This is a genomic window from Pseudoalteromonas sp. BMB (assembly GCF_001709235.1).
Taxonomy (GTDB): Bacteria; Pseudomonadota; Gammaproteobacteria; order Enterobacterales; family Alteromonadaceae; genus Pseudoalteromonas; species Pseudoalteromonas maricaloris.
This window is the reverse complement of sequence record NZ_MBQA01000116.1, coordinates 1-57,058: the sequence shown is the minus strand read 5'-3', so window position 1 is coordinate 57,058 and position 57,058 is coordinate 1. Positions and strand designations below refer to the sequence as shown.

At 45.2% G+C, this 57,058-nt stretch carries 65 protein-coding genes (1 of these 65 cut by a window edge); 54 read left to right on the top strand and 11 right to left on the bottom strand.

Annotation, left to right across the window (positions count from 1 at the left end):
* The 6 genes from BB427_RS08605 to ettA all read right to left on the bottom strand — a co-directional run.
* On the bottom strand, positions 1 to 213 hold the 5' portion of the coding sequence (locus BB427_RS08605) for an FAD-dependent L-amino acid oxidase (RefSeq protein WP_069020311.1). The gene continues 1,755 nt to the left of window position 1, outside the view; the window shows 213 of its 1,968 coding nt (coding positions 1–213); it begins with the start codon at positions 211 to 213; the stop codon falls past the left edge of the window.
* A 363-nt stretch (positions 214 to 576) separates the two neighbouring features.
* A complete protein-coding gene (locus BB427_RS08600) occupies positions 577 to 1,746 on the bottom strand; it encodes a glutathionylspermidine synthase family protein (protein ID WP_069020310.1) in 1,170 nt (389 codons plus the stop codon).
* A 113-nt stretch (positions 1,747 to 1,859) separates the two neighbouring features.
* Positions 1,860 to 2,456, bottom strand: a complete 597-nt coding sequence (locus tag BB427_RS08595) for a DUF1190 domain-containing protein (protein WP_069020308.1) — start codon at positions 2,454 to 2,456, stop codon at positions 1,860 to 1,862.
* 9 nt (positions 2,457 to 2,465) lie between these two features.
* Complete coding sequence (locus BB427_RS08590) at positions 2,466 to 2,870, bottom strand: DUF350 domain-containing protein (RefSeq protein WP_069020306.1); 405 nt, start codon at positions 2,868 to 2,870, stop codon at positions 2,466 to 2,468.
* A 44-nt stretch (positions 2,871 to 2,914) separates the two neighbouring features.
* The gene (locus tag BB427_RS08585; protein ID WP_010378318.1) at positions 2,915 to 3,280 is read right to left on the bottom strand and encodes a PilZ domain-containing protein; all 366 of its coding nucleotides are present in this window, start codon (positions 3,278 to 3,280) and stop codon (positions 2,915 to 2,917) included.
* Positions 3,281 to 3,507: 227 nt separating this feature from the next.
* Positions 3,508 to 5,172, bottom strand: coding sequence for an energy-dependent translational throttle protein EttA (ettA, locus tag BB427_RS08580; protein WP_010604458.1), 1,665 nt, complete (start codon positions 5,170 to 5,172; stop codon positions 3,508 to 3,510).
* Between the two features lie 424 nt (positions 5,173 to 5,596).
* On the opposite strand from ettA, the gene BB427_RS08575 reads away from it, so the two are divergent.
* From BB427_RS08575 to BB427_RS08315, 54 genes are all read left to right on the top strand, one after another.
* Complete coding sequence (locus BB427_RS08575; RefSeq protein ID WP_010378322.1) at positions 5,597 to 5,875, top strand: helix-turn-helix domain-containing protein; 279 nt, start codon at positions 5,597 to 5,599, stop codon at positions 5,873 to 5,875.
* The gene (locus BB427_RS08570; RefSeq protein ID WP_010378324.1) at positions 5,850 to 6,212 is read left to right on the top strand and encodes a hypothetical protein; all 363 of its coding nucleotides are present in this window, start codon (positions 5,850 to 5,852) and stop codon (positions 6,210 to 6,212) included. Before BB427_RS08575 ends, BB427_RS08570 begins: the two co-directional genes overlap by 26 nt.
* A gap of 20 nt (positions 6,213 to 6,232) precedes the next feature.
* Positions 6,233 to 6,652 carry a glycoside hydrolase family protein gene (locus BB427_RS08565; RefSeq protein ID WP_017218911.1) on the top strand — a complete coding sequence of 140 codons (420 nt, stop codon included), beginning with the start codon at positions 6,233 to 6,235 and terminating at the stop codon, positions 6,650 to 6,652.
* The gene (locus BB427_RS08560; RefSeq protein WP_017218912.1) at positions 6,640 to 7,047 is read left to right on the top strand and encodes a 3TM-type holin; all 408 of its coding nucleotides are present in this window, start codon (positions 6,640 to 6,642) and stop codon (positions 7,045 to 7,047) included. The genes BB427_RS08565 and BB427_RS08560 overlap by 13 nt, the downstream gene beginning before the upstream one ends.
* Complete coding sequence (locus BB427_RS08555) at positions 7,044 to 7,292, top strand: hypothetical protein (protein ID WP_010378331.1); 249 nt, start codon at positions 7,044 to 7,046, stop codon at positions 7,290 to 7,292. The genes BB427_RS08560 and BB427_RS08555 overlap by 4 nt, the downstream gene beginning before the upstream one ends.
* Positions 7,293 to 7,352: 60 nt before the next feature.
* Positions 7,353 to 8,195, top strand: coding sequence for a baseplate assembly protein (locus BB427_RS08550; RefSeq protein WP_069020304.1), 843 nt, complete (start codon positions 7,353 to 7,355; stop codon positions 8,193 to 8,195).
* Between the two features lie 8 nt (positions 8,196 to 8,203).
* Positions 8,204 to 9,115, top strand: coding sequence for a phage tail protein I (locus tag BB427_RS08545; protein ID WP_069020302.1), 912 nt, complete (start codon positions 8,204 to 8,206; stop codon positions 9,113 to 9,115).
* Positions 9,116 to 9,516: 401 nt separating this feature from the next.
* Entirely contained in the window at positions 9,517 to 10,062 is a 546-nt protein-coding gene (locus tag BB427_RS08540) for a phage tail-collar fiber domain-containing protein (protein ID WP_019647288.1), read from the top strand.
* Positions 10,063 to 10,071: 9 nt separating this feature from the next.
* Positions 10,072 to 10,848, top strand: coding sequence for a phage tail protein (locus BB427_RS08535; protein WP_069020300.1), 777 nt, complete (start codon positions 10,072 to 10,074; stop codon positions 10,846 to 10,848).
* A 10-nt stretch (positions 10,849 to 10,858) separates the two neighbouring features.
* Complete coding sequence (locus BB427_RS08530) at positions 10,859 to 11,173, top strand: hypothetical protein (protein ID WP_069020297.1); 315 nt, start codon at positions 10,859 to 10,861, stop codon at positions 11,171 to 11,173.
* Positions 11,174 to 11,301: 128 nt separating this feature from the next.
* Positions 11,302 to 12,072 carry a hypothetical protein gene (locus tag BB427_RS08525; RefSeq protein WP_069020295.1) on the top strand — a complete coding sequence of 257 codons (771 nt, stop codon included), beginning with the start codon at positions 11,302 to 11,304 and terminating at the stop codon, positions 12,070 to 12,072.
* A gap of 11 nt (positions 12,073 to 12,083) precedes the next feature.
* On the top strand, positions 12,084 to 12,548 hold the full coding sequence (locus tag BB427_RS08520; protein ID WP_069020293.1) for a hypothetical protein: 465 nt from the start codon (positions 12,084 to 12,086) through the stop codon (positions 12,546 to 12,548).
* Positions 12,549 to 12,607: 59 nt separating this feature from the next.
* Complete coding sequence (locus BB427_RS08515) at positions 12,608 to 13,564, top strand: baseplate assembly protein (protein WP_069020291.1); 957 nt, start codon at positions 12,608 to 12,610, stop codon at positions 13,562 to 13,564.
* Positions 13,545 to 14,291: a phage tail protein I gene (locus BB427_RS08510; RefSeq protein WP_069020289.1), complete on the top strand. Its 747-nt coding sequence runs from the start codon at positions 13,545 to 13,547 to the stop codon at positions 14,289 to 14,291. The genes BB427_RS08515 and BB427_RS08510 overlap by 20 nt, the downstream gene beginning before the upstream one ends.
* Before the next feature lie 62 nt (positions 14,292 to 14,353).
* Positions 14,354 to 14,890, top strand: coding sequence for a phage tail-collar fiber domain-containing protein (locus BB427_RS08505; RefSeq protein WP_069020287.1), 537 nt, complete (start codon positions 14,354 to 14,356; stop codon positions 14,888 to 14,890).
* A 1-nt stretch (position 14,891) separates the two neighbouring features.
* Positions 14,892 to 15,653: a hypothetical protein gene (locus BB427_RS08500; RefSeq protein ID WP_069020285.1), complete on the top strand. Its 762-nt coding sequence runs from the start codon at positions 14,892 to 14,894 to the stop codon at positions 15,651 to 15,653.
* 2 nt (positions 15,654 to 15,655) lie between these two features.
* A complete protein-coding gene (locus BB427_RS08495; protein WP_069020283.1) occupies positions 15,656 to 16,024 on the top strand; it encodes a hypothetical protein in 369 nt (122 codons plus the stop codon).
* Positions 16,025 to 16,032: 8 nt separating this feature from the next.
* The gene (locus tag BB427_RS08490) at positions 16,033 to 16,875 is read left to right on the top strand and encodes a baseplate assembly protein (protein WP_069020281.1); all 843 of its coding nucleotides are present in this window, start codon (positions 16,033 to 16,035) and stop codon (positions 16,873 to 16,875) included.
* A gap of 1 nt (position 16,876) precedes the next feature.
* Positions 16,877 to 17,803 (top strand): phage tail protein, encoded by a 927-nt coding sequence (locus tag BB427_RS08485; RefSeq protein ID WP_069020279.1) that lies wholly within the window; start codon positions 16,877 to 16,879, stop codon positions 17,801 to 17,803.
* 26 nt (positions 17,804 to 17,829) lie between these two features.
* Complete coding sequence (locus tag BB427_RS08480) at positions 17,830 to 18,378, top strand: hypothetical protein (protein ID WP_069020277.1); 549 nt, start codon at positions 17,830 to 17,832, stop codon at positions 18,376 to 18,378.
* A gap of 3 nt (positions 18,379 to 18,381) precedes the next feature.
* Positions 18,382 to 21,432 (top strand): hypothetical protein, encoded by a 3,051-nt coding sequence (locus BB427_RS08475; RefSeq protein ID WP_069020275.1) that lies wholly within the window; start codon positions 18,382 to 18,384, stop codon positions 21,430 to 21,432.
* 10 nt (positions 21,433 to 21,442) lie between these two features.
* A complete protein-coding gene (locus BB427_RS08470) occupies positions 21,443 to 22,147 on the top strand; it encodes a DUF4376 domain-containing protein (RefSeq protein ID WP_254663608.1) in 705 nt (234 codons plus the stop codon).
* 61 nt (positions 22,148 to 22,208) lie between these two features.
* Positions 22,209 to 22,691, top strand: coding sequence for a hypothetical protein (locus BB427_RS08465; RefSeq protein WP_069020271.1), 483 nt, complete (start codon positions 22,209 to 22,211; stop codon positions 22,689 to 22,691).
* 10 nt (positions 22,692 to 22,701) lie between these two features.
* Positions 22,702 to 24,666, top strand: coding sequence for a DUF4815 domain-containing protein (locus BB427_RS08460; RefSeq protein ID WP_069020269.1), 1,965 nt, complete (start codon positions 22,702 to 22,704; stop codon positions 24,664 to 24,666).
* Positions 24,663 to 25,859 (top strand): hypothetical protein, encoded by a 1,197-nt coding sequence (locus tag BB427_RS08455; protein ID WP_069020267.1) that lies wholly within the window; start codon positions 24,663 to 24,665, stop codon positions 25,857 to 25,859. The genes BB427_RS08460 and BB427_RS08455 overlap by 4 nt, the downstream gene beginning before the upstream one ends.
* Positions 25,860 to 25,867: 8 nt before the next feature.
* The gene (locus BB427_RS08450; protein ID WP_069020265.1) at positions 25,868 to 26,089 is read left to right on the top strand and encodes a hypothetical protein; all 222 of its coding nucleotides are present in this window, start codon (positions 25,868 to 25,870) and stop codon (positions 26,087 to 26,089) included.
* 20 nt (positions 26,090 to 26,109) lie between these two features.
* Entirely contained in the window at positions 26,110 to 27,591 is a 1,482-nt protein-coding gene (locus BB427_RS08445; protein ID WP_069020263.1) for a hypothetical protein, read from the top strand.
* Positions 27,592 to 27,600: 9 nt separating this feature from the next.
* Positions 27,601 to 28,020, top strand: a complete 420-nt coding sequence (locus BB427_RS08440) for a hypothetical protein (protein ID WP_069020261.1) — start codon at positions 27,601 to 27,603, stop codon at positions 28,018 to 28,020.
* A gap of 164 nt (positions 28,021 to 28,184) precedes the next feature.
* A complete protein-coding gene (locus tag BB427_RS08435) occupies positions 28,185 to 29,090 on the top strand; it encodes a baseplate assembly protein (protein WP_069020259.1) in 906 nt (301 codons plus the stop codon).
* The gene (locus tag BB427_RS08430; RefSeq protein WP_069020257.1) at positions 29,087 to 29,767 is read left to right on the top strand and encodes a phage tail protein I; all 681 of its coding nucleotides are present in this window, start codon (positions 29,087 to 29,089) and stop codon (positions 29,765 to 29,767) included. The genes BB427_RS08435 and BB427_RS08430 overlap by 4 nt, the downstream gene beginning before the upstream one ends.
* Positions 29,718 to 30,263 carry a phage tail protein gene (locus BB427_RS08425; protein ID WP_083229855.1) on the top strand — a complete coding sequence of 182 codons (546 nt, stop codon included), beginning with the start codon at positions 29,718 to 29,720 and terminating at the stop codon, positions 30,261 to 30,263. Before BB427_RS08430 ends, BB427_RS08425 begins: the two co-directional genes overlap by 50 nt.
* Positions 30,263 to 30,928, top strand: a complete 666-nt coding sequence (locus BB427_RS08420; RefSeq protein WP_017218937.1) for a hypothetical protein — start codon at positions 30,263 to 30,265, stop codon at positions 30,926 to 30,928. Before BB427_RS08425 ends, BB427_RS08420 begins: the two co-directional genes overlap by 1 nt.
* Entirely contained in the window at positions 30,928 to 31,362 is a 435-nt protein-coding gene (locus BB427_RS08415; RefSeq protein ID WP_069020255.1) for a hypothetical protein, read from the top strand. Before BB427_RS08420 ends, BB427_RS08415 begins: the two co-directional genes overlap by 1 nt.
* Positions 31,359 to 32,255: a hypothetical protein gene (locus tag BB427_RS08410; RefSeq protein ID WP_069020254.1), complete on the top strand. Its 897-nt coding sequence runs from the start codon at positions 31,359 to 31,361 to the stop codon at positions 32,253 to 32,255. Before BB427_RS08415 ends, BB427_RS08410 begins: the two co-directional genes overlap by 4 nt.
* Positions 32,256 to 32,403: 148 nt before the next feature.
* Positions 32,404 to 33,312, top strand: coding sequence for a baseplate assembly protein (locus tag BB427_RS08405; protein ID WP_240703381.1), 909 nt, complete (start codon positions 32,404 to 32,406; stop codon positions 33,310 to 33,312).
* Positions 33,305 to 34,414, top strand: coding sequence for a phage tail protein I (locus BB427_RS08400; protein WP_069020253.1), 1,110 nt, complete (start codon positions 33,305 to 33,307; stop codon positions 34,412 to 34,414). The genes BB427_RS08405 and BB427_RS08400 overlap by 8 nt, the downstream gene beginning before the upstream one ends.
* The gene (locus tag BB427_RS08395) at positions 34,414 to 35,166 is read left to right on the top strand and encodes a phage tail-collar fiber domain-containing protein (RefSeq protein ID WP_069020251.1); all 753 of its coding nucleotides are present in this window, start codon (positions 34,414 to 34,416) and stop codon (positions 35,164 to 35,166) included. The genes BB427_RS08400 and BB427_RS08395 overlap by 1 nt, the downstream gene beginning before the upstream one ends.
* 9 nt (positions 35,167 to 35,175) lie before the next feature.
* A complete protein-coding gene (locus BB427_RS08390; RefSeq protein ID WP_069020249.1) occupies positions 35,176 to 35,853 on the top strand; it encodes a hypothetical protein in 678 nt (225 codons plus the stop codon).
* Positions 35,854 to 35,855: 2 nt separating this feature from the next.
* Positions 35,856 to 36,071, top strand: a complete 216-nt coding sequence (locus tag BB427_RS08385) for a tail fiber assembly protein (protein WP_069020247.1) — start codon at positions 35,856 to 35,858, stop codon at positions 36,069 to 36,071.
* Between the two features lie 78 nt (positions 36,072 to 36,149).
* The gene (locus BB427_RS08380) at positions 36,150 to 36,728 is read left to right on the top strand and encodes a hypothetical protein (RefSeq protein ID WP_069020244.1); all 579 of its coding nucleotides are present in this window, start codon (positions 36,150 to 36,152) and stop codon (positions 36,726 to 36,728) included.
* Complete coding sequence (locus BB427_RS08375) at positions 36,725 to 37,414, top strand: phage baseplate assembly protein V (RefSeq protein ID WP_069020243.1); 690 nt, start codon at positions 36,725 to 36,727, stop codon at positions 37,412 to 37,414. The genes BB427_RS08380 and BB427_RS08375 overlap by 4 nt, the downstream gene beginning before the upstream one ends.
* 1 nt (position 37,415) lies before the next feature.
* Positions 37,416 to 37,613, top strand: coding sequence for a hypothetical protein (locus tag BB427_RS08370; RefSeq protein WP_017218946.1), 198 nt, complete (start codon positions 37,416 to 37,418; stop codon positions 37,611 to 37,613).
* A 9-nt stretch (positions 37,614 to 37,622) separates the two neighbouring features.
* Positions 37,623 to 37,958, top strand: coding sequence for a GPW/gp25 family protein (locus BB427_RS08365; RefSeq protein ID WP_017218947.1), 336 nt, complete (start codon positions 37,623 to 37,625; stop codon positions 37,956 to 37,958).
* Between the two features lie 116 nt (positions 37,959 to 38,074).
* Complete coding sequence (locus tag BB427_RS08360) at positions 38,075 to 39,238, top strand: phage tail sheath subtilisin-like domain-containing protein (protein WP_045988655.1); 1,164 nt, start codon at positions 38,075 to 38,077, stop codon at positions 39,236 to 39,238.
* On the top strand, positions 39,238 to 39,747 hold the full coding sequence (locus BB427_RS08355; RefSeq protein WP_010378397.1) for a phage major tail tube protein: 510 nt from the start codon (positions 39,238 to 39,240) through the stop codon (positions 39,745 to 39,747). The genes BB427_RS08360 and BB427_RS08355 overlap by 1 nt, the downstream gene beginning before the upstream one ends.
* A gap of 3 nt (positions 39,748 to 39,750) precedes the next feature.
* A complete protein-coding gene (locus tag BB427_RS08350) occupies positions 39,751 to 40,008 on the top strand; it encodes a phage tail assembly protein (RefSeq protein WP_010378399.1) in 258 nt (85 codons plus the stop codon).
* A gap of 5 nt (positions 40,009 to 40,013) precedes the next feature.
* Positions 40,014 to 40,139 carry a hypothetical protein gene (locus BB427_RS24790; RefSeq protein WP_017218950.1) on the top strand — a complete coding sequence of 42 codons (126 nt, stop codon included), beginning with the start codon at positions 40,014 to 40,016 and terminating at the stop codon, positions 40,137 to 40,139.
* A gap of 124 nt (positions 40,140 to 40,263) precedes the next feature.
* A complete protein-coding gene (locus BB427_RS08345) occupies positions 40,264 to 43,413 on the top strand; it encodes a phage tail protein (RefSeq protein ID WP_069020241.1) in 3,150 nt (1,049 codons plus the stop codon).
* Between the two features lie 14 nt (positions 43,414 to 43,427).
* A complete protein-coding gene (locus BB427_RS08340; RefSeq protein ID WP_010378403.1) occupies positions 43,428 to 43,859 on the top strand; it encodes a phage tail protein in 432 nt (143 codons plus the stop codon).
* 25 nt (positions 43,860 to 43,884) lie between these two features.
* The gene (locus tag BB427_RS08335; protein ID WP_010378405.1) at positions 43,885 to 44,100 is read left to right on the top strand and encodes a tail protein X; all 216 of its coding nucleotides are present in this window, start codon (positions 43,885 to 43,887) and stop codon (positions 44,098 to 44,100) included.
* Position 44,101: 1 nt separating this feature from the next.
* Complete coding sequence (locus BB427_RS08330) at positions 44,102 to 45,112, top strand: phage late control D family protein (protein ID WP_069020239.1); 1,011 nt, start codon at positions 44,102 to 44,104, stop codon at positions 45,110 to 45,112.
* 289 nt (positions 45,113 to 45,401) lie between these two features.
* Positions 45,402 to 47,330: a LodA/GoxA family CTQ-dependent oxidase gene (locus BB427_RS08325; RefSeq protein ID WP_069020237.1), complete on the top strand. Its 1,929-nt coding sequence runs from the start codon at positions 45,402 to 45,404 to the stop codon at positions 47,328 to 47,330.
* Between the two features lie 11 nt (positions 47,331 to 47,341).
* Positions 47,342 to 48,421: an NAD(P)/FAD-dependent oxidoreductase gene (locus tag BB427_RS08320; RefSeq protein ID WP_069020235.1), complete on the top strand. Its 1,080-nt coding sequence runs from the start codon at positions 47,342 to 47,344 to the stop codon at positions 48,419 to 48,421.
* A 100-nt stretch (positions 48,422 to 48,521) separates the two neighbouring features.
* Positions 48,522 to 49,661, top strand: a complete 1,140-nt coding sequence (locus tag BB427_RS08315; RefSeq protein ID WP_069020233.1) for a PAS domain-containing protein — start codon at positions 48,522 to 48,524, stop codon at positions 49,659 to 49,661.
* Between the two features lie 27 nt (positions 49,662 to 49,688).
* Here BB427_RS08315 and BB427_RS08310 read toward each other — a convergent pair whose 3' ends face one another.
* The 5 genes from BB427_RS08310 to BB427_RS08290 all read right to left on the bottom strand — a co-directional run bounded on the left by BB427_RS08310 (position 49,689) and on the right by BB427_RS08290 (position 56,789).
* Positions 49,689 to 50,984 carry a sensor histidine kinase gene (locus tag BB427_RS08310; protein WP_254663607.1) on the bottom strand — a complete coding sequence of 432 codons (1,296 nt, stop codon included), beginning with the start codon at positions 50,982 to 50,984 and terminating at the stop codon, positions 49,689 to 49,691.
* Positions 50,985 to 50,992: 8 nt separating this feature from the next.
* Positions 50,993 to 52,363: a sigma-54-dependent transcriptional regulator gene (locus BB427_RS08305; protein WP_069020228.1), complete on the bottom strand. Its 1,371-nt coding sequence runs from the start codon at positions 52,361 to 52,363 to the stop codon at positions 50,993 to 50,995.
* Between the two features lie 68 nt (positions 52,364 to 52,431).
* Positions 52,432 to 54,819, bottom strand: coding sequence for an FtsX-like permease family protein (locus BB427_RS08300; RefSeq protein ID WP_069020226.1), 2,388 nt, complete (start codon positions 54,817 to 54,819; stop codon positions 52,432 to 52,434).
* The gene (locus BB427_RS08295) at positions 54,816 to 55,523 is read right to left on the bottom strand and encodes an ABC transporter ATP-binding protein (protein WP_069020224.1); all 708 of its coding nucleotides are present in this window, start codon (positions 55,521 to 55,523) and stop codon (positions 54,816 to 54,818) included. The genes BB427_RS08300 and BB427_RS08295 overlap by 4 nt, the downstream gene beginning before the upstream one ends.
* A gap of 18 nt (positions 55,524 to 55,541) precedes the next feature.
* Positions 55,542 to 56,789, bottom strand: coding sequence for an efflux RND transporter periplasmic adaptor subunit (locus tag BB427_RS08290; RefSeq protein ID WP_069020222.1), 1,248 nt, complete (start codon positions 56,787 to 56,789; stop codon positions 55,542 to 55,544).
* Between the last annotated feature and the right edge of the window lie 269 nt (positions 56,790 to 57,058).

The following is a 57,058-nucleotide window of genomic DNA, read 5'->3' as shown; positions in this document are numbered from 1 at the left end:
GGCACGGTTATCTCTGAAATGGATAAGATCTGAGTCTAATCTTCCACCTGTGCGGTTGCTGCGCTCAAAAATGGCGAAGTCATCAACGTCTGTTTCGCACTGTAATCGCCAAGCGCTATACAAACCAGACATACCAGCCCCTATCACTGCGACTTTCACCGCGTCTGGAATGGGTTTTTGACTAATATCTGTACCTATTTTGTAGTGAGTCATGTGAGTTCCTTAGCCGACTATGTCTCACACTTTGAGGCTGACTGCTTTTATACCAATTGGTATTACTTCCTAGCTCGCTAAGTGATCTATAACGTATCTATGCACTCCAACCTGTTGAGTGCACTTTCCAAAAATTTGTTGCAACAAGCCAAGTATTGCTTTCTCAACCTGATGCAAAACCCAGATACTACTTTAGTACACTAGTTAAGTTTGTGTTAATTTTTGCGGCAGGTTTTGCCAAGTGTTTGTCTAAAAAGTACGAATGGCATGAATTTAATAAGCTTTTATTCTTGGCTGAACACTAATTTGAGAGATGGAAGATATTTGTTCCATACCGACTAAGTTATTTAGTGTTCAATGAGTTTAGCCAACAATGATATGGGGTAAGAAACGGCTAAGATCTTGGGTGATCAGGCTTTTATCTTCACGAACACCAATTCCAACTGCTTTATCACCGACAATCCATGAGCCGATGAGTGTATTGAAGCCTGCAAATTTGGGTAAAGGTGAGTAAGCTTGATAAATATAACCTTCTTCGCCATATCCACCAGCAGACTGTGCAAGTAGTTGTTGATCTTTTCGGATCTCAATATTCGCGCCTTCGCGAGAAAATAACGGCTTCTTCACATAGCCGGACTCGCTGCTTGCAATTTTATGCTTGTCCTGTTCAAAGTATGCTGGTAACAGATTTGGGTGATTGGGAAAGGTTTGCCATAGCAAAGGTAAGATTGCTTTATTAGATAAAATCGCTTTCCAAGCAGGCTCTAGCCATTGCACTTTTGCTTCCGATAATTGTTCACTATATTCATCTTGAAACATAAATTCCCACGGGTATAGCTTAAACATCCATTGAATTTTTGAATCATCAAGGTCGACAAAGTGTTGGTTATCAAATCCGATATCTTCGATAAAAACTTGTTTCGTTTTGAGTCCAGCTTCCATCGCGCAGCTGCGCATATATTGAATGGTGCCCAAGTCCTCAATGCCTTCTTTGCAGCAAGAAAAGTGTAGGGGAGCACCACGGTGGAATTTATGCAGTTGATAAAAGCGCTCTATCAGCGCTTCTTGAAGGCCATTAAATTGATCCGCATTACGCGGTAACTTACCGGCTTTTACCTGTTCTTCAAGCCATAGCCACTGCCAGTAACCCGTTTCGAATAAGCTGGTGGGCGTGTCGTAATTGGCCTCCAGCAGCTTAGCTGGTGACTTACCATCGTAACTAAAATCAAAGCGACCATATAGTGCTTGGTCTCGACGACGCCATGAGCGAGTCACTAATTCCCATTGAGACTCAGGAATAGCAAACTGTTGCAGAAGTGACTCGTCATTACACACTAAATCGACAAGGTGTAAGAGCATTTGGTGGAGTTCATCACTTGGGTCTTCCAAGTCTTGCTCAATTTGTTTTAACGTAAATTGATAATATGCACTTTCGTCCCAATACTTTTCACCATACATAGTATGAAATTCAAAGCCGTGGGCTTTTGCTTGTTCACGCCAGTGTGGGCGTTCATCAATAGAAATTCTTAACATGAGTGTAAAATCGATCCGTCTAATACCAATTGCATAGATACTTGGTAAATTACAGAATATGTAATAAAAAGCCGAGTGAACCTCGGCTTACCTTTTATCAAGAGAAGGTTGGCTTAACTGCCCCAACTGCCACCACTACTACGAGAAGCTGTGCGACCAAATCCACCACGACTGCGTGATACTGAGCTGGCGCGCGGTTTGTAATTTATAGTTGAGCTTTTAACCGATGTTGTACCCGATGATTTTGCAGATGCGACAAACCCGTTTTGCGCATTTCGGTAGCTAAAAAAGTCATCACGAGAGCGATACAGTGGCTTTGCGCCCGAATAATAAATGCCGCTTAAGTAAGCCGCTTTCTTCTTTTTGCGCTTTTTCATCATGTCTAGGCCTTCGTCTACTGCTTCTGCAAGTGCAGCAACCATAAAGCCTGCCATAATTGGACGCCAGATCCCACCACTCGAATTTTCACAGCGATCAAAGCCAAAGTCGCTTTCGCACAACTGCTCAGAGGCATATTTGGGCGCTTCTTGGCGATGGCTATCGAGTGCTTGTTGGTATTGAAACTGGCATGCTTCTTCTTCAATACCGAATGATGTGCATTCATCAATGTCTTTAAAAAGTAACGCTGATTCGTCGCTATCACCACACGCAGTCAACCCTCCTGTGGCGCCCATTAATAAAGTCAATTTGATTGTTCTACTCCTTTTCATCTTGACTCCTTAATAGGTCATGCAAGCGGCATTCAAAATTCCGGTCGCAAGCGAGGCACCACCTAAAAACAAACCTGCACTGATGTGATTATTTTCGATTTTCTCAGATAGCTTTGGCATATACAGCCTTACCATGAAGAAGGTAGTTAACTGCATGACTCCCGCAATAACACCCCAAACGGCAAAATCAATAAGAGATACTGCATTGACTGCGGCACTGGCGATAGGCAAAACAAAACCAATTAAGGTACCGCTAAACGCAGTTGCAGCAGCAGGGTTGTTTTCTTTAACTAGTTTCCACTCACAATAAGGGGTAACTTTGGAGTAAATAAATAAAAAGACTAAGGTAAGTAAGTAGGCAAGACCGAAGTAGGTAATAAAAGGGACAAATCCTTGTAAAGAATCCAAAATCATAATTCTCTCTTTGTTATAGCATCGAATTTGAAATCCGATAGATATTAATCATCATCGTAGGTGAGCTGCTCCAGCTCGCGATGTAGTATATCATCATCTCCAAGGTTAAGTTCAATAAGGCGCTTTAAATGCGTCACACTATCGAGATCGATTTGGCGGCAATGTACACCTAGATGACCTTCTTCAACATGACGAACTTCTACCTCCATCGTAATTTGGATATCACTCCCTGGTAGGTAAAAGTTTAAACTTGCTGGGTCGTTTTTGAGTGGCACATAGCCATCGGGCAGGGTGAGTAACGCGCCATTGAGCGATAAATCCAAGATTTCGCAGCTAAAATCACCGCTTGAGGCCATAAACTGAGCCTCGTTTGAAAAAATAACTCTGGAAAAACGTCGACGTTCTTTCATTACTGATCCTAATAGTCCGTATAGGTAAAGAATAGCTTATATCATTGTGCTCGCTACTAAAAAATGACAATAAATTACGCTGGTTGGATAGGATTGCTGCTGCAGTTTGATTTGCTACGTACCTCCATAGTGCGGCATGAATAAAGAAAAGCAGGTATTAAAAATAATAAAGGCTCCTAACGAGGAGCCTCAGATTATCTATCGTCGATAGACTAATGTTTTAATTATTAGCCAATCTTCTTGTATTTGATACGTTTAGGCTCTGCGGCCTCAGCACCAAAGGTCTTCTTCAGCCACTCTTCGTATTCAGTGTAGTTGCCGTCAAAGAAATTGATTTGGCCTTCATCACGGTAATCTAGAATGTGGGTCGCGATGCGGTCTAGGAACCAACGGTCGTGCGAGATACACATAACGCAGCCCGGGAATTCCAAAATCGCATTTTCTAGCGCTCGTAACGTTTCAACGTCGAGATCGTTGGTTGGTTCATCCAGCAACAGTACGTTACCGCCTGCTTTTAGTAGCTTTGCTAAGTGCAGACGATTGCGCTCACCACCAGAAAGCTCTTTTACAAACTTTTGTTGGTCATTGCCCTTAAAGTTAAAGCGGCCAACATATGCGCGGCTTGGTACTTCAAAGTTACCAATTTTAAGAATGTCTTGGCCGTTAGAGATCTCTTGGAATACGGTGTTATTACCGTCCATGTCATCACGGAACTGTTCAACAGTGGCGATTTCAACCGTTTCACCTATAGTGATGTTACCACTATCTGGCTGCTCTTGACCGCTAAGCATTCTAAACAGCGTTGACTTACCCGCGCCGTTTGCACCGATGATCCCAACAATTGCACCTTTAGGTACGTTGAAGTTCAAATCGTCAATCAACAATCTGTCACCGAAGCTCTTACGTAAGTTGCTCACTTCAATCACTTGGTCGCCTAAGCGAGGACCAGGTGGAATGAATAGCTCGTTGGTTTCGTTACGCTTTTGATAGTCGTTTTGCTGAAGCTCGGTAAACTGCGCCATACGTGCTTTAGACTTAGCTTGGCGACCTTTCGGATTTGAGCGTACCCATTCAAGTTCTTTTTCAATCGACTTCTGACGTGCTTTCTCTGATTTTTCTTCTTGCTTCAAGCGTGCATCTTTTTGCTCAAGCCATGAAGAATAGTTACCTTCCCACGGAATACCGTGGCCACGGTCAAGCTCTAAAATCCAGCCTGCTACATTATCTAGGAAGTAGCGGTCGTGGGTGATCGCGACCACTGTGCCCTCGTAGTCATGGAGGAAGCGCTCCAACCACGCAACCGACTCGGCATCTAAGTGGTTAGTCGGTTCGTCAAGAAGCAGCATATCTGGCTTTTCAAGTAACAGTCGGCAGATAGCAACACGGCGTCTTTCACCACCTGATAGGTGCTCAATTTTCGCATCCCATTCTGGTAAACGAAGCGCATCGGCAGCGCGCTCAAGCGCATTATCTAGGTTGTGACCGTCATGTGCTTGGATGATAGCTTCTAATTCGCCTTGCTCTTTAGCTAGCGCATCAAAATCAGCGTCTTCCATTGCGTACTCTGCGTACACTTCGTCTAATCGATTCAGGGCGCGCTTAACTTCGCCAACTGCTTCTTCAATCGTTTCACGAACGGTTTTGCTTTCATCTAGTACAGGTTCCTGCGGTAGGTAACCAATCTTAGTACCAGGTTGCGGACGTGCCTCGCCCTCGAATTCATTATCCACACCCGCCATAATGCGAAGTAAGGTCGATTTACCTGCACCATTAAGACCTAAAACACCAATTTTAGCGCCCGGGAAAAAGCATAAAGAAATGTCTTTCAGAATAGTGCGCTTAGGTGGCACAACTTTGCTCACCCGCGACATGGTATAAATATATTGAGCCATGAGTTTCCAATCTCTTTTTTAATTTAGATGTATTTTAGAGAAAGCCTTCCAGTGCTGCAATGTTGATAGTTCAGAACGAGGAAAAAACAATATTTAGGTTAGTGATAGTTAACTATTGTAATTTTTTATTTACCTTTTAATAAGTTAAATAATCAGCCTGTTTATTTATCCAGTTGTTAATTGTAAGCATATCATTCATAGGTCATTTTTGACCTGTTTCCAATCCGAGAAATCGCTATTATATCACTACGCTGAAGAAAGTTATCAGATGAACATGTTAACGGGCGTGGTGGGTTTTTACCGGAACTAAAAACTCGATGGCAAGGATGAACGGCTACGTTGTTTTCGCTTTTCAGCGATCCCCATTCAGCTAAGCAGAACAAATTTTCACTAGTCGTGTTTATTTTTTGAGGTAAGGAGAACAATGACACTTATAAACACAACCACATCCAGACTGGTGGGTCAAAGCAAACCAGCTCCAACAGGAGCCGAAATTCTTCGTGTTGCGCGAAAGCTCAGAGGTTACACGCAAGCTGAATCAGCCGCTCATTATGGTATTGAGGAGCGTACGTTAAGACGATGGGAAAATAGGGAATATAGCCCACGCTGGAATGATGTTATTGGCCTAGTTGAAGATGTGTACTTACTCGATATTTTAGAAGTGATAGGAAAAATCCATGACCAACAAGCAAGTGACAATTAAACAGGTACGTACTGCCCTTAAGCGCTGGGGTAAGTTTTGGTGTAGTAAAGAGCTAGGTAAGGGCTTTAGCCGTCAAGCTGCAACTGAAGCTATTGGCAGTTCATCAAGCCAATACGTGAGTGCAGAGCAGATGCATGTGCCAGATGAAATTGCTCAACTTACCGCATCAATTGAGTTACTTAGACCAGAATGTAAGCGTGCAATCCGAGCTAAATACATGATGCATAACAAGGTGGTCGATGCAGCAAAAACATTGGGTTTTGACAGCAAGCGTTCAATGGAGTTTTGGTTATTGAAAGCTGAGCAAAGCTTGATGGTTAATATGTCGACACATTAGCAACAATAAAGGGGAATTGTATGTCCGTAATGAATACAGTAGAGCAACTCAAAAAACATGAGGGGTTTCGCCAATTTCCTTACCTTTGTACCGCGGGAAAGCTGACTATTGGCTATGGTCGAAATCTCGATGATAAGGGGATTGATGAAGAAGAAGCAGAATCACTACTTGCGAGCGATGTAGAAAATGCCAAAGCGGCGGTGGCGCGCAGGATTGCAACCCAACACTGCAACGATGCACGGATGGCGGTGCTGGTAAATATGGCATTTAACTTAGGGATCACAGGGTTACTTAACTTTAGTCGAATGTTACAAGCGGTCGAAAAAGGTGATTTTGATACCGCCGCGCTAGAAATGTTAGATAGCCGCTGGGCAAGACAAGTGCCCAATCGCGCGCAAGAGCTTGCTCAACAGATGATCTCTGGGGAATGGCAATCATGAGTCTATTAGGTAGCCTATTTTCTGCTAAAACAGTGGCACCGATAGAAGCAATTGGCAATATTCTTGATGAATTGTTTACCAGTGAAGAAGAAGTACTTAAGCAAGAGCATTTAAAGGCGAGACTGATAGCAAAGCATGCATTAGTACAAGCGCAGATCAATCAAGTTCAAGCAGCGCATCGCAGTGTGTTTGTTGCGGGGGCGAGGCCTTTTTTGATGTGGGTGTGTGGTCTAGGCTTTTTGTTTTCGTTCGTGATTAATCCAATTCTACAGTGGTTAATGCCTGAACATGGTACGCCTGAGTTGCCGCTTGATGTGATGCTAGAGCTTACGCTTGCCATGTTAGGGCTTGCAGGGCTTAGAACCGTTGAGAAAGTAAAAGGGGTCAGCAAGTGAATCATCCTGAACAATGGCAAATGAAAAAGGAGTTTAATTTGGCCCACATTCTCACCACCATTGCGCTGTTGGTGTCTGGTGTTATTTACCTTGGCGACTTAGATAAAAGGATCACCACAAACTCCCAAGAGCTTGACCACCTCAAGCAAATTCGCCAAGAAGACCAAAAGCGCATCGAAAAGCGCTTAGATTCTATAGATAAAAAATTAGATACGTTGCTCGGTGCCCGCAGAGTGGGTCCGTAGCGCCGCTATTATCGGCCGTATTGGCTTTCTTTATCCAACCCCATTTAAAAGGAGAGTAGCATGAATAATGCTATCGATTTGACGCGCCTATCTGCACCTGATGTGTTGGAGACAGTCAGCTATGAAGCTATTTATCAGGAATTAGAAGCGCAATTGCAACAGCAGTTTCCAGATTATCCATTTCTTCCCTCAGATCCAGCAATAAAGCTGATGGAGCTTTTTGCCTATCGTGAGGTATTGCTGAGGCAGCGTGTAAATGACGCCGCACAATCTGTGATGGTGGCATATGCTACGGGCAGTGACTTGGATCATTTGGGTGTTTTGTTCGGTGTGGCGAGAGAAGAAGCGGAATCGGATGAACGCTATCGTTTGCGGATCCCACTTTCTCTTGAAAGTCACTCAATGGGGGGCACATCTGGTGCTTATCAGTACCACGCGTTTACCGCTTCTGCAAAAGTGAAAGACGTATTTGTTGAATCAACATTGCCGGGCATTGTTGAAGTCCATGTGTTACCAGTTGCGGATGTGGTGACTTTGGAAGATAAAGAAGCACTGAGAACAGAGGTGTTACGTTATCTCAACGACGAAGATGTTAGACCGCTTACGGACCTTGTACGCGTGCATTTGGTGGAGCCAACGGCCTACACGATTGAAGCCGATATTTACTTTAATGCAGGTATTAATACGGAGCAGGTTAAAGTGTCCATCCATCGTGCAATTGAAAACTTTATTCAATCGCATTACTTGCTCGGGAAAGAAGTACCCAGTTCGGGACTTATTGATGCCTTGCATCAAGGAGGAGTAAGAAAAGTGAAGCTTCGCTCGATGCATGACGACCTCTCACCAAGTGCTAAAAATGCAGCTTACTGTCGCGATGTGCAATTACATTTTCCAACGGAGTAAGGTGAGCTATGACAAGTTATCATAAATTACTGCCACCTGGCACATCAAAGCTGGTTCGCACCATTGCTGAGCAAGTTGAAGACTTACCGAGTAAGCTTGAGGTAACACCAACTATACCAGAATATGTGGGCAAGCAATGGCACCCAGAGACCTGCCCTGAGGATTTATTACCTTGGCTTGCATGGTCTTTATCAGTAGATGAGTGGGATGAAAGCTGGCCGGTAGATACTAAACGGGCATTTATCGCCAATTCGGTCAAAGTGCATAAGCACAAAGGTACCGTTGGCTCAGTAAAGCGAGCATTGGCAGCGCTAGGGGTAAGCGTTGAGTTTTTTGAATGGTTTCAAGAAATTGATGATATAGCACTGGCGCCTTATCAATCAAAGCAGCCGCATACCTTTATGTTTATCGCGTGGGCGAATGAAATTCCGTATACCAGTGACGCTGTGATCTTAAGTCCAGAGCTTTACCAAGCCGTTAAAGATGTTACCGATAGTACTAAACCAAAACGTGCCCATTTCGACTTTTTAGTCGGTGCCAAAATGAGCCTAACACTGCAAACAGCCTCTATTGCCAGTGGCTTGCAAGTTGCGAGAAAGTCAGCGCAAACTGAGGCCGTAAAAGCACCCGGAGCCACCGTAGCAGCGGCATTTGCATTGGCAAGCAATAAACAAATCGCAGCAACTGGCCGGTATATGAAAAGCCAGCATGTGAATGCGTATTTACAAAGCTCTGCGCGAGTAGGGCTTCACTTAAATAACCGTCGTCATGTGGTTAGCCGAATTTATTTAACCAATGAGCAAAGATTGCCTGCCGCCAAGTTTGACTTTACGACGGAACTTGCGAGCACTTTGCACTTTACTAATCGTCGTTTTCAAGTGGCTAGATTCTACTGCCACACTTATACCAATTTGTCTTAATACGTGCTCAATTTGAAGGAGTAAACCTGACGCTAACGGCGTTAAAAATTTCTCATTTAGAACAACTAAATAGCAAAATTTTCGCCTTGCCTACATGGATGTAGGTACCTTAGCGATAGCAGGACGCGGTAGCGGAGTTATCGACAAGATTTTCTCGCCTCAAAATAGCTCACTTAATTAAGCAAATTGGTATTAATCATCGCAGCAATTTAGCCTACAACCGCTATTGGAATAGCGAATAAACACTTCAAATGATGTCATCAGCGTTTACCCAGCGGTAGTACCTATTGGTATAAAACCCATTGCTGTCATTTCATATCAATGTGCTTAATAAACCAACTTATTAAATGAGTTGTGTATTGATGCGGGTTGATATCACTCAACAAAAGGAGACAGGTGCTGTGAGCACGATTTTACGGCCGACCATCACCACCGCGGGTTTGGAAGCAGTATTTAACGCCCAAAAAAATGGCTTTCAAGCGAAGATCAGCAAGGTAGGGCTTGGTACTGGCAATTATACGCCAGATCAAGGCCGCCGCCAGCTACAACAAGAAGTCCACCGCATTATGGTGGCAAGTGGCGAAGATAAGGGGAATGCCCAAATCCATATGAGTGTGATTGATGATACCGATCACAACTTTTGGGTCAATGAAGTGGGCTTTTATATCGAAAGCGAAGCAAATGGCCAAACACAAGAGGTGCTATTTGCGGTGTATTCTTCACCAGATAGGCCAATTGCTTATAAGTCGGCGGAAGTCGATTTACTTCTTGCTTTTGATTTGGTGTTAACGGGCGTGCCTGCCGACGCCGTTACCATCGTCGATAACGGCGTTAATCTAAATATTCTTATCGCCCCTGAACTTGCCAAGCTAGGCGCCGCGCAAATTAACAATATGACTCGTCATCTTAAACAGAAGTTTGAGTTGATGGACAAAGGAATTTTATAGGAGCAACTCATGGCATTAGAACAAGATATTGCTAATCTCATTCAGTCTACCGATGCCTTAACGGCGGTGGTGGATAACAAGGCGCAGCAGCTGGATAACCAAATGGCTGCCTTTGACACGCATATTGCGAAAAAAGAGCAAGATGTCGACAAATTTATTCAAGAGGCGATGCCTGAAACACGCTATGTTCAGGATATTTTTATCGGTGGTTCAAAGGATTATTTTTATCCGGTGTGGTGGCGTTTTCCCAGCAACTCTGCAGGCGCGAGTAAGTTAACAGTAGCACGGCACTATTCTCGAAATAGTGACACTAGACCTCTAGATCCGAACCGACCTCACCAAGCAGCGCTTCTGCTAGAACTGGAAGGTAATGCCCAACCTTGGGATGGTGATGCTAACTTTATGCACATTAAGCGTTTTCATGAGCGTTATCATCCAACAGTCAGTCACCTTAGTTTCGCTGCGCACTGTAAATCTGAAAAAGTAGACGCAACACTAGATAGTTATGGTGGAGGCGCCGATGGAAGTGTGGGGCCGTGGTGCAGAGCATTTAGTGGTTTGTATCTAAGGGGCGGAGGCTTAAGCTATCGTATAATCAAAAACTGGACTGGTGATGTCAAATACCATGATGGTGCTGATATGAATAGAAGAAACATCTACGAAACAACCCGTGACACATGGTCTGTTCGCTGGTACGCAGAGCCAATTCCATTTGCCGAGCGTTTAGCACCAACACTAAGCTCAATCCCTTACGCAAACCATCCATATACACCACCAACAGCTTAAAGGAGTCACAATGGAAATTAAAACCTTAAAAATCGGTGATGATGAACTTATCAATGTGCCGGCAGATGAAAAAACATTGGCAGATTTGGGTGTCGCGAGTGCTGATATTCCGGGCATTTTAGCTGAGGCAAAGCAGGCTCAGCTTGCAGCGCAATGTATGTATGCTAGAAGTTTTGCTTACCAGAGCGAGTCAGATGGTCTTGCCTTCGATTATCTAGCGGCAATGGCCGAATTTGGTGAAGCGAGTGAAGCAGCACAAGCGGCAAAAACTGCGTGGCTGCAAGCGCGAAGCACCATTAAAAATCGTTATCCAAAACCGCAATAACACCAATCTACAACGACTTTAGGCTATTAAGCCCACCATTCGGTGGGCTTTTTTTGTGCCTGATTTACCGCTGGGATAACACTCGGCATTCCTTTTTACAAATTGTATTAACCATATGGAGAAAAAATATGGCATTAGAACAAGATATTGCCAAATTGATTGAGGCGTCAAACGACCTCACCGCAACCGTCGATAATAAAATTCAAGATATTACGGCGACTTTAACTAGCAGCGTTGTTGATGCAAAAAATAAAGTCAACGCGGAGTTAGGCAAAATAGATCAAAGGTTTGACTCTGCCCGCAAAAAGCAGTCGCATTTTCGCGTGACTAAAAACCAAGCATTAATTCCCAATGAGGCAGGGACTTTTCCACTCTTCTGGAGTGGTGGTTATGTAAAAGAAGCGAGGCTTTTAGAAACAGTTACAAACGGAGTCGAAACAGACCAAAGAACACCGCTCGCAAGAGAGTTTTTACGAGCAATTAATTCCGACACCAAATACTTTGCAGGTAAATTTAATATTTGGGAACTAGAATATTACCCTAATCGTCGAGGCGAGAGTGCACATCTATTTGCGTATTTAATGTACCAGTACTTTAGAGCGCCTACCGTTGTAACAACAGCTGCGATTGTGAAACATATTCGAGGGACAGTACCAAACAATTGGTGGTGTGAAGGCTTAGAAGCAAATCAAGACGCAAAGCTTTGTGGTAAGGTCATGAGTTTTGGCCGAAATAGATATGGTCATTGTCATCCTTACGTTCCTGGTGAAGGTAAACCTGAGGAGGAAACTGGCGTGATTCAAATTGCCCTTCCTGCAGTTGTGACAGGAGAAGTACCTTTGGATGACTGGGGACAATTCGCCTATTTAGGTGACGCTACACAAAATGCTTACGACTAAGGAGAATAAAAATGGCAAAACTAATAGTAAATAACCAAATTGTTGACAAGTTCTACGACGCCAATACCCCACATTTTGTAACGCAAGAGTTTGTTGAAGATACATTTGGAGTGGGAACAACATTCACACTAGAGCTAAGCGCAGTTGAGACAGCACTGCAGAGCAAGCAGTATGCGCGTGAGCAAATTGCTCAACAAGTTGCAGACACAGACACATTGCTCGGTACAACGGCAGATACGGCACAATTACTGTTGAAAGAGCTGAGCAGTTTGGTTACTTCACTTAGCACCGCGCAATCACTGGATGACGTTAGAGCTTCTGTGAGTGGACTTAAAGATAAGATTGGCCATATCCACGCTGATGTGCAATCGGGAAGCTTAACTTTTCCGTACCAAGTGAAAGGCGAAGCACAAGTGATGCACGAAATCGCCGAGCGTGCAAATGGTGTCAGCCAAGCACTGCAAAGCAACGTTTAAACATACCTACCACAAGCACCCAGTCATTTTTGATTGGGTGCCTTACAACAGGCCCCATTATGTCTTTAACTAACTTCAGTGCGGTCAGTCTTAGTCAATTACCCGCATCCGATTTACTTGAACCCGTTGAATTTATAACGCTTTATAACGAACTAAAGCAAGCCGTAGAGCACGCCTGCCCAGAACTTTCTGAGCTGCTACCTAGCGATCCCATCGTCAAGCTGATGGAAGTCTTTGCTTATCGAGAGCTGCTATTACGTCAACAGATTAATGAAGGCGCGCAGCAGGTGCTGCTGGCAAAAGCCACGAGCAGTGAACTCGATTATTTGGGGAATCGTTTTGCGGTGATACGAGAAGCTGGGGAGAGTGATGAGCGCTTTCGAGCGCGTATTCAATTGGCACTAGAAGGGTTTAGTACAGCTGGGCCAATTGGTGCTTATTGTTTTCACACGCTTAAAGCCTTACCTCAAGTTAAGGATGTTTTTGTTGAGTCTCCCGAATTTGAGCTGCTTCAGGTCGAGCCGCCATTATCAGACTTAGTACCAGAGCATACGAAATTGCTGCATTGTACCCATGCCGCTAGGCTTCAAGATGCCGCGCCGGGGGATGTTGCGATAACGGTGCTGACAGATAGAGGCAATGGCATACCAAATCAAGACGAAATCACAGCAATTACAGAGCATTTGTTTCAAGAAGATATTAGGCCTCTGACGGATAGGCCAAGAGTACTCTCAGCTGAGGTAAAAGAATTTATCCTCCATGCCACACTTTATTTATATCCAGGCCCCGACGAAGAAAAAGTGAAATCTACGGTAGAGCAAAGCGTGCAGCAATGGTTAAAAACACATCATAAACTTAATCATGATATTCGTTTGTCTGGGCTTTATAGTGCGCTACACCAAGCAGGTGTGCAACGTGTTGAGCTGCTCTCACCTACCGCCGACATTATCAATACCCCTTGGCAGGCTGCGTTTTGTACACAAGTGGAGATAAACATTGCAGGAAGAGATATTTAATACACTATTACCGCACGCAAGCACTAAGCTTGAGCATGCGCTGGCAAAGGCGCTAAGCAAAGTTTCCGCGACTCCTGTTCCACTTGGTAGTCTTTGGGATCCCTGGCGATGTCCCGAGCATTTTTTACCTTGGCTTGCAGATGCACTCAGTGTGGACTTTTGGGATAGCGCTTGGCCAATTGAAGTGAAGCGCAAGATTATAGCGAATAGCGTGCCCGATCATCGAATAAAAGGGACGGTTAGTGCGATAAAAAGTGCACTCTCCACTCTAGCTGCAAAAGTTGAGCTTAAAGAGTGGTGGCAACAAGAAAATCCTCACGCGTTTACGCCGCATTCTGCACAGATCATTGCGTTGGCCGCGCAGAACCTAGATCCAGCAGGCAGCACGCTACTGACTCCTAAGCTGCAAGCACAACTTTGGCAAGCTGTGGTAATGACAAAACCATGCCGCAGCCAAATTAGTTTGCGTGTAGGCGTACAGCAAAGTGCAAGCTTATCGCTCAATACCGTCAGTCAGTCTGCGAGCCTCCAGCGCACATGGATGCCTCAACAAACAGATAATGTTGCAAATGTAAGCCAGTTGTATCTTGCTGGAACTTCTGTCTTGCAAGGGGTGGGCAAAATATCCGGTGAAGTGCGCTCTGATCTCAACAGTGCTTCCAGCCTTTATGTTCACGCAGCGCCTTTTGCTATCCAAATCCAGCGACTGTCGTTTTATTGCTATTAATACCTAAACAAAGCTGCTGCAAAAACAAACTTGAAGATTAACAGACTCTAAAGGAATGACTCATGGAACAATTTACGCCGCTTATTACGCAGGCGGGATTAAACGCGGCCGTTAATGCCAAAGCTAATGGTTTTACCATTGATATTAGCGCGATTGCGGTAGGCACTTCTGGCTATACGCCGTCTCGTAGCCAAACTAGGCTGCGAGGTGAAAAAAATCGAGTGGCGATTGCCGGCGGGCAAGTTGTTGGTGACGGGCAATTTCATATTACCGGACATTTTATTGACGATGCTGAGTACGCGGTGCGCGAAGTGGGTTTTTATCTTGCCGATGGCACTTTGTTTGCCGTTTGGTCTCACCCGCAAAATGTACTTTTTTATCAAACACCCATTGCACAAATTGTACAAGGGTTTGATCTGCTGTTAAGTGCTGCACCGGTAGACGCTATCACGATTAATACCACAGGCGATTTAACGCTTTTTTATGCCGGTGAATTTCTCGACATGCTGGTGGCACAAACCCAACAACTGAGTGCGCAAATTCAAGCGAATCACCGACAAATTCAATTCAACAACAGACTACTACAGCTAGGAGTGTAATATGGCGGGTTATCAGCCAATGACATTAGAGCAGCGCATCGCCGCACTGCAAGCCGAAAACGGCAAATTAATCGATTCAAATAATGCCCTCACACAAACCGTGATCGGCAAAATGGGAGAAATTAATCATGCGCTGAGTGAGGCGCAGCAAGATATTAGCGAAGCGATTGTTTTGGCAGGAGCAAAAACAGATCAAGCGATCCTTAATTTTGCTGATAGTCACTCTGATTTGCGAATTAATTATTATGATAGGGCGGATCATTCTAAGAGCTCGTTAAATATAGAAGCTGAACCTGAAGCTCCACATATTTCAAAATGGGTAAAAGTACCTATCGCTACGCAGGGTTACTACACCTATCCAGCCCCTCAGACGCTCACTAAAGTACATCTGACTCGCAATTACAGTTATGCACCTGGACATTATAACGAACCTGAACAATACAGTACGGACTGGTCGAGAACTTATACACAGTTTATTTTAGCGAATTCTGAAGCAACAAGTGATCAGATTAACGCTGAGGTTGAGCGTTTAGGTCTTCAGCCAAGAAGCATAGGTGGGTGGAATGCATGTGCAACCACCAAGACTATTGACACAATTAAGCTTCATGGTCTGCACCCTTATTCAATGCTATTTGTTCGCTTTGTTAACATGCTCCCATCGCCCGTTGGCAGTGACAAAACACCACAAAATATCGTTGAATTTGGTGGTAACGCCACTTTTGCTGTTGACCGTGTTATTAACTATCCAAGAATCGAGGTGTAATTATGCAAGAACAAATTCCTTCACAACAAGACCATTTAGCGACACTCGCGTACCTAGACAAGCAAGTCAAACGCGGGCAAATAAGCCGAGCAGTGGCGGATGTAGAATCTATTCTTGGGACTACTGCAGATACAAGCCACCTAGTATTAGTTGAGTTTATTAAACTGCTTGATGGCCTCAGCAAAGCAACAACACTTGCCGAGATGCGCGCAGCGGCATCACAGGGGCGTGACAGCCTGGGTACATTAACCTCAAAAGTGCTGAATAATGAAATTCAGTTTCCCTATCAAGGTAAAGGCGCTGAAAATGTTTACCAAGAAATTAAATCTCGCGCCACTGGTGTTGCAAGCATTTTAACTTCCTCAGAATAAGGCACTCTATGGCAAATCAATCAATCGATCTTTCCACTTTGCCAGCGCCAAATATCCTTGAACCACTTGATTTCGAAAGCCTGTTCCAAGCACGTAAACAACGTTTTATCGAACTTGCACCTGAATATGCCGAAGCGTTAGCGCTCGAAAGCTCGCCGCTTGCGATTTGTTTGCAAGTTGAAAGCTATCGCGAGCTGTTATTACGACAGCGCGTCAATGAAGCCGCGGCGGCTAATTTGTTAGCCACCAGCCAAGGCGCCGATCTTGAACATCTTGGCGCCTTTTATGGGGTGGCTCGGTTGCCCGATGAGCATGACGAAACCTTACGAATGCGTATTCGCAACAGCACCATAGCGTCCAGTACGGCAGGTAGTGCGGCGCATTATCGTCACCAAGCCATTGAAGCTGCACCGGGTTTAATCAAGGATGTGTCGGTGCAAAGCCCAGGGGATGGGCTGGTGGTGGTAACGGTACTCGCAAAGTTTGACACTGATGCAGAACAGGTTTTAGCACAAGTGAAAGAGAGGCTATTTGACGACTCGGTGAAAATGCTGACAGACACGTTAGAGGTCAAACTTGCACAGCCCGTTTGGGTAGATGTTGAAGCTGAGCTTTATCTCAATACTCATGCTTCTGAACTTATTATCAATAAGCTGGAGCAAACGTTGCAAGACAACTGGCTCAACATCACGACACTTGGTTGGGACTTAACGCCAAGCTGGCTATATGCACAATTACATAGTACGGGAATTAGGCATATCGAACTGCTTGCTCCAACACAGTTAATTGATGTGGCAGCCCATCAGTACGTTATTCCAAGATCAATCTCGCTGACATTAAAGCGAGGCTAAGATGACGTTATTACCTCCTAATCACACTTTGCTGCAACGGCGATTGCAGCAAAGTGTTGCCGTGAGTGACGATATTCATTCGGGTATTTCAAGGTTATCTGGGTTTAAGGCCGAGCCGCACGACAACTTGCTGATGTGGCTCGTTTGGGAGTATGGCTTAGAGGCTATTTTGCCCTACAGCCAAGACCTTCGCGAAACCATCAAGGAAGGTCTGGTTTGGCAGCGACTTCGCGGTACACCAAAAAGTGTAGACATCGCGCTCAATTGGCTCAACTTTGACGAGGCTGAGCTTGAGGTTGACAAACCAGGACGCCACTTTTATCGCTATCAATTGGCATCTGGCAAAATTCCAGGGAACAAGGCGCTTAAAGATATCCATCAGCTGCTTGGATTATCTGCCCCAGTAAGAGCCAAACTTTCACGTATTTATCATGGTTATGATGTGCGTGAACTGAAGTTGTCTCAATGTGGTTTTGGAGCGCTTCTATCTGATGTTTCTGGCGTACCATTTCATGATGGCGATAACACGCTATGCAAAGTCAGCTTTGGTCGCAGCCACCAGCAAGGTGTGAGTCATGATATGGCGAATACCTCCGTACACCTCAGTAGAACACATAGTCAGCGCAGTCATTACCTCACCACAAAACGCTTGAGTGAATACAAGCTCAGCGACAAAGAGCCTTCACAACTGCCTGTGAGTTCAGCCCGAATTAGGCTGCTTTCGCAGCATCGCGTGTGGTCAACACGCTCGTGGCAGGGCGAGTGGCAACAAAGCTGGACTAAAGCCGACGCGTTTGTCGGTGATCCGCTTCATGCAACGACTGTACATTGGCAACATCGTCAAATGATGCCGCTCTCAGCTGCGCTCGCCACCACTGGACGGCTTAATGTTCATTGCAGTCGTTTCCAAGTGGTACTCCCTGAATAATACTCTCCAAATAAATGGAACTCTCAATGCAATCATCACAATTTGCCTCTGTTGTATGGACGACACCGGGGCTTGCCAAATTGACGCAGGCGCTAGAGCAAGGACAAGCTTTTACGTTGACACATTTGTCCGCAGGAAGCGCAGGTTATATCGCGTCTCACTTGCAAACGCAGTTACGACAAGAGCGCCAAAAGGTCCCGATTTTACAGGCGGAACAACTCACTGCAACACAAGTGCGTTTTAGCGCCGTGCTTGAGGGGGAAGCCGATTACCCAGTTAAAGAACTAGGAATTTGGTCTGGCAGCACCTTAGTCGCGGTATATAGCGCAGGGGGCGAAGTGCTGAATCATAAAAGCAAAGACGTAGCATGGTTAGAGGTCATTTCGCTTAACCTCGCAGCGCTGCCTTCACAGCAAGTCAGTTTTGAAACAGGCGTGCTTAACACCAATATTTTTATGGCAAAAGAGCTGGCTACATCTGTTTATGCACATCTTAGACAAGGTAAAAGTCTGATCCAGCAAGCCAACCAAACCATGCAACTGGCGATGCGCCTGCGCAAAGCAAACATAGGATAATACATGACCATAGAATCACAACTTGCCCAGTTGCAACAGGCCGCAACTGAGCAAACCGAAGCAAGTGTTCAACTTGCCAATAATATCACCGAAGGCTTACAGGAAATTGATCAGGTTAAGCAAGATATTGCCCAAACCTATCAAACGGTTAATCAGAACAACCAAGCGCTGAATGATTGGCAAACTCAGTCTGGCAGCGTCAACCTCAAAGATTTAAACGGCAATAGCCATACACTGCCAACACTTAAATCACTGATTGCAGATGCACAAAGCGTGAATCCGCATCCTCATGTAATGACCAAAGCTCAGTTTGATGCACTGCGCGACATGCGTAAACAGCAATATGCGGGAAGTGGGTTTGTGGAGTGGGGTAGGCATTATATTTCTAACAATGAAAAGCTGGTCAATGAAGGGATGAACACGCTAGAAGTACTCAGTAATATGATTGCGTTGGGTCGAAATACGAATACTTTGTCATTTGGTGACTCTAGAGTCGGTATGCCAGAGGTTATTGTAGATGGTGCTTTGCTAAGGATCGAGTGTGTAAATCAAGTCAATAATGTTAGAAGCAATATCCTTTTCCCACCAGCCCCTAACGGCACTAAAACCTATGATTCAGCATCTGGCACTGTAACCCAGCATAGTAATGCCGAAGCCGCATTTGCGGCAGAAACCGATACTAATAAGGTGATCACCTCTCGTAAAGACTTAGCATTTCTGGAATCTTGGCATGAGAAAATTGCTGATAAGGACGTCGTGTATCCGCTAGGGAATGTGCAATATGGCGCAAATCATTATAAAGGCATTGCGCTTCGCAATAACCTCGTTACTCAGGGGTACTCAGCATTCGGTGAATGGGACACTGGTACAAAGGGGCATGGTATTAAGTGGTCATCGCTAACAGAGGCGCAAAAGGCTACTTTCCTTGGAGAGCCAGAACACAATATTTACTACGACCCAAAAGCCAAAGCGTATATTCAGGTTAGATATCGTGTGAGGGTTGTTGAGGGGGTTGGGGATAATTGGTATCGAGTTCAAGCCGACGGTGTTACAGTCATCAATCAATTTTTAGGCTACAGTTCTGGCAACCAAACAAGTGTGGTTAAGCCTCAAGGAGCAAGTACTGAATTACTTGATTTAGGTGCTCACCCTGCAGGTAATAGGGGGATGTATAAAACTCCATTTACAGTACTATCGAATTCTGAAGCAGGTCTAGGCGCGTTCGTGGCTTGTCAGTACGATGGTTCACCAGTGTCTGGCGTATCGTCAAATAACAAATGTTATGCTTTACCAATTGCTTTGGTACAGCGTCTCAACCAAGGTGCCTATCATCCGAGTTACAACCCATTGGGGACGACAGGTTTTTCACATAGTGATTTGCCTGATAGCCAAGGTCATGCTGTGACATGGAATAGCGCTGCTTTAAAGCAAAAACCAGTATCCACACGGCAATGTTTCGATTCGAATATAGCGAGAATACCTGCAGGTGGAATCGATTGGGGTAGCATTAGTGTTGCTTATAGCGGACGGCCTGATCAATACAAATATCATGACGCAATCTATGCAGGTCAAGTCGAAGACTTACGTTTGAATGCGAAGAAGCTTCATACAGAAAAAGTGAGAGAAAGTAAGCTGAGTGATGCCATTGCGGCTAAGTTCAGAGGTAAGGAAAGAGTCCCGTTTACTAAGTTGAAATCAGGTGCTTGTTACGACTCCGCAGTAACTATTTACATATACTCAAAAATAAATAGTGCTGTAAGTAGCTTGGTTGGCAGAGACGTGTACTACCAAAGTGGCGCCATTGTATCAAAATACTCGAATTTAGCTTCTTTCAAGGCAGCTCCTGTCGCTATAAAGTTTACAGATCCGGGTAACACTAATCTAACGACATTTAGTGGAGGAACTCCGTTAAATCAATGGATTATAATTGATAACTTTTCTGTTCAGGGGAATAGTAGTTTTATCGCACTTACTAACCCAAACACGGGAAATATGAATTGGTTCAATACAGGTAGAGCATCAACAATACAGGCTGAGTTATTATTTCCTACAGATCAAAGTAATGCAGAATTTGATATTTTGCCTTGGACTGACATTGTTGCTACGCCTGATAACTTTAAATCTACATTTCCTGATGGCGTACAAGGTCAATGGATACCAAAGTTACCAGACGGGACTGCTGGCTATCCACTAAATCGGAAGCTATCCGGTGATACGTTATCAGCAACCTTTACTATCGACCAGGGACAAACTTGGGTTAAAAATAATGTGCAGTTTGATCCAGTAAAAAATATAAATTCAGTAAGCTGGAATGCGAATACCGTGGCATTGTTGCAGTATGAGTCAGACTCTGTGTTCACTCATGCAGCAACAAACTCAGCAACCTGTGGGGATATTGGGCGAGTCTATGCGACACAAGCTTATTTAAATCAATATGGAAATCGGTTGCAATCTAGCTTAACAGGGCAAGTAGGTAAACGTAATAGCAGTGCTTATTTTCAAGAGTACCTGAATGTTTCAAAACACGCATATTATAGCCCAAACCAAACCCTTGGATGGACATCTCGTGCAGGTGATGAACCAATCCATGAACCATTAAATCTTGATGTTCCAAATGATAATTCGCCAGCAGTAAAAGCGTTATCGACAATTACTGAAAAGAATGGACTGTTTTACCTTCAATTTCATGGAAGTGAGTTGCAATATCAAAATCATGATGTACAACTAGCGAACTCAAGTATTTCGCAAAGTTATACAAAAGGAAAAGTGTATCGATTCTCAGTAGGTGAGTTCAAAGGTTTAGTTTTGCAAGCATTGACAACTCTTACAGGGATAATGCAAGAGGTGACTTACATCAATGAGGGCGGTGAACTTGTAGGTTTAGTATCAGGCAATGTTGTCTTTAAACCGGTTAACGCAAAAGGCTCTTGGGGCGACGATCAAACCATCCCTATCATCAGCGGTGAAAACACCAAAACCGATCTCAACGGCAATACCGTCAAAGTGTTCTGCCATCACACCCTATTCCCAATAGGAATTGCACATAATGGATAAGGAGATTGTAATGAATACTGAGGCTGAGAACCTTACTGCGGATGCAGTAGAGGCCTTAACGCTGAGCTATACGGACGTGCAAACAAAAATAATGCTGCGTCACCCTCAAGAGCAGATTGACGAGGTACTACAACTTGCCATTGAGCAAGAAGAAGCGGCATATCGCGAGGCGCATGCCGCGTGGCAGACTGAAACGACAGAAGTGCAAGAGCAGATAGCAGAGGCGCAAGCGTATAATGCCGCTAATCCAGATGAACTAATGCCTGTGCCGCCGCTACCAGCGGAGCCTATGCTGGACTTGCAAGCGAGGAGAGCGTGCTATCGTGTTGAGCAAGTGGAGGTGGATTTAGCGTTAACTACAGAAACTGTTGACTCGCGCATAGAGTACGACGACGAAGCGCGTGTTGCTTATCACCATCCTGCGACCATTTCACATACTGAACAACAAATTGCAGACACCAAACGTGAACGCTTTAAAAGTCAGCGTGCAGCGAATGTAGCGTCAATCGCCGTTGAAGTGGACGGTCTGGTGTTTGATGGTGATGAACAAAGTCAGCAACGTATGGTTCGAGCCATACTGCTGATGACAGACAGTGACACGCAGCGTTGGGTACTTGCCAATAACGCTGTGGCCAATGTGACCAAAGCACAACTTACCCAAGCTTGCTTACTTGCCGCAGAGCAACAATCCGACCTTTGGATTGAATCTTACTAAACCTCTACTTTCTCACCGAGCTTAATCTATGGCTCGGTTTCATTTCTTTAAGGAGCAGTCCTTGGCCACTTTAACACTTCAAGGCCGAAAGGCGCTTGCACGGCTAATGCAGCAGCAGGCTATTTATTTGGCATGGGGAAACGGCGCATCAAGTTGGGATAATACTTTGCCGCCAACCCCTACCAATACCACACAACTCACTAATCTCATAGGTTATCGCAAGGCAAAGCAAATTCGCTTTTGTGAGCCGGATGAACAAGGCGAAATTCAGGTACCAACCGGAAAGTTCCGCTTAAGCGATACCGCCAGCCAACATCTATATTGCCAATTCACCTACGACTTCGAAGATGGCTTAGGTGAGCATATTCGCGAGCTTGGCTTAATGCTTGGTACGACACCAAAAACGGGCATTCCAGCTGGAAAATATTACCTCTTACCAGACGAGGTTGCAGAGGCTGGTGAGCTTATTTTGCTTGAGCATCGCACGGCGCTATTTCGTGACCAAGGGGTACGCGAAACGTTTGAGTTTGTGATCAGTTTTTAAGAAGAAAGCAATGATAAAAGATTATTACCAGCAGTTTGATCCTGCAAAGCAATACAGTCAGCTATTGTTTCGAGCGAGTAAAGGGTTGCAAAGTCGTGAACTTAACGACCTGCAACTGCAGTCTCAGCACCATGTAAAAGGCATCGCTGATGTATTGATGAAAGATGGGGATGTGGTTAAGGGGGGCGAGGTGGTTATTGACCAAGCTCATGCCGTTGCAACCATTGGCGCATCCTCAGTATATCTGCAAGGTGCGGTACATGATGTCGACACTAAACAGTTAGCCATTGCGCTAAATAAACTCGAAATTGTCGGGGTGTGGTTAGCAAAGGAAGTGGTGACAGAGCTTGAAGACTCAACACTCAGAGATCCAGCTATTGGCGCACACAATTTTGACGAAGCGGGTGCCGCGCGACTGAAAATCTCGGGCCGTTGGGGACTGAGCGATAGCTTTGACTATCCTAATAGCGACTTTTTTCCCGTTTACCAAATCGATCATGGCACGCTTATCGTTAAGCAGCCGCCGCCACAACTAGACTCAATTACCAGTGCACTTGCGCGTTACGACCGAGAGTCAAACGGCGGGAGTTATGTGGTGAGCGGGCTCAATGTTAGCTATCGAGAGAGCACGGCAAGCCACCAGCACTTTAATGTGCAAGATGGAAAAGCGCATATCAATGGCTATGAAATAGCGTTTAACACCGCACTGCCTGTTGCGCTGCCAAACGACCCCGATGTACGTGAGGTGATCAATGAGCCGAGCCGATTTAGCGCCAATGCCCAAGGCGCTATGCGAATTGATTTAGACTTTGCACCGGTGCAGCGCATTGACCAGGTGACTGCTGAGGTGAAAAAGCGTACCTCTCTGACTAGAGGCCACGTGCAAACCGGCCAAAACACCGATCCCTTTGATGATGACTCTGTGATTGAAATTTTGCAGATCTCGCAAGGTGGCATTGAATATCAGCAAGGTATCGACTTTATTTTTACCCGCAATCATATTAGTTGGCGTGAAGGTGGTAATAAGCCAGCTTCAGGCACGTCGTATGACGTGGTGTATACTTATCGCCGACTTATTGAAGTTGATGTGGACGAAACCGGGTTTTGGCTCGAGCAACAGTTAAACGAGGCTGAAGAAATGCTCGAAAATGGCCTTGTGGTCGTCGATTATCATTGGTTTATGCCACGTATCGACCTGCTTGTGCTTACCCCCAATGGTCATGTTGAGCGGATCAAAGGTGCACCCGACAGAATCAACCCGCAAGCACCTTTAGTGCCTCATCAACACCTGGGGCTTGCCCAAGTGCAGCAACACTGGGGGAGTGCACCGCCGCATATCCAAAATATTGCGATTGAAGCAGTACAAATGACAGATCTTGCGTTGATGCAACAGCAGATCTCAGATTTATACCAATTGTTGGCCATTGAACGCCTACGTAACGATACCAATGCCCAGTCACCTGCGAGCAAATACGGCGTGTTTGTTGACCCGTTTTTAGATGACGATATGCGTGATATTGGACTTGAACAAAGCGCTGCTATTGTGGATGGCGAACTTATGCTGCCAATGGCTGCAGAAATAACTCAGTTGTCACAACCACAAGTCCAAACATTACCGTACGAACTCGAAGACGTCTTAATACAAGAAAGCCGTACTGGGGAGATGAAAATTAATCCTTATATGGCATTTGAACCACTGCCTGCGGATGTCACGTTAACCCCAAGTGTTGATCATTGGACACAAACCCAGACTCAGTGGACAAGCCCCATTACTCGCAGGTTAACTAGCGGTGGAGGTCGTATTCGTCGTGTTATAACTCAAACGAGTACTGAGCGAGTTGGTGTGCGCCGTCAGCAAGCCGAGTTCTTGCGCACTCGTTGGGTCAACTTTGCTATTTCTGGGTTTGATTCAGGTGAGCAACTGGACTCACTGTTATTCGATGGCATTGAAATTATTTCAGAGGTGCAAGCATGATCCAAGCAAATACACGCGGTGAATTAGCAGGTCGATTTAAAGTGCCAAATAATGTTCCCGCCGGAACTAAATTGGTGCGATTTATTGGTAAGCAAGGTTCGGCAGGAAGCGCTAGTTATACAGGTAGTGGCGTGATTGAAGTGGAAACATTGCGGCGTGTAAATAGCATTATTACTCAGCGTTTTGACCCACTCGCACAAACCTTTATTTTGGAGCAATCGCGATTTATTGCCGGTGTTGAATTATGGTTTACCGCCAAAGGACAGGAAACGGTTGAAGTACAAATTCGTGAAGTAGTTCAAGGTATTCCTACGCAAACTGTGCTGGCAAGTAGCAAAATAAGCTGCGATGAAATAAAGCTAAATGACCAACCGACACTGTTTACCTTTACTCCAACCTTTTTAAATGCCGATCAAGAGTATGCGTTGGTTGTGTTAACTGACGGGGCCGAGCACAGTGTTGCTATTGCAGAGCTCGGTAAGCTTGATCAGGCGCATAACTGGGTTACCTCTCAGCCGTATCAAGTAGGAGTGTTGTTATCATCAAGCAACGCTAGCACCTGGACGCCACATCAGGATAAAGATCTGACATTTAGGTTAAAGGCCGCCAAATTCACAGAGCAAAGTAGGCGGATTGAACTCGGCGAGGTAGAGGTTGAACAAGTAACAGATTTAATGCTTTTAGCTGTAGTCCAGCGCCCAAGTGCAGATACTCAAGTTACCTTTGAACTCACGTACCCTACTGGCAATAAAGAAAAAGTGCTAAGCGTTCAAGAGTGGCAACCAAGTACGCTTGGAGAAACCATAACTGGCAAGGTTAAGGTCGCTGCTGTATTGACGGGAACACCAAGCTTAACGCCAGTACTTTTTGCGGGCAGCCAGTGTGTTCACGGGCAGGTAGCGCAAACTGGAGACTATATTTCTCGTGAGCTGCGCTGCCGTTTAGGCGGTGATTTAACGGTGAGCTTTGAAGCGAATATTCAAAGCCACTCAGAAGTACAAGCTTTGATGCAAAAAGAGGATGTTTGGCTACCGCTTGCACTAGATAGCAGTTCAGTGCTGAACGATGGTTGGCAGCAGTTCAACTACACCTTTAACGGTGTTGATACCGCCACAACACGGGTGAAACTGGTACTGAAGGGGACGCCGGCACAGCGTCCTAGAGTACGAAATCTACGTACATTTACTTTGTAGGAGAAATTGTGGACATCAACCAATTTACTCCATTTCAGCAATATCCACTCCCTCACCCAGATAATCTACTTGAACAAGACGTACAGCGATTGATCAATGCACTTAAGGCAATTGATGCAGATATCCACCAGCAGCAATTAGCACATCAACAAGCTCAAGTAGATATCGACAAGCGCTTCAGACGGCTTCGGCTCAATCAAGTGTTGGGTGAAACCCTGCTACCAATTTAAAGGATTTATAAGAGGAAATTATGGCAACAATTCAACAAGCCGTTCAGGTAATGGTCGACAAACTGGTCGCTGATATGAACGGCAGCACTCCGCTGAGTGCAGAGGAGCAAACCTTAGTCACGAATGCAATTGCACGGCTCACAGATAACGCTAAGCTTGAACAAGCCGTTGTGGCCGTTGCACAGGAACATTTGGATGACTCAACCCAGCTATTGCAACAGGTTGCAACCTCAGCGATCAACAATATTGATTCTGCTAAAGCTGACTTAACTGCGTCGACCGCAGAGCTGGTTACCAGAGCGGCAAAGCTGGCGCTACTGGATCAAATAGGTCCCTTGACGCAACAAATTAATGAAGTGGTCGCGAACAACACTGCTGCAACACCAAAAACCTTATTCGCGATAAAAAATATTGATACGGCGAATAGTCACGCTAATTTTCGCCGCTCCACATCGGTTTTGGCTATCTATAATAGTGATGGTACTTCCTATCTCACTCGACCAAGTTATACCGCAAATGCCGCAACGGACACATGTCGTTTAGATCATTTACAAATTAGCCAAGATGGCACGTCATCCACCGTACTAAAATCAAGCTTTGTCCATAATAATGCCTTTGAGCAAAACCCTGCGACTAAGGTGTATCAACACGGCGCAAGTGCCATCGTGCCACTGGGTTTAAAAGCACAACCTAATGATGTTAGTTTTGAAATCGTATATAGCACCCAAGAGTCTCTGTCAGCGAATGCGACGGAGTATGGTGGTATTTTTGTTTTAGGACAGGGGTTTACCTCGCGTACTTTGCCAAAGCAAGATCTCAATGCCCGAGATAAATTTGGTATTCCAACGCGGTCTAGTTACAACCATAACGAGGTGGCTGTGTTGTATAACAACCAAAAGCACTGCTTAGTGGTTATCGACTCGGGTACTAACTTGGTTGTGGAAAAGTATCGTGATGGCAATCACATTACTAACATTGCCATTGCGAATGAAGCTGCATATCAGAACTATGTGGATAGCGGTGACTTTACAACGATGGTATTTATCGCAAATACCTTAGCGCAGCCGCATGGAATAAATCGCTATAACCATAGCGAAGCGGCGATGTCGAGCTATTCGTATAATTACTACGGTTACTTTGGTCTACTTGGTAGTGAACTCAAAATGGCAGGTGACAAATTCAACGCACATTATCTCTTCACAGAAGAGCAGAAGCTTCAGCCGATCAATTATATTTTTACCAGTAACAGTGAGCCGTATAAAACGCAAAATTCAAATGGCACAGAGAATAGTGAAGGTGAAGTGAATGTGGCCATGGAAACATTAGATGGCGAGTTACTGAGTTCGTATTGCTATCGTTCTAAGGCCGATAGCGTAGGATACGATGGGGGCATAATAGCAACAGCCATTCAAGCGATGAATCCATACTCACATATCGGTGTTATTAATGAGCACTACCTATATAACCAGTATGGCCTTGCCAGAACCTGTCGCGCGATTTAAGGAGTGAAAATGAATATTTACTACGACGATAACAAAGGAATGTCTATTGCGGGTAACTTTTGGTTGGTGCACCCGCAAACGGGTGAGCAATGGAATAAAGAGTCGGTAGCACAGTTTATAGCTGAAGCTCAGTTAGAGACTGAAGAAAACTCTGAAGTTGAGTATTTAAAACAGCAAGTCATTACGCGCATAAAGCAACTCGCCTATAGCAAATTGCAATCAGAGCAGTGGCGAGTAGAGCGCGCAAAAGAGCGTGAGCTGAGTGAGAGGTTGAACGGTAATGAAGAAGGTGCAGCAACAGAGCGTGCAAACCTACTCGCCATTTTGCAGCAAAGAGAAGTGGTGCGTGAAAAAAGCGGTGAGTTAGAAGCTGCGGTGCTTAGCCTTACCTCTCAAGCTGAATTACTACAGTTTGTGATTGCGTTCTAACAATTTCACAGCAGGTCAGGATTGACCTGTTTTACTCCCTAAAAATCAGTATGATAGACCTATGCTTGAGAAAGTTAACAAGCACACAGGTTTCCAATCTCCAAAGCCCACAAGCAAGTGTTTGCTGTGGGTTTTTTATTTTTTGTTTAGTACCGGAGAGTGCAATGCCAGCATCTCAGTTGATCGATTTATCTAAGCTAACACCTCCAGAGCTATTAGAAAATCTGGAATATGAACAAATTCTGGAACAGTTAAAAAGTAAATTGAGCGAGTTAGTTCCAGATGTTAGTAAGACACTAGAGCTAGAATCAGAGCCTTTAACACAGTTACTCAATACATTTGCATATCACAGCATGCTGCTTAAAGGACGAATAAATGACACCGTCAAAGGTAACTTGTTGGCGACAGCAACAAATAGTGACCTAGACCATATTGCAACACGTTATGGTGTAAGCCGTTTGCCAGAAGAGTCAGATGAACGGTTTAGAAGCCGTATTCAACAGGCTTTTCACAGTCTAAATACGGCTGGAACAGAAGAAAGTTATCGCTATCATACATTTTCTGCAGATAGTCGCGTCAAAGATGTTCATGTTACAAGTCCTTCACCTTGTCATGTAGTGTTGACCATTTTAAGTCATGAATCAGCCAACGGTATACCTTCAGACGCACTACTGAACAAGCTCAGAGCAACGTTTGGACTCAAAGCAGATGCGGCTGATACCGTATCTGATGTGCTTGCATTGCAAAAAGTGCGGCCCATTGGTGACAGAGTTGAAATTGTGCCAGTGACAGTGAAGCCCTATACCATCAATGCCCGAGTGCAACTAGCCCCGGGACCAGGCAAAGCACAAGTTAAAGCACAAGTGTTGGCCAATTTAAAAGATTTCTTTGCACAAACCAGTGTCATGGGCACTGCGATAAAGCGCTCAGCACTGTATGCCACTTTATATAGTAGCGGTGTGGAAGATGTCGTACTCGCTGCACCGAGTGAGAATGTCATAATTGCGAGCCATGAAGTCCCTTGGTGTGAAAATGGCATCGCTGGCGTGATATTTGAAGGTGATGTGTGAGTGATAGTAAACCAGTATACCGGGGAACTGAGCTGATTGAGCAAATACAAGCCACTCAATCCCCAATTTTTACTGTGCTGAATGAAGCGGCAAATTGCCTAGAAACATTATGGCAACCTGAGACTTGCCCAATCGAATTATTACCTTGGTTGGCGTGGAGCCAAAGTGTTACGCAGTGGGATGAGCAGTGGCCAGAGCCTATAAAACGGCAGATCATTGCGCAAAGCTATGAACAACACAAACACCTTGGGACGCGTTTTGCCATTATTAACGCGTTAGCGCCTTTTGGATATGACACCCGTATCACAGAATGGTTTGAACAAGTACCCAAAGGCCCTGCCGGGACAATCGCTATTGATGTTGCGGTGTCTGATAGGGGGCTCAATGAGTCGTTATATCAGCAGATATTTCAAACCATCTCAGCGAATAAACGCCATAGTATTCAGTTCAATTTATCGCTCAGTTTATTATCTACAGCAAAAATTCAGCTGGCTTCAGCAGCGCTATTTGGTGCTTCTGTCACTGTCTATCCATACTATGCCAGCGAGATTGTAAGCAATACCAGTATGCGCTTTGTGGTAGCCAGTCAGTCTTGCAGTTATACCAATATTTACCCTCGGAGTAGTTATGCCCCAACCACAATACTGGACCATGCTGACACCAGCGGGTCGCGCTAAAATAGCCAATGCCATTGGTACTGGCGTTAAAATCAACTTAGTCAAATTTGCCGTGGGTGATGGCAATATTTTACCTGATGCGGAGCATCTCACGAGTGAGCGATTTAGAGGACTGATAAATAGCTCCAAAACGCTAGAAAACAATCCAGCGATGCTTGAGATCATCGGTATTGTCCCTGCTACGGAAGGTGGGTTTTATGTTCGTGAAGCCGCTTTTTACACTGAAGACGATCAAGCATTTGCTATTGTTAAATACCCTGAAACTTACAAGCCAAGTATTGAAGACAACGCCAGTGCTGAGCTTGGAATAAAAGCGGTGATTGATGTGGTGCAGTCAGAAATGGTGAATTTAAAAATAGATCCATCTATGGTGTATGCCACGCAAGACTATGTAAATAATGAAATTAATAAATTTGTAGGCTTACTGTCTCTTGATGGTGGCGCATTTTCTGATTCTTACCCCAATGTTCCCTCGTTAGACGGAGGCAGTATTTAATGTCGAACAAAATTCAGTTTAGGCGCGGACCTGCGGCAAACCGCACCAATGTCACGCCGAGTAATGGTGAACCAATATGGTTGACCGACAGCAAAAAACTATTTATCGGTGATGGCACAACCCCTGGAGGGGTGGATATTTTCACCACTCTTGGTAGTGCTATTCATCGTGATGCAGGTAGCGGCGCAAACCATGTGTTGTTGCTAGACAGTACCGGTAAAATTCCTGAAAATGTGTTACCCAGTCTTGCAATAGGTGAGCCGTTTGAGGTCGCCAGTCAATCTGCCATGTTAGCGCTAAATGCACAGCCTGGTGACTTGGCGATTCGCACCGACGAGAACAAATCTTATATTCTCAAGTCGACACCTGCGAATGTATTAGCAAACTGGGTGCTGCTGCGCACACCAACAGATAATGTTTTATCTGTAAACGGTAAAACAGGGGCTGTAACGGTTAACAAAGCAGATGTTGGCCTAAGCCAAGTTGATAACTTATCGAAATCACAGCTGTTTACTTCACCTATGTTCACCGGTACGCCAAAATCACCTACACGAGCACGCTCAGATAATAGCACCAATATTGCAACCACCGCTTGGGTACGAGACTGGGTTAGTTCATTGGGTCTCGCTGTTGAAGGCGGCGATATTGACGGGGGAGTATTTTAATGGGGCGACGGATCCAGTTTAGAAGAGGCCCAGAAGCAACACGATTACAAACTGTACTTGGTAACGGCGAACCGGGGTTTTCAACAGACACAAAGCAGCTTTATGTCGGTGATGGAGAAACGCTTGGCGGTGTGCCGGTTTTGATGGGGTTTTATCAAGTAGTTGAAAACGACATGGGGGCGGTTGCAGGTGGTACATATTTGTTTGCAACGGCTTGTACCTTGCATTTGCCACAAACAGCGCCTGAAGGTTCACATATTACAGTGAAGCTACTGAGCAATGCAGGGGCAAGTAAAGCATCTCCTGCCAAAGTGTGCCCCCCAAGTGGGCAATCAATTGGGCGTGGTGAGGAAGCGGGATCTGAATATCATATGACAATACCGAATACACAACGTGACTTTATATTTGTACAAGGAGGGTGGATTTTAGCATGAGTAATGTATTAACTGATTATGACGATACAAGTAGCGATTTCCCTTTCTATAAGCCAAAGTCAATCGATTTGAAAACCGTTGGAGATTTGCAGAACCAATATAAAGATCGAACTTATATAAACAACCCGTATCAAAAAGGCCATTGTTTGTTTATAGCCCATAATGCAGTTTACTATTATCATGAAACTACTGAACTATGGCAAAAAATCTATTCGGAAGACAGTAATGGTGTACTTCAAAAAGACGTATTTTTTTATCAATTAGATGGTCAAAATTATGTCTTATTGACGTTTAAAGAGCGTAATACTGCGTCGGAGTTTTCAAAAGTAATCTCTGTCAATTTATTAAATGGTCGAATTGTACGTTCTTTGTCACTGCCAATAGAGCACTATTTTGGCTATTTTGTAGTTCAAAATAATCAACTGTATTTATCGGGTCAAATTGCAGGCAGGGGCAAGAAAATCCCTGTAGATTTGACAACGCTGACTATTGATATTGAAGCAGCTGAAGATTATGGTTTTGGCAGAGGACCTCATGGTTTTGTCAATGGTTTAGTGTCTCTACTTCAATGCAAACCTGATGAGGAGTTTGGTCAGCTAAAGGTTGAGCTAAGGTTTGGCCCTGAATTTCACTTAAACTCCGCAACAAGTCCAGTAAAAACTTTCATCTTACCTTATCGTGTATTTATGCCATTTAGTACCATGCGATTGAATCCAAAGGTTATCTCATTTGATACGGTTGTCATGCTCGGAGATAGACAGAATGAACCTAGCGATCCTATTGGTAGGGATGTGTCTATTTCAAAGGTATATTGGCCAATATCAGAAATAGATAATTGGCTGGCAAGTATTATTGAATATTATACAGGTATTAACTTATGGGAATGGGACTAGGAATTTACTATATGTCTCCAACCGGTCAGGATTGACCTGTTTTACTCCCTAAAAACCAGTAAGATAGACCTATGCTTGAGAAAGTTAACAAGCACACAGGTTTCCAATCTCCAAGGCCCACAAGCAAGTGTTTGCTGTGGGTTTTTTTATGGCGCAAAGCGAGGAGGTGATGATGGCATTTGAGCGATTGGACTTATCGCAGTTGCCCATTCCTAAAGTATTAAAACCCTTAAACTTTGAGCAGCGTCTAGACGCATTAAAGCAAGCATTGCTGCAAAAGGATAGCGCACTCCAAGAGGTAGTAAACTTGGAAAGTGAACCTCTTACTAAACTGTTAGAAGTCATGGCATATCAAGGACTGACTCAGCAAAGCATGCTAAATGATGCAATAGAAGCGAACTTGCTCGCGAGTGCTTCAGGGAGTGATTTAGACGCAATCGCAGCGAGGTTTAATGTTGCAAGGCTTGGGAATGAGGATGATGAGCGTTTAAGAGCGAGAACGCAATTGGCGTTTGATGGACTGAATACCGCAGGGAGCGCGGCCTCTTATCGCTTTCATGCATTGTCGGTGAGTAATGAAATTTGCGATGTGCAAGTTCATAGTCCGAGGCCATGTGAAATAGAACTAACCGCCTTGAGTCGAATAGGGAAAGGTACACTAAGCGCGGAGCTGCTAAATAAATTACACGTCGCCTTTACCCCTGAATCGTCAACTCAGCCTGAAGTCTCTAAAGTGAGACCGCTTGGCGATAGAGTCACAATCAAGCAGCCACAGATATTGACGTTTAACATTGATGCGGAACTTGAGATTTTACCTGGCCCGTCGCCAGAGGTGATTGTGGACAGTGCCTCAGCCGCGCTCGACGCTTACTTAACTGAAAGACGTCAGCTTGGTCGGCAGATCACGCGAGCGGGCATTAGCAATGCTCTGTTTTTATCCGGTGTTGAAAACATTAGGTTGGAGTCGCCAAGTGAAGACATTATACCTCTAGATATTGAGGTGGCGTATTGTCAGCAAATGGATTTGCGAGTAAAGGTGAGGGGGCAGGATGACTAAGCTTTTACCTCACAATGCGTCAACCTTAGAGCAGTGGTTAGCAGAGCTGCAAGCCAAACCTCGAACTATCCGAGCGGGTTTATTAGCGGCCTTAAAACTTGAACAGCGCAGCGATGATGAGCTAGTGGAAATTGCGCGTTATCTCTCGTTGACGGAGGCCGATTGTCTTGATTTACGCAGCGCACTTAAACGCTTATCAAGCAATAAGCTGCTGCCAATTATTTATTCTCAAGTGTTTTTCCCAAGGGATGCACTTGAGCGGCTAGCGATAAGTGTCGGACTAAGTGGGCTCTCCCTCAAGGATGATGAAGCTCGAGCCCAATTGCGTGATGCTTGTGTACTGAACGATACTCGGCTGCTCTTAACGAGTCTTTGGCAACCCGACCTTTGTCCTGAGCCTTTATTGCCTTTTTTGGCGTGGAACTACTCAGTGGATGAGTGGGATGAACATTGGCCTGTGGCGATTAAACGCCAAGTCATTACGGATGCGTTCACGGTTCATCAGTGCAAGGGAACCCCATTTGCGCTACAAAAAGCGCTCGATAGTCTCAATATTGAAACCGAGATCAAGGAATGGTGGCAGCAGGAAGATGGTTTGCCTGGCACTGTGCAGATCTGGGCGCTTATTAATCAGAATTTGGACGACCAACAACAAGGATTGTTGACCTCCCAGATGCTCAAACGTATTCGCCGTGTGGTAAACGCAGTGAAGCGCGGTGCTATCCATGTTGATTTACAATTGGGTATTGCGCTTAAAGAGCAAATTGGTGCGGCAGGTCTTGGAAAAGCGCCTTTGAGTCTGAGCAATACCCAAGTGTTGGGGTTAGGGGTAAAACCTGAGCAAGGCAAAGCCGTATTGGGGACATGTGGCCATATAAATCACTATGGCTATCAAATGTTAAATACCGAAAGCGCAGGCGTTTTACCTAGTGAAACGCAGGCAAGTTTAGGTGTGTTAGCGGTTGCAAAACAGCTGAATGCACAAATGCATACCAGCCAAGGAATAGGCATTCATCCTGATGAGTTAATGCAAGGAGTGGTACTCGCCAGTGGTATGCACCGACTTCAATATCAACATTATCATTTACAAGGAGCGACTTAATGTCTGCACTAACGCTGCAGTTTACCCATGCGGGACTTGATGCCCTACTCAGCGCTCAAGCGCGAGGCTTTAAGGGGCAAATCAGCCATATGGCGTTTGGCGATGCTGCTTATACGCCATCACAAAATCAAACTGAGCTACGCAGCCTTAAAGAGCGTGTAGCTATTGCCGACAGCGACTATCAAGACGGTGAAAGTACGAGCCTTAAAATTGCAGGCAAATTCGACGCACCACTTGAATATGCCATCAGAGAAATTGGCGTTTATTTAGATAGCGGCGCAGTAGACGCAAGCGGTGAGCCGGAGCTGATTTTGCTGGGGGTTTACTCAAAAGCCAACACCACACTTGGCTACCGTACACCTGACGTTAAAGTACTACAGTGGTTAACGTTAAGTTTGGCACAGCTGCCTAGTGAGAGTATTGAGGTAAAGCTGGGGGTCGACAATCTTAATCTGATTGTTGACAAAGAGCTTGCTGAAATAACGCTTACGCAGCTAGATACGATGCATCGGCAAATCAAGCAAGAATTTCGTTTGCAACAACAGGAAACAGCGCTAAGTGAGCTGAAACAATTGCTCACCAGTGAAGTGACACGATTAGATACAACACATGCCGCTCGGCTAGATAATCGCGTAGCAGCATTCCATGGCTTATTTAACGCAGAACTTGCCAATGTGACGACAGTACAGCTAGACACCATGAACCGCCAAACCAATCAAGAAATTAGATTAACCAATCTTGAGCATCAATAAGGAAACACTATGTCAAATGACAATTTAACCATGACGGAGCGCCTGAGCCAGGTTGCCACACGTGCCAATGCACTGTGCCAAACTGTTGAAGATCAGGTTGGGATTATTCAAAGTACTTTATCGGAAACGGTGACAGATGTTAAAGGCCAAACTTCTCAAGCTATTAACACGGCACAGACGCAGTTTTCAGAATTTAGAGAAAACGCAGATGATAGGTTTAACAAACGTCTAGAAGGCGATTCATCGAAAGAAGTCATTGATCTCAAACATCTAGATGAAAACACATTTTATGCTCTTAGCTTTCATCACCCAAAAATGCTTGATGTACGCCTAGAAAGGTACGTTCATTTAGATGGAAATGGCAAGGGTTTACTAGAGTTTCAGGTTCAGCTTCAAAATTGGTCTAGTGGTGGAGATTTCCATTTCGCAATCCAAAAGGCACATGCATACTCTTCTCATCCTTTTGTTGCGAAAGTGCTAGGTGCGTCTACACCTTATACGTCTTCTATTTGGCTGAGAGGTGGTTTTTCATATGTACTTTATACGTCAGGCCATTACTCGAAGCGTTCCATTATTGAATCTAATACACAAGTGGTTGAAAAAATCAGCGATACTGACTATTACTTGCCGCCGATAACTGAAGTGCATAACAGCGTTGTTCCTAATAGATATATTCGAGGTAATTAATTATGGAAACTGAACTATTTACACAAAAGCAATGGAATGAAATTAGAGATATTCGAAACCGACTACTCGTTGAAACAGATTGGACACAAGTATCAGATTCTCCACTTAGTGAAAGCAAACGTGCAGAGTTCAACGATTATCGAGCACAATTAAGAAATTTGCCTAACCAGTCTGAATCTCCGGATCAGGTCGTTTGGCCGGCAAAGCCTGAACTCTAAAATCTCTGACCTTCTTTCGGGCGTTTCGTCCATCTTCGGCTTTTTAATCTAGCCAATTTATAATTTGAGAGCACAACTATGCATCGACAAACCTTGATAGCTAAGGTGTTGGCGTGCCTGAGTGCCGGTCTGTCTGAGCTTGCTCAAGTTGATTTACTAAAAGCAAGCCAGCCACAACCGGATTTAACAGAGCGTGCACAGCTTACCCTAATCCCAACCGCTGAGCGACAAGCCAGTGAACTGCAAGCGAAGGGCGCCGACAAAGGCGTGACTTATGGGCCTGCGTACAATAAAAACCTGAGCCCAAATGCACTCGACAGACGAGTGATGACGTTGCAGCTTGAACTGGCGCTTGAAGAGGCTGAACCCTCGGCGTTGATAGCGCGGTTGGATAACTTGGTCAGTGCCGCTGAGGCTTCGATTATAAAGGACGAAACGCCCGTCCCTTGGCAACACTTTATTTGCGAAAAAAGCAGTTTTAGTTATAGCAACCAAGTCAATTCAATGCTCGCTAAGGCGACGCTGACTTGGCAATTTTATTACCAAGTTGAGTATCCCGAGGAGGCCGGTGTTGAGGTGACAGAAGTGTACCTTGGCCCGCATGGTGGCGAGCATCGCTTAATTTACAAAACCCCAGAAGAAGGACCGATAGCGTGATAGCGAATCAACATTTTTCAGACTTAGCCGTGTCCGACTTACAGCAGCGTCTTACTAAGTTAATTAGCCTAGGAACGGTGCATGAAGTGGACTACGAAACGGCGACCGTCAAGGTCAAAATGGGTGATTGGATCACGGCAAAGTTACCTTGGCTAACGGCGCAAGCTGCTCATGATATGACTTGGCAAGCACCTGAAGTTGGTGAGCAAGTGATGGTGTTATCTCCCTGTGGAGATACTTCCCAGGGAGTGGTACTTGGCAGCTTGTATAGTCAAAAGTTTGCGCCAAAGCAATTGGGAGTAACGCCTGAAAATCGCCCTGATGTTCATAAGGTTCAATATCAAGATGGCAGCTCAATCACGTATGACCGAAAGAGTCATCGTTATTTGATTGATATTCAAGGAGCGGATGCCACTGTGGATGTGCTTTCTGCAGGGACGCTGAATATTACAACAGCCAAAGACATCCGAGTAGAAACACAAGCTAATGCGACTGTGTTGAGTGCAAAAGATGCAACTTTGAAGTGTGATGGAAGTGCTTCTGTTCAAGCGGGGGGGGACGTCAGTGTTGAAGGAGCAAGTATTGCCTTAAATGGTGGCTCACCTTGTGTGACTACGGCACATGTTTGTCATTTTACTGGCAGTCCACATGGTGATGGCTCATCTACAGTTACAGCGGGGAAGTGACATGGCATTAGATGCAAACGCATTAGAAAACATGATCAAAGCGGAGCTTGAAGCTGAGGGGTTTGTGTTGGCAGGTGCGCATGCAGGAGCTGGTAAACTGGCTACTGCGATCGCTAAAGCCGTAGTTGAACATATGACTCAGGCTGCGGAGGTTCCTGTATCAGGAGGCTCCAGCGCGGGAATTTACAAGGTGACTTAAGGAGTCGTCATGATAGGAATGAATGCCAAAACGGGCAAGCCGCTCGGTGGTGTTGAGCATCTAAAACAGAGTATTCGCGATATTGTGACCACGCCACTTGGGAGTCGCGTGATGCGACGCGATTATGGCTGCGGTTTATATGAGCTTGTAGATAGGCCTTTTTCTCACTCTCTGGTAGGGGATATCACTATGACCATCGCCAATGCACTGGAGAAGTGGGAACCACGCTTTCAACTTGATGGTGTTGCGGTACATCCAGCAGGAGAGGGCAAGTTGTCTATCGAAATAAAAGGATTGTATTTAATCAACGGGGAGCCTGTCACCATCGAGGGTATCCAAATCTAAGTCATTTTTTATTCACCTTATCCGTTAGGTATAAGGTCAACAGACCCTGGGCCATACAAGGCAGCTTGTATGGCCTTTTTTATTCTCTAACTGACATGTCTTTAAAGGAGATAACTATGTCAAAATTTCTACACGGTGTAGAAGTCATTGAGGCGCAATCCGGCACGCGTCCAATCAAAACAGTAAAAAGCTCAGTAATTGGTGTGATTGGTACTGCACCTAGTGCAGATCCAGAAAAGTTTCCACTTAACACACCTGTATTGGTTGCTGGTAAACGTGCTGAAGCTGCACCGTTGGGCACAGAAGGAACACTACCTGCGGCAATGGACGGTATTTTTGACCAAGCTGGTGCGGTAGTCGTTGTGGTTCGTGTCGATGGTGCTGATGAAGCGGCAATCATGTCAAACATGGTTGGCGGTGTGGCAGCAGACGGTTCTTATGAAGGTGTACAAGCTTTCCTTGGTGCTGAGTCTGTACTTGGCGTAACACCACGTATTCTTGTGGCGCCAGGTTATGCACATCAACGCCCTGAAGGTAATCGTAACCCAGTTATTACAGAACTTGTGAATGTGGCTGAGCGCCTTCGCGCGGTTATCATCGCAGATGGTCCAAATACAAACGACGAAGATGCAAAAACATATCGTGCCGACTTTGGTTCGCGTCGTGTGTTCGTTGTTGACCCTCATGTCAAAGTATTCCGCGATGGCAAAACAGAAGTTGAACCTGCAAGTGCACGTGTTGCGGGCATGATTGCTAAGTCGGACAATGACCGAGGCTTTTGGTGGAGCCCAAGTAATACCAATATGAACGGTATTGTGGCAACTGCACGTCCTATCGACTTCCAGTTGGGCGATGCTAACGCGCGTGCGAATATGCTGAATGAAAAAGAAGTGTCGACCATTATTCGTCAAAACGGCTTTAAGCTTTGGGGTAACCGTACTTGTTCTGACGACCCTAAATGGGCATTCCTGTCAGTGGTACGTACCGCAGATATGATCAACGACTCACTACTGCGTGCGCACATGTGGGCAGTTGACCGCAATATCACCAAAACTTACATCGAAGATGTTACGCAAAGTGTTCAGTCATACCTAGATAGCTTAAAAGCACAAGGTGCAATTCTTGGCGGTCAAATTTGGGCTGATGAAGAGTTAAACACACCGGCCAATATTCAAGCGGGTAAAGTGTATTTTAGCTTTGACTTCACGCCGCCAACACCGGCTGAGCACATCACCTTCAAGAGTATTCTAACTAACAACTACCTAGAGGAAATCGTATAATGGCAATCTCTCCAAAAATTCTTAAAAAATTCAAGCTGTTTGTAGACGGTAAAGGCTATCTAGGTATCGCTGATGAAATCCAGCTACCAAAAGTAACCGTAAAAACTCGCGAAGTGACGTCGGGTTTCCAAGCGCCGGTTGAGCTTGATGTTGGCCAACTTGAAAAGCTAGAAGGCACAATCACGTTACTTGAATACAACGCTGACATGATGAAGCTACTTGGCGATTGGAGCGGTGCAACAACGCCATTAACGGCTCGTGGTGCAATCCAAGCGCAAGGCGAAGCGCCAGTACCAGTGGTGGTTACGCTTGAAGGCTTCTTCAAAGAAGTGGATATGGGCAGCTGGAAAGATGGCGAGGAAGCTAAGCTTACGCTGCAATATGCAATTCAGAAGTACAAGCTACAGATAGGTCAAGATGTGATTTACGAAATTGACCTATACAACGACGTTCGTACCGTTAATGGTAAGGACCAAATGGCAGCACTTCGCGCAGCAATCGGAGCTTAATCCATGAAAGAAATCATTACCTTAGCATTCCCAATTACGGTCGATGGGCATGAGTATGCAGAACTGACAATGAGACGACCAAAAGTACGCGATCGGTTAATGGTGGATAGAGCGGATATCAGCGAGTCTGAAAGCGAAATTCGTTATTTCTCGCACTTATGCGAAGTTTCTCCAGATATCATCGAAGAGCTTGATTGGAGTGATTTTGTGAAGCTGCGAGAAACGCTACAAGCTTTTCTCGTGTCCCGCCAAAGCGCTTAAAAGCCATGGTTATCGCTCTGGCCAAATATACTGGCTGGGGCTTGGCCGAACTCAACGCGCTGACCGAAGACGAACTCATCGAGTGGTTTGAAGCAGCGCTTGATTACAAACAAGCGACAGAAGCGGGCTAAACCGATGACCGCAACCGCCCCTTAACCCTTTAAGGGGCGCATTTCCATACTTTTAGACGCTTTAGCTTAGGCCTCAGCTTAAGCTAAAGCGTTTCACTTTTCTCTATTTTCCTCAGGTAACGCCATGACAAAACAAGGTAAACAGGTTCGTTCACGAGAGGCGAACAAAGTCAAAAATAAGTTGCCACAGGTAACTTCGCTTGCTAACCAAGTTGCACATTTAGGTAGTCTAGTTGCAAAGCTCAATGCCAATTCAGCGACTAGTGCGCAGATCCAGCAATTAATCTCCATCATGACTCAACTTAATGCCAGCGCGGTGTTAAGTCCACAGGCTTCATTCTCAGTACCTGAGTTTCAGGCACCTGCCGCTGGTGAAAATGCTGTGCCTAGTAGCCAGTTGGTGCAGCAAGCTGAGCAGGTCATGTTGGCGTTGCCCGATTCTTTACAGCATGCGATAAGTGGCTTGTCTGAACGGGTTGCTGAACTAGATTTCAGCGCCGCAAGCCAAATCGTACAAGTTGAATTGGCGGCATTAGCCGAACACGTTCCTTCACTTTTTAACGCAATTTCCGTTGCACCAGCCGTGACTGCGGCGACAAATGCATCCAAGCAAGGTCAATCTGTAATCGATGCTCAGCAGCAATTTTGTCTAGATGCAGCGTCATTGGGCCAAGCTTTGCCGGAATTTACAGCGAGTTTAGATTTGGCTGCTTTGCCAAAGCAGCTGCTCGAAACAGGCAGTTTGTTGAGCAATATTGAGTTTGCAGAGGTACTCAAAGGAGAGCTTGGTTCGTTAACAGAAGCTGCTCCTGCGTTATTAACTCAATTTGGCTTTGACGATGCGGCAAATGTGGTAACGCAGTTTGCGCCAGCTGTGAATCAATTGGATATTCCAGGACTTATTCAAGGCGACTTACAAAGTCTGCAGCAGGCTTTGCCAAGCTTGCTAGAAGCCGTTGATCTTAAGGCATTGAACCAAACTCTCGCACAAGAAGTTCCGGCGCTGGCACAACTTGATTTAGCCGGGCTTGCTAATGGTGAGCTGGGGTCGTTGGCCGCAACATTACCAAACTTACTTGAGGCGGCGGGACTTGATGGTGCCGCAAACTCGGTATCTGCGGCTTTGCCAGCGCTACAACAATTGGACTTAGGAGCAATTGCGGATGGTGATATCCAGTCGTTGCTACAAAGTGCTCCTGCATTATTAGATGCATTGGATATGCAAGGTGCGTCACAGGCTTTTGGTTCAGTTCTTCCTATCGCTGAAAAACTCGATTTTAAGGGCTTAATGGATGGTGAGCTAAGCAGCTTAGTGGATGCCGCACCTGAAGTGCTTAGAGCATTTGAACTTGGCGATGCTGCGGATAAGCTACAGGCTGCGGTTCCTGGCTTAAAACAACTGAATCTCAAGCAAATTGCCAGCGGTGACGTATCAAGCCTTATGGCGGCAGGTCCTTCATTACTAAAGGCATTTGAGTTAGACGGTGCAGCTGGTGTACTCGAAGGCGCATTACCGGCATTAGAAAAACTGGATGTCGACGCGATTTTAGGGGGCGACATCAAGTCCCTTGTAAGTGCAGGGCCTGAACTGTTGAATGCATTTGGGCTAAACGATGCGGCAAGTGTACTTGAGCAACACGCTGATCTACTCTCCAATATTGATTTAAAAGGCGTTCTCAAGGGAGATTTATCTTCACTTACCAACAGCTTACCAGATTTATTTGGTGAGTTTGGATTAGACGGTATTAGCGATGATTTATCCGAGTCGTTTGCTGAGTTAGAAAATGATGTTGAAGAGAAGAAATCTACGCGTAAAAAAGGACGCAAGAAGCGAGGCAGAAAGCGTAACAAGCGAGCTAGGTCTTCTAATCTAGCGGATAAACAAGAAACGTCGGCGGATCGCGAGCACAAGCCGCGCAAAAGCAACAAACGAGGCGCTAATAAACCCGCTTTGAAACTGTTGGACGGCGGGAAAGCCCCCAGCGTAAAAGCACAGCTAGATAATCAAGCATCGCAACCAAAGTCCAAAGCAAAAGTCAAAATGATGGCTGCCGCAAATGATGCTAGTTATCAAAAGCTTGGCAGTTTCTCTCCAGCTAAAGGTGGCAAACTTGGCCAGTTATTCAAGGGGTCTAAAAAGTTACTTGGGCGTGCGGCTGCACCGCTTAGCGTGGCGTTAGGTGCATTCGATGCGTTCACTGCATTAACTGATGACACGTTAACGACTAAAGAAAAAACCACTCAGGTTGGATCGGCTGCGGGTGGCGCGGGCGGCGCACTCGCTGGCGCCGCTGCAGGCGCGGCAATTGGCTCGGTTATTCCTGTAGTTGGCACTGCAATTGGCGGCTTAGTCGGTGGTGCACTCGGCGCGATGGGCGGTGAGTCAATCGGTGGTTGGTTTGGTGACAAACTTGGTGGTTGGTTCTCTGACGATGCTCAGGACTCAGCGTCAGGTACCTCGAGCCCTTCGGTGACAGAGCGCTTGCTCGATAGCGCAACGAGTTTTGCCACCATGGGGCCGCTGGGCTTAATTGGCGACACCCTAGGCGGTTGGTTATCAAAAGGCGATGAAAACGTTGCGCAAACAGACAGCAAAACGGCTGCGATTAGTACGCCTCAAAACAGTGAAGCAACAAAAAATAACGCGCTCGACTTTGTTAAAAATAATGTCATTAATGAGCTGAATTTAGCCACCGGCACGGCTGCTGCGTTTGCTGCTAATCAGGGGATGACAACCGGCAAAATACACGGCGTCAGCAAGGCGGGTGATTTGGTAGGCAGAGCGCTAAACGCACACACGGTATGGGAAACGCTCAATAATGATGGACTTTCTGTTAGAGAAAAGGCGGCTGGCATTGGTAGCACGCTAGGCGGCATGTTTTCTGCCGACGCGGTATCTGGTGCACTGTCAAAAAGCAAAAATCCCTATGTGAGAATGGCGGCCCCTATGGCGGGTTACCTTACCAACAACATGGTTGGTGATACCATTAAAGGTTGGTTTAGCGAGGACAAAACATCAGCTACCAATGAGGCTAAAGCACCGGATCTAAATAGTTTAAATCAACTGAATGCGAGTGCGAATAAAGCATCTGAATATTCATCCGCGCCGCAATCGAGCGCAGCATCGGTAACGGTGAACGCCAATATTACTGTCAATGCAAAAGATGGCCAACAGGCTTATGAGGTTGCGCAGCAAGTGAAGCAAATGTTGGATCAGCAGCAGCAACAAGCAGAGCAAGAGCTTAGTGCTCGATATTACAATCAAGTGGCATAACGATAGAGGACTAAATGAGCAAAGTTAATCATGCTAAACATATGATGCAACTGGGAGACTACAAGTTCTCAGTAAGCACCGCAGCGTTTAATAAGCTCCAGTACGATTCTCAATATCGCTGGGAAGCCCACAAATCTCAGACTGATAAGGATTCTCCGCCGATGCAATTTATTGGCGTAGGAGAGCAAACCTTAAACATTGAAGGGGTGATCTTCCCGCAAATTGTGGATAACGGCTTGAAGCAGTTAGACATGATGAGAGATGAAGCCGCCAAAGGGGAGCCGATGACGCTTGGCTATGTTGAAGAAAGTGGGAAATCTAGTCCAAGCGTAGGGCGCGTGATGGGTAAGTGGGTCATCAAACGGATAAGTGAAACGCGGACCTTATTTTTTAATGATGGGATCCCACGAGAAATCCAATTTTCAATGGAGCTCAGCCGCTATTAAGCGCGCTGGGTGCTAAGGAGTCGTTATGAGCAAAGGGGTAACTTATATTACGCGAGATGGCGATTGTCTCGATCTCATCTGTTTTAAGCACTATGGCCGCAGTAGTGGCATGGTAGAAAAGGTGCTAGAAGCCAATCATGGCTTGGCAGAGCTTGGGCCAATTTATTCGGAGCAGATCAGTATTTTTCTTCCCGAAATCGCTAAACCTACTGTGTCTAAAGTGATCAATATTTGGGATTAATATGGACTTACAACCGCATTATTCTATTAAAGCAAATGGCAATGAGGTATCAAAAACACTGAAGAACCGCTTGGCTGAGCTCAGTGTTACAACACGCACGGGACTGGCGAGTGATACCTGCTATGTACGATTTGATAATTTAGCTGACGCGCCCATTGCCTTACCCGCACCAACGGATCAACTAGAAATTGCGATGGGATATAAAGAAGGCACCAAAGATCAGAGTGCTCCCTCAACCAAATTAGGTATTTTCGAAGTGGGCGCTTATGAATTGACTGGCCCCAATCGCTCGTTGACGTTTTATGGTAATAAAGTGCTGTGGGATCAAGATTTTAAGGCATTAAAAATACGCTCTTGGCCAGAGCTGGGTAAGGATGAGCCGCTGATGCTGGACAAACTTATTCAAGACATTGCTGGTGAGTATGGGCTGCAGGCAAAAATAGGTGATGCCTTTCAAGGCCGAGAAATACCGCACATTGAGCAAAGTGAAAGCGATATGCAATTGCTAAGCAAGCTTGCCGTGCAGTTTGATGCAATCATGAAGATTGCGGATGACAAGCTTATATTTATGGCTAAAGGTACTGGAAAGTCGTTAACTGGCAAAGCTTTACCTAGCGTGACGGTAAGTAAAAAGCAGCTGGTTTCATGGCAGCTTAATGCTAATCACAACAAGTTAGTCAAAGGGGTGCAAGCTTATTTTTACGATAAAGCGTTAGCGCAAAAAACATTGGTAAGTGTCGGTGGCGGTTCACCTAACACGACACTCTCTTACGTTTATCCTAATGAAGCCGAAGCACAAACCGCGGCGACGGCCATGTTACAGCGTTTAAATCGAGCGCATACTAGTGTGCAGCTTTGTGTGGTTGGCGACCCTAACTTACTAGCAGGTGGCGTGATAACTATCGAAGAGGTTGACGATAATCTCAACGGTGACTGGTTTGTCTGTGAGGTCAAACATGTAATTAATCACGCCGGCTTTAAAAGCTATTTAGTATGCGAAGCATTAGGTTAAGTTTGAGCTAGTACAAGTTAAATCCCACATTTTTTATACCAGGCGTCAGTGATTATCCCATTGAGCGCTTCCTTCCTTAATTTTTCCTTTCTCCCTGTGTCCCGCACAGGGTGTACTTTTATCTTATCCATCATAGGTGAGATATCACCCTTTCTCCATGTGGGCCATCCTCATTTTGAGGCTCTGGCCTCTTTCCTACCTGTAATTCGATGTAATGGTGTAAGTCAGAAATAGCTTCTACACTGCTGTAAAGCTTCATGACTTGAACCACTGTAAAAAGGATTACAACATGTCACATCACTGCAATCAAAATCCCATTGTTTCAGCTGCGATATACCCACCCATTGGAGTAATGCGGGTTGGTAACAGCCCTGATGAATTTTTTATTGGTCCTGAGGTCGATACCGCCATTCCAAGAGATATGAATTACTATCGCGATAGCACTGGAGCGTTGAAGCGCCAAGCCGCGCGATTTCGTATTTATGGATTGGACGCCGAGGGCAACATCGTTAAAGAACTCACTTGTGACGATGGTGCTTCTATCATTTGGCATGCACGCTTGGCTAATCAAAAAGCATCTTGGTATGAGTTTCAATTAGCGTTGGATATTCCAGAGGCGGCTGAAGCCGAGCCGAGTTTACTGCGCAACCTCAATGTAAACGACCGTAACAGCTTGCTCATTGATGGTGGGGCGCAGCAGATCAGTGGTATTGCTTCAGGGGGCGGTTGTAGTCGCTTTGAAGGATGCTTTGCCGGTAAAAAAGTGTACTTAGGCGAAATGCGTACCGATGATAAGGGCCGCTTACTTATGCTTGGTGGGCACGGGGTGTCAGAAAATCCTCAAGGCCACGAGGCGATCACGTTCGGTAATAATGAAGGCTGGTACGACGATACTTCGGACGGCCCTGTAACTGCTGAGGTTAAATATCAAGGCAAAGCACTTGATGTGAAACCAGCATGGGTTATTTGTGCGCCACCAGATTACGCACCAATGCAAAAATCTCCGCGAACCATGTGGGATTTAATGCGTCAGGTTGCAGTTGACGCCAAGATGCTACCTGCACCTAAGGGTAAGCCTTCCTTTAGTAAAGACATTCTGCCAATTTTCCAAAGGTTAACCGATTTACAATGGGTTAATGCGGGATTTGCCGCTGGGTTTGGCTGGAATAGCCCCTTTGATTTTACTTCAGAGACTTGGATCAGCCGTTTAAATGACAATTCACGCACATGGCAAGAAGCAAGACGTAATCTCTTTAATAACTTTAGACAGATAGAAAAAGTCACCACGGCGGATGAAAAACATAGTTGGAACCCTAAATTTGCCGCTACCGCTCCGCAGTTGTGGCCTTGGTTGTACGGCGATGCGATGAGTGTAGATGCCGATGACTCGCCAAGGCAGTTTGTCACCCTGACAGACATTCAGTTGAATATGTTACAGCAGTGGTCGAATGGCGAATTTGACTCTGATTACGACCCTTGTTATTGCCCCCCAACCAGCATTGATGAAATTCCGGTTGCTGAGCAGCCTGAGATGTTAACTAAAGCGGCGATGGAGTTCTGTTTAGCGGATGCTTTCCACCCTGGATGTGAAATGACTTGGCCAATGCGTACAGCGGGCATGTATAGCGAGGCTTTCCGTCTTAAACATTCAGAAGATACTGCACCGACCCACGGCACCAATTATGGCGTGGAAATGACATCAGAAATAGCGCTGCATTCGAGCGGCCCATTAAAAACAGGGCAGGTTGCTGGTGGCATTACACGTTGGATGGCCATTCCTTGGCAAACAGACACCGCGAGTTGTCGCGATGGCTACAATGAAGCTTACGACCCTTATTTACCGACCTTTTGGCCTGCACGAGTGCCAAATAATATGCTTAGCGAGCAAAATTATCACCGGGTAGTCGATGAAACTAAGCCATTTGCAGAGCGGCAAGCAGCATTTAATGACCGGGAGCTGTGGCTAAACGATTTGCCGATAGGCCCTTCAACCAACTATATCGAGCAGATCAACAGTATGATCACTGGGTTTGGTCAATTGGCGGTGGTATTACCGAAGACAGAAAAAGGCGTAACTGGTTTTCCAACCACCATGCAAGTAGGGTTAACACCAGTCAAAGCGGAAAAACTGCTGGCTGCGGATAATAACGAAAGCATACGAGATTGTCGTCCTGACTTGTCACAAACCGACAAAGCACATCGCCGGAATCGCAAATAATAAGGGCTAATATGGCTGAAAGGAAATCGGATATTGTAATTGTAGGTGCAGGCATTGCAGGATGCATTGCTGCACTTGCTTTGCATCCCCACTATCAGGTGATAGTAGTCGATAAGCTCGCTACAGCTAAAGACAAAGTGGGCGAGTGTTTACCGCCAGCGGCCTCTAGAATTCTCAAAAAGCTTAACCTGTTGCACTTATTACAAAGCCCGGAACATCTCACTTGTCACGGTATGATTTCGTTTTGGGGCAGTGAATCGCCTACCATAGTGGATAACGTTAAAAACCCCGATGGTTTGGGGTGGCACATTCATCGGCAGCATTTTGAACAGCAACTTCGTGATCAATTAGTGCTTCGTGGTATCCCTTTGTTATCTTCTACAAAGCTCACTGATGTGGTGCAAACACAATCAGGGTGGCAAGTTAGGGTTGAAGGCTGCGACACTGACATGTCTATCACGACAACACTGCTTATTGATGCCACCGGTCGCGCCTGTCATCTGGCGAGGCGACTCGGTGCAAAACTACAACAGTTTGATAAGCAAATGGCACTGTGGCTTACCGCAGAGGTTGCCACGACGAAACAGTTTGCGGTGATAAGCGATGAAGAAAATGGCTGGTGGTATAGTGCGCCGAGCGCGGCATGCTCTTCACTCGACTCTAATATGCAGCCTCGGGTGTTTTCTTGGCAGGCTTGCGCTGATGCGATCAAAAAGTGCAACATCACCAACGCTCGAGATTTTTTAGCCAAAGTAAAGCAGGTGAGGGGGTTTAACACCTTAGTGGACTTGGTGGATATAGAAACAGCACACTTGCACCCAATGGTAAGTGCAAATTCGGCCCGTTTGGATAGTTGTGCAGCAAAAGGCTGGTATGCGGTGGGTGATGCGAGCATGAGTTTTGATCCGCTCTCTTCGCAAGGCATGTTGCATGCCATGACTAGCAGCATGCAACTTGCGGATATGCTGCTGTTGCACGGCATGGATTACAAACATGGCGCAAAACTATATCAGTCGCAAATGGATAGAGTGTGGATGCGCTACCTTGAGCATCGACAGCACTTTTACGAGGGGTCAAAGTTAATCGGTTAACAGGTATTATTGTTTTGATGCTGAAAAAGTAGCAGGTAACGATAATTGAGCTACTGTTTAAAGGTATATAAATAAGCCGCGTTTGGTTTAAGGAAGCTATATGCCTATCCAGCAAGATAACATTGAAGAAACCTTGTTTTTCAGCCAGTTACTAAAGCAAACCTCAGCAATAGAATTATTAAAACAAGTACTTATGCATTCTCATCATGCGGTGGTTGTCACCGATGCAGATAGGGAAAATGGCTATCGCATCGTCTACGCCAATAAAAAGTTTTGTACGCATACGGGTTATGAGCTCGCAGAACTTGTTGGCAATTCCCCTGCGATTTTACAAGGGCCTAAAAGTAATAAAAGCGTTATTGCTAAGCTAAGTGATGCCCTTGAGCGCAACGGCTTTTTCTATGGCTCCTCTATTAACTATCGTAAAGATGGCAGTATGTATCCGGTAGAGTGGAATATTTCCGCTATTCGTAATGAACAAGGAGAGGTGACGCATTATATTTCGATGCAAAAAGACTTAACTAATCTGCGTCGACTCGCAGAACAAATCCAAGAGTCGACAGAAGTCTTTAAGAAGTTTTACTTTAAAATCTCACATAATCAGGCATTTGTTGGGCCTGAAGCGCGACGCCAAAGAGATCGAGGAAAGATTGCGCCAGAGGCAATTGAGTTGTTTGATGAAACCCTCGAAGAGCTCAAGAAAAATGAAAAATTACTCAACGGTAATTTACGCTCAGAAGCCGCCAATGATCTATTCGATGATGCTTTTTTCGATATGGGCCCAGACGACCTCGGAGCATTTTCAAGTAAATTGCAAAAAGAGGCGGAATCTGCCAGCGAATTTTGGCTTGAGTGTCCGATAGAAGGCGATGATGTTGCATGTTTACTTGAAGCCGTAGAAGAGGTGGATGCCGAAGTTGGCCTTATTCAAGCCAACGGATATTCACAGCAACGTATTGAACTAATTGTAAAATTGTACAAAGAATTGGCTAATAGCTTGTATTTTTGTGTTGAGTTTAATGATGGCGCGTTATTAATTGATGAGGTTGCAGAATGTTTAACGGCGCATTTGCACGACAAAGATATTCCCGTTGAGATGCTGGTGATGTTTAACAAAGATTTATTTGTTTGGATTAAAGAAGTGTTTGAATCGAAAGAATGCGACAACATCTATAGTGGTGAAACCAATACCATTGCCGCTGGCCGTCAGTTGATTGCGATGCTTAAAATGTCTGAATAAATGTTGCCTAGAGGTGGCGGTGAACACTCACCTATTCGCTGCCGCCAGTGGAAGCTGAATATGAGCAATTGCGCCTTGTGCTTCTTTACGATTGGTTAAGCTCAGTTTTCCGTTATGCTGTTCAACGATATTTTTAGCTAAGATGAGGCCAATCCCTTTACCCGCTGCTTTAGTGGTGTAAAAAGGTACAAATAGGTTGTCAGCGTTCTTTATGCCATGCCCTTCATCGAGTACTTCAATACCTGCGAATTTATGATTGTGATATGCTTTGACGTAAACAGCATTGCGCTTACCTCCCGCTTCCAAGGCATTTTTGATCAGGTTTACAAGTGCTTGCTCAAGTAAGCTTTGATCAATTTGCAGCGTAAAGTTCTGTTCAATGGTTAATCTCACGCGATTGTCGAAAAGCCCTACGAGCGGTGTTAGTAAGTCATTTATGGATATCGCTTCTATATGAAGTTGATGCTGTTTTGCAACGCTTGCATAGCGATTAACAAATGACATCAGGCCATCGCTGCGCTGCACAATCACGCCAAGCGCTTGTTCAAAATCGGCTTGATTTTCTTGCGTGGTGGGAATTTCGATCAAGGTTTGAGCAAGTGACTTAATCGGCGAGAGAGAATTATGAATCTCGTGGCTGAGCACTCTGATCATTTTTTGCCAAGCGTCGCGCTGAGCTTGACTGACAACCGCTTGCACATCGGTCAGGATCACTAAGTGCGCCTGCATGCTTGCAATGGTAAGCTCGCTATAGCGAAGCTGCCACTCATCACCGAGAGTAGGGTGGTTAAAGTGCCAATGGCCACTATGATACTCAAGGCTGAACTTATGCGCTTTTAATAAACGTAGGCTTTGCCATGGTTTGCCAATCCAATTTGAGAAGGCTTCATTGGCATGCACCAGTGCAGTATCGTTATCGAAAATTGCGATGGGGCTGGGCAGTTGTTCAATGAGTCTAAATAGTAATATGGCCTGGTGGTCTCGCTCTGATTTGAATGATTGCAGCTGCTGACATAATTGTTGTGTTTCTTGCTGCAAACTGTGAAGAATGCCCGAGCTGTCAGAGGTGTAAAAGCGCTGCCCATACTCTTCGTTTTTGATCGCCTCTATGGTGGTTGAGAGGTGATAAAAAGGTTGTATCAGGCGCTGTTTAAAATGATACAACAGCAGTGCGAGCGGACAAAGGACAAGGATAAAGTAGGTGATAACACAGAGTGTTGAGACCTCAAGGATGACCATAAAAAAAGCGCTGAGTACGGTGAACAGAAGCCAAATTACCAGGTAAAAAATCTCGATAGTCTGTTCAAAGTTAGGCTTTTTCATAGGCAAGCTCATCGCGTTTTAATATCGAACTTATCAAGGCGACGATATAGCGCACTTTTACTGATCCCAAGTAAAACCGCAGCATCTTCCACATTATCATGGCATTGGCACAGCGCCATTTTAATCAATTTTTGCTCGGCTTGATCTAGCGTCATCATTTCAGGCTCACCTTGCTCTGTGGTTACCACAGATTTTAAAGAAAGCGCGCTTTCTTCAATTTCAGTGCCATCACACAGTAAAATCGCACGTTCCATCATATGACTAAGTTCACGGATATTACCCGGGAATGCGTAACTTTGTAGTCTTGTTTTTGCTACATGAGACAAAGGTTTTACGTCTAATTCATAGGCCGTTGCGTGCTTTTGAATAAAAAAGTCGGCCAGTGGAACTATCTCAGTGCGACGCAAGCGCAGTGGTGGGATCTCAAACTCCATTGTATTTAGTCTGAAATACAGGTCACTACGAAATTGACTTGCTTGTTGTTGCGACTCTAAATCTGCATTAGTTGCGCTAATGATTCTACAGCTTGCATGCTGCGTTTTGCTCGAGCCAACAGCTTCATATTCCCCTGTTTCTAATACTCGTAGTAGCTTCGCTTGTTGAGGCTCTGTGAGTGTGCCTACCTCATCCAAAAACAAAGTCCCTTGCTCAGCCATTGAGAAACGACCTTGTCTATCCTGTTTAGCGTCAGTAAACGCACCTTTCACATGGCCAAACATTTCGCTTTCAAACAGTGACTCTGGAATGGCCGCCATATTGGTGCTCACAAAGTTGCCTGTGATGTTACTTTGCTGGTGGATGTAGCTGGCAATTTGTGATTTTCCCGTACCATTTTCCCCTCTAAGCAATATATTCGCTTTGGTTTTGGCAATCCGATCCAGTTGGCTTTTTAGCGTTTGCATCGCGGGGCTTAACCAGAGTAATGTATCAGCATGGTCTACATTTGGCGCTATTTTAGCTGTAATTTGTTGGGGGGAAGCAGATTGTTGGTTTGCAGCGATTTGCTTTAGCCCTAAATGCTTTTTCACCATCATTACCACGGCGTGGTTGTCCCAAGGCTTGGCAAAAAAGTCTTTGGCGCCGCGCTGCATGGCTTCGACGGCGAGTTCGACGCTAGACCAAGCAGTCATCGCAATAAAGGTTGCGCTACTTTGGCTTGCATACTGACTCAAAAAAGCGAGACCTTCATCGCCGGATGTCGTATCAAATTCATAGTTCATGTCTAGCAGTACAATATCAATGTCGTGCGCATTGAGCTGCTTAGCAGCACAATCGAGACTACTACTTTTGAAAATGGTAAAACCGTGGTTTTTTAGTAAAAACTGTAAGCTAAGGCGGATATCGGCCTTGTCATCAACGATTAAAATTGAACCTTGCATAGTGTGTTATAGGCAAAGGGCGTTTACACGCCACGCTTTGCCTACTCATTCCTGTTGTTATTATTAACTTATTCGTTTCTTAGCGCTTTTATGGGATCTTGGCTTATCACCCTTCGCACTGGTAAATAGCTTGCGATGAGCGCAGTCAGCAGCATGATAGGGATTGTCACGATAACGGCGAACCAGCTCACAGAAATAGCAGTTGTGCTTATCTTTGTCAGTATCCCATATCCGATTGCAACGGTTAATGCACTCACTCCAAGGCCAATCATTACCGGTGTAAGACTCTGCTTGAGCACTTGTGCTATCAGTTTGTGTGTATGTGCGCCCAACGACAAGTGAATGCCAAGCTCATAGCGACGCATTTGTACGCTGTAGTTGAGTACGCCGTAGATCCCAGCGCCAGCTAGGCTTAAGGTAAGAGCTAATAGGGCGACAGTCAACATTGCTTGCAGCCAAGTTTGTCTTAGCCTTTGGGTTAGCATGTCATCTACAGGCTCAAAGAAAGCAAAGTTTAGGCTTGGATGAATGGCCTTGAGAGCGTGAGTTAATTGGACTTTAGACAGTGCAGAATTCCCCTTGATAATAAAAGATGTGCTGCCTTCAGTGACAGGCAAGTAATAGCGCTCTAAGGTATAGCCTCGGTTGCCCGTGGGTACGTAAATATCACTCACAACCCCAACCACTTTTCTAGGCACCTCTCTGTCTGCATAGAGGGTTTGACCGATTGGATTTTCATCTTTGTACAAACGCTTAGCGAGAGAAGCTGAGAGAATTATTTCATTGTTGTCTGAGCCTGAGGCCATGATTGGTGTAAACCGGCTTCCTTGCTCAAGTGGCAGTGAAAGCGCAGTGAAACCGTCTTCGTCGTAAAAGGACAAACTGACGATACCGATCAGCGCGATATTTTGATCATACAAATAGTTTTGCCATCCCATTTGTAGTGGTGAAGTGTAACTTGCTGATACCGATGCGATGCTCGCTTGATTGGCTAAAAGCTGCTTGATTTGTTTGCCAAGTTCAAAGTTATCGATTTCTGTGGCACTGCCATCGATACGGACATAGTACAAATGCTCAGTATCAAATCCTGTGGGATGGGTCATTTGCGCGTATGCGGGAACTAATTTGTTGGCCGCTAGAAAGAGTAAAATACTGGCAAAGCATACTTGTAATGCCACCAACACTTGACGAGTACGCTTGGAAATTTGCGCGCCAGTGCCTTTACCGCTGCTGTGTAGCGCATCTGTCAGGGCATGATAGTTTACTTGTTTGCTGGTAAACCAGGCGATGAGTAGCGCTATTATCAGACTCAGTGCACAAGCAACCACTATGGTCGGCCAGTCCAGAGTTAAGCCCTGCATGCGACTAAATAAATAGCTCAAGTCGTTTGCTAACCAAACATTCAACCACTCGGCAAGCAATAATCCGAGTATAGTGGCTGCGCCCACTAACAGGATGCTTTCGCAAAACATACTGACAAAAATGTGAGTAGGCTTTGCCCCCAGTGCCGCTTGAATTGCCATGGTGCGCTGTTTTTGCGCAGCCCTTGAGAGAAATAAATTAACCACATTGGTCAGGGCAATGAGCACCAAAACCGCTGCTGAGAACAACAAGGTAATGGCGAGTTCATCACTTCGTGCAACGATTTTGTCACGCAGTGGTGTAAACTGAGCGCCAATTCGCGTGTTAGGCGCTACGTTTTCACGGGATTGGTAAAGCGTGTTAATCTGTTCGCCCAGCGCATGATTCATCTGCTCTATGTTAACACCCGCTTTCAGTCGAGCGATACCGTTAAACTGGCTACTGATGTTATTCCAGTGCGAGGTGGTGGTGACAGGCTCCGGAAAGCTACTAAAGCCGCTAACGGGAAAGCCACCAAAGATCTCAGGCACTTCAAACGCTTCTCCCGTTACTCCGATAATTTGATAGCGTTCACGATCTATGGATGTGTAGCTACCAACGATATCTGGATCGGCATTAAAGTGCGTTATCCAAGACTGGTAACTCAAGACTAAAACTTTTTGTTCATCGCTGACGCCTTCGTCTTGCTTTAGCGCGCGACCAAGATGCAGTGGCGTACCTAACAACTCAAAGAATTCGGGAGTCACTCGAATAATGTCTACCGTGGGCATATCCTTAATGTCCATAAAACGAGATGATACGAAATGCATCATCGTCATTTTGTCGATAAATTGCTTATCTTGATATAGCTGAAACTGGGTCGAGAGCAGTTGGAATCCATATTGGGTTTCTCCATTAATGGTTTCGCTTTGATCGGTCACCCACAGCTTATCTGCATCAGGATAGGGTAGCGGTTGCGTGATCAATCTATGGTTGATATTAATCACTACCGTTAGCGCTGCTAAGGTTAATGCTAGGGTGACAAGTACGGTAAGACTAAACCCTGGAAGCTTCCTAAGATTTGACAGTGCGAGCTTAAATTCCTCTTTTATCATCCCACCATCTCCAAATTCATTTCATCCACCATCACCCCATCTAACAAGAACAGTTTACGTTTTGCCATGTCTGCATACCTAGGGTCGTGGGTAACCATACACATGGTTGTGCCCTGGGCGTTTAGGTCGCTCAGCATGTTCATTACCGCATCGCCATTTTTTGAGTCCAAGTTTCCTGTAGGTTCGTCAATAAGCAGAATATCTGGCTGATTGGCGAGCGCACGGGCGATGGCGATACGTTGCTGCTGTCCACCTGACAGTTGATTGGGCTTATGCTCTGTTCTGTGGGTCATTTGTACTAACTCCAAGCAAGTCATTACCCGTTCTTTTAACGCAGTACTTGAAAGTGCGGTGCTACTGTACTTGATAGGTAAGGCGATATTGTCAAAGACGTTCAATTCATCGATGAGGTTAAATGACTGAAACACAAAGCCAATATGTTTATTTCTTAGTGTGGCTCTTTGATTGATGTCAAGGTTACTGACATCGTTACCCGCAATTGTGTAGGTGCCGGTGCTTGGGCTGTCTAATAAACCAAGAATATTTAGGAGTGTTGATTTGCCGCAGCCCGATGGGCCTGAAATTGACAGATATTCGCCCCGAGTTACATTGAGGTTTACACCACGCAGTGCCAGTGTTTCCATTCCGCCGAGGACAAACTTTTTAGTGATGTTTTTAAGTTCAATAACGTGTTTATTATTCATTGTTCTTCCTTTGGTTTGTTATTTGCTCAAAGTCACTATGGGTGTGTCGGCATAAGATGCCATATCCGACAAAATAAACTGCTGATTTGTCGAAGCGCCACTAAGCAGCTGAATATGCTGTGACGTTTCTGCGCCATAGTGTACTTGAATTGCATGGGCTTGTTGTTTTTCTTTATCAACAAGATATAAGGTTGCTTGGCTATAAGGTTTTGCACCGACGGGTTTGTCGATGAACAGTGCGGAACTCAATTTGTCGATAGAGACTTTTCCCTCAATATTTAGCTCGGGGCGAGCACTCGCGGGCAGACTTTTAGGCAGTGTCACCTCAACTTCAATATTGCCATTTTGTACCATTGGATTAATGCGCGACACTTGGCCTTCAATTAAGTCGTTACGGGTATTGATGCTCACATGCTGAGCCAGCTTTATTTGCTGGGCATAGGCTTGTGGGATCTGCAATTGCGCATATAAATCTGTGGTGCTACCAACTAACACCAATTGAGTGCCAAGAGAGACACTTTGTCCAAGTTCCACATGAAGTTGTTGCAATATTCCTTTGATCCCAGCCCGTACAGTGAGCTTATTCACCCTATCTTGCACCAATAAAAATGCTTCATTACTGGCATCAATATTCGACTGCGCAAGCTGCAGGTTGGCTTTGTGTAAGGTCTGCAATTGTGATATTCGCTGTTGTTCAATATTAATGCGACGTTTCAGCTGGCGATGGGTAAGTACCGCGCGTTGGTAGTCGAGTTTAGAAACAACTCCATCTTCAACCAATTCTCCTTGAGCAGTAACCTCCAGCTCGGCACTTTCTAACTCAGATCTCAGAATTTCCAAATCCGCCTGATGAGACAGCAGTTCTCGTTGTTGATTGATATCGAGCTGTAGATATTGGTCTTGCGATTGCGCCAAACTGCGTTTGGCATCTTTTAAAGATTGGGCCAAATTTGCATCTTGTAACCTCATGATGGTGCTGTCGGGGTTAACTTGTGCACCCGGGCGCAACACAATTTCTTCAACCGTGGCATCGCTTGCGGCACTTATCAAACGCGGCGTTTTCGATTTAAGCTGACCATATCCAGATACACTGACTTCTAAATCTCCTTGCTGAACCTCCGCAATCCATGTTTTTGCCATAGGCAAAGATGCCTGCGCTGAGGGTTGTAATAGCAGCCATATAATAACTACGGCGAAAATAGTTCCGCCAACAGCCCACAACCAGTTAACCTTGTTGCGTTTTTTATGTTCGACTTGTATATCCATGTTGATATCTCTGGTGGAATGAAGGTTGTTATTACTCAGTAGATAACAAGTCACATGCCAAAATTTAATTAACTGAAATTATTGGTTTTTTTACTTTCTCTGTTTGCAGGGAAGGAGTGCTTTTTGCGGTTTCGAAAATAAAAATTGTGGTTTTGGGATGAGTTAGTACAGCATTTTTGTTGAATTTATGTAATTTTTTGTTGCAGTTTGGTTCGTGGTCTGGTTTTATTTGGCATAGAAAAAGATGTAAGGATAACTACTAATTATGA

Bases quoted from the DNA above. Each gene is read 5' to 3' on its own strand.
- BB427_RS08515 (WP_069020291.1), top strand. From the start codon at position 12,608: ATGTCTTTAACTAACTTCAGTGCGGTCAGTCTTAGTCAATTACCCGCA.
- BB427_RS08480 (WP_069020277.1), top strand. From the start codon at position 17,830: ATGCAATCATCACAATTTGCCTCTGTTGTATGGACGACACCGGGGCTT.
- BB427_RS08590 (WP_069020306.1), bottom strand. From the start codon at position 2,870: ATGATTTTGGATTCTTTACAAGGATTTGTCCCTTTTATTACCTACTTC.
- BB427_RS08595 (WP_069020308.1), bottom strand. From the start codon at position 2,456: ATGAAAAGGAGTAGAACAATCAAATTGACTTTATTAATGGGCGCCACA.
- BB427_RS08360 (WP_045988655.1), top strand. From the start codon at position 38,075: ATGTCAAAATTTCTACACGGTGTAGAAGTCATTGAGGCGCAATCCGGC.
- BB427_RS08385 (WP_069020247.1), top strand. From the start codon at position 35,856: ATGGAAACTGAACTATTTACACAAAAGCAATGGAATGAAATTAGAGAT.
- BB427_RS08335 (WP_010378405.1), top strand. From the start codon at position 43,885: ATGAGCAAAGGGGTAACTTATATTACGCGAGATGGCGATTGTCTCGAT.
- BB427_RS08320 (WP_069020235.1), top strand. From the start codon at position 47,342: ATGGCTGAAAGGAAATCGGATATTGTAATTGTAGGTGCAGGCATTGCA.
- BB427_RS08295 (WP_069020224.1), bottom strand. From the start codon at position 55,523: ATGAATAATAAACACGTTATTGAACTTAAAAACATCACTAAAAAGTTT.
- BB427_RS08470 (WP_254663608.1), top strand. From the start codon at position 21,443: ATGAATACTGAGGCTGAGAACCTTACTGCGGATGCAGTAGAGGCCTTA.
- BB427_RS08435 (WP_069020259.1), top strand. From the start codon at position 28,185: ATGCCAGCATCTCAGTTGATCGATTTATCTAAGCTAACACCTCCAGAG.
- BB427_RS08500 (WP_069020285.1), top strand. From the start codon at position 14,892: ATGGCGGGTTATCAGCCAATGACATTAGAGCAGCGCATCGCCGCACTG.
- BB427_RS08570 (WP_010378324.1), top strand. From the start codon at position 5,850: ATGACCAACAAGCAAGTGACAATTAAACAGGTACGTACTGCCCTTAAG.
- BB427_RS08475 (WP_069020275.1), top strand. From the start codon at position 18,382: ATGACCATAGAATCACAACTTGCCCAGTTGCAACAGGCCGCAACTGAG.
- BB427_RS08545 (WP_069020302.1), top strand. From the start codon at position 8,204: ATGACAAGTTATCATAAATTACTGCCACCTGGCACATCAAAGCTGGTT.
- BB427_RS08405 (WP_240703381.1), top strand. From the start codon at position 32,404: ATGGCGCAAAGCGAGGAGGTGATGATGGCATTTGAGCGATTGGACTTA.
- BB427_RS08370 (WP_017218946.1), top strand. From the start codon at position 37,416: ATGGCATTAGATGCAAACGCATTAGAAAACATGATCAAAGCGGAGCTT.
- BB427_RS08290 (WP_069020222.1), bottom strand. From the start codon at position 56,789: ATGGATATACAAGTCGAACATAAAAAACGCAACAAGGTTAACTGGTTG.
- BB427_RS08525 (WP_069020295.1), top strand. From the start codon at position 11,302: ATGGCATTAGAACAAGATATTGCCAAATTGATTGAGGCGTCAAACGAC.
- BB427_RS08490 (WP_069020281.1), top strand. From the start codon at position 16,033: ATGGCAAATCAATCAATCGATCTTTCCACTTTGCCAGCGCCAAATATC.
- ettA (WP_010604458.1), bottom strand. From the start codon at position 5,172: ATGGCTCAATATATTTATACCATGTCGCGGGTGAGCAAAGTTGTGCCA.
- BB427_RS08400 (WP_069020253.1), top strand. From the start codon at position 33,305: ATGACTAAGCTTTTACCTCACAATGCGTCAACCTTAGAGCAGTGGTTA.
- BB427_RS08380 (WP_069020244.1), top strand. From the start codon at position 36,150: ATGCATCGACAAACCTTGATAGCTAAGGTGTTGGCGTGCCTGAGTGCC.
- BB427_RS08345 (WP_069020241.1), top strand. From the start codon at position 40,264: ATGACAAAACAAGGTAAACAGGTTCGTTCACGAGAGGCGAACAAAGTC.
- BB427_RS08410 (WP_069020254.1), top strand. From the start codon at position 31,359: ATGAGTAATGTATTAACTGATTATGACGATACAAGTAGCGATTTCCCT.
- BB427_RS08365 (WP_017218947.1), top strand. From the start codon at position 37,623: ATGATAGGAATGAATGCCAAAACGGGCAAGCCGCTCGGTGGTGTTGAG.
- BB427_RS08355 (WP_010378397.1), top strand. From the start codon at position 39,238: ATGGCAATCTCTCCAAAAATTCTTAAAAAATTCAAGCTGTTTGTAGAC.
- BB427_RS08315 (WP_069020233.1), top strand. From the start codon at position 48,522: ATGCCTATCCAGCAAGATAACATTGAAGAAACCTTGTTTTTCAGCCAG.
- BB427_RS08600 (WP_069020310.1), bottom strand. From the start codon at position 1,746: ATGTTAAGAATTTCTATTGATGAACGCCCACACTGGCGTGAACAAGCA.
- BB427_RS08340 (WP_010378403.1), top strand. From the start codon at position 43,428: ATGAGCAAAGTTAATCATGCTAAACATATGATGCAACTGGGAGACTAC.
- BB427_RS08330 (WP_069020239.1), top strand. From the start codon at position 44,102: ATGGACTTACAACCGCATTATTCTATTAAAGCAAATGGCAATGAGGTA.
- BB427_RS08585 (WP_010378318.1), bottom strand. From the start codon at position 3,280: ATGAAAGAACGTCGACGTTTTTCCAGAGTTATTTTTTCAAACGAGGCT.
- BB427_RS08505 (WP_069020287.1), top strand. From the start codon at position 14,354: ATGGAACAATTTACGCCGCTTATTACGCAGGCGGGATTAAACGCGGCC.
- BB427_RS08485 (WP_069020279.1), top strand. From the start codon at position 16,877: ATGACGTTATTACCTCCTAATCACACTTTGCTGCAACGGCGATTGCAG.
- BB427_RS08460 (WP_069020269.1), top strand. From the start codon at position 22,702: ATGATAAAAGATTATTACCAGCAGTTTGATCCTGCAAAGCAATACAGT.
- BB427_RS08420 (WP_017218937.1), top strand. From the start codon at position 30,263: ATGTCGAACAAAATTCAGTTTAGGCGCGGACCTGCGGCAAACCGCACC.
- BB427_RS08300 (WP_069020226.1), bottom strand. From the start codon at position 54,819: ATGATAAAAGAGGAATTTAAGCTCGCACTGTCAAATCTTAGGAAGCTT.
- BB427_RS08565 (WP_017218911.1), top strand. From the start codon at position 6,233: ATGTCCGTAATGAATACAGTAGAGCAACTCAAAAAACATGAGGGGTTT.
- BB427_RS08305 (WP_069020228.1), bottom strand. From the start codon at position 52,363: ATGCAAGGTTCAATTTTAATCGTTGATGACAAGGCCGATATCCGCCTT.
- BB427_RS08520 (WP_069020293.1), top strand. From the start codon at position 12,084: ATGGCAAAACTAATAGTAAATAACCAAATTGTTGACAAGTTCTACGAC.
- BB427_RS08530 (WP_069020297.1), top strand. From the start codon at position 10,859: ATGGAAATTAAAACCTTAAAAATCGGTGATGATGAACTTATCAATGTG.
- BB427_RS08350 (WP_010378399.1), top strand. From the start codon at position 39,751: ATGAAAGAAATCATTACCTTAGCATTCCCAATTACGGTCGATGGGCAT.
- BB427_RS08415 (WP_069020255.1), top strand. From the start codon at position 30,928: ATGGGGCGACGGATCCAGTTTAGAAGAGGCCCAGAAGCAACACGATTA.
- BB427_RS08495 (WP_069020283.1), top strand. From the start codon at position 15,656: ATGCAAGAACAAATTCCTTCACAACAAGACCATTTAGCGACACTCGCG.
- BB427_RS08325 (WP_069020237.1), top strand. From the start codon at position 45,402: ATGTCACATCACTGCAATCAAAATCCCATTGTTTCAGCTGCGATATAC.
- BB427_RS08575 (WP_010378322.1), top strand. From the start codon at position 5,597: ATGACACTTATAAACACAACCACATCCAGACTGGTGGGTCAAAGCAAA.
- BB427_RS08425 (WP_083229855.1), top strand. From the start codon at position 29,718: ATGCCCCAACCACAATACTGGACCATGCTGACACCAGCGGGTCGCGCT.
- BB427_RS08310 (WP_254663607.1), bottom strand. From the start codon at position 50,984: ATGAAAAAGCCTAACTTTGAACAGACTATCGAGATTTTTTACCTGGTA.
- BB427_RS08455 (WP_069020267.1), top strand. From the start codon at position 24,663: ATGATCCAAGCAAATACACGCGGTGAATTAGCAGGTCGATTTAAAGTG.
- BB427_RS08535 (WP_069020300.1), top strand. From the start codon at position 10,072: ATGGCATTAGAACAAGATATTGCTAATCTCATTCAGTCTACCGATGCC.
- BB427_RS08395 (WP_069020251.1), top strand. From the start codon at position 34,414: ATGTCTGCACTAACGCTGCAGTTTACCCATGCGGGACTTGATGCCCTA.
- BB427_RS08440 (WP_069020261.1), top strand. From the start codon at position 27,601: ATGAATATTTACTACGACGATAACAAAGGAATGTCTATTGCGGGTAAC.
- BB427_RS24790 (WP_017218950.1), top strand. From the start codon at position 40,014: ATGGTTATCGCTCTGGCCAAATATACTGGCTGGGGCTTGGCCGAACTC.
- BB427_RS08560 (WP_017218912.1), top strand. From the start codon at position 6,640: ATGGCAATCATGAGTCTATTAGGTAGCCTATTTTCTGCTAAAACAGTG.
- BB427_RS08550 (WP_069020304.1), top strand. From the start codon at position 7,353: ATGAATAATGCTATCGATTTGACGCGCCTATCTGCACCTGATGTGTTG.
- BB427_RS08390 (WP_069020249.1), top strand. From the start codon at position 35,176: ATGTCAAATGACAATTTAACCATGACGGAGCGCCTGAGCCAGGTTGCC.
- BB427_RS08445 (WP_069020263.1), top strand. From the start codon at position 26,110: ATGGCAACAATTCAACAAGCCGTTCAGGTAATGGTCGACAAACTGGTC.